The organism is Microbacterium rhizosphaerae, assembly GCF_034120055.1.
GTDB lineage: Bacteria > Actinomycetota > Actinomycetes > Actinomycetales > Microbacteriaceae > Microbacterium > Microbacterium rhizosphaerae.
In genome coordinates, this window is sequence record NZ_CP139368.1 from 2,114,312 (window position 1) to 2,171,657 (window position 57,346).

Consider the following 57,346-nt stretch of genomic DNA (forward strand, 5'->3'; position numbering starts at 1 on the left):
TGAATTCCTTGACCGCCGCGAGGTCGCGCTTCGTCGCGGGCTCGGCGCGGATCGCTGCCACCAGCGCGCGGTCGGGCACGAGACGGCCGGGTGCGATGTCCTGCTCGCGCGCGTACTCCTCTCGCGCGAGCCAGAGCGCGCGTGCGACGGCCAGATTCCGGCGCCCCCGCACGGTGTGCAGCCCGCTCAGGCGCCGCCATGGGTCGCCGCGCGGCGGCTTCGGAACGCGCGAGAGCACCGCGGCGAACTCCTCACCCGCCGCGAGCGTCTTGCCCTGTTCGACGAGTTCGAGCTGGAGCGCATCCCGGACATCCACGAGGTACTCGACATCCAGGGCCGCGTACTCGAGCCAGCTCTGCGGCAGCGGTCGCGTCGACCAGTCGGACGCGGAGTGCTCCTTCGCCAGCGTGATGCCGAGGGTGTCCTCGACGACGGCGCCCAGTCCGACCCGCGCGTGACCGAGGAGGCGGGACGCGAGCTCGGTGTCGAAGATGGCTGCGGGCTCCAGGCCCAGCTCGCGCAGCGAGGGGAGATCCTGGCTCGCCGCATGCAGAACCCATTCCTCGGCGCCGATGGCGTCCGCGAGGGGGGCGAAGTCGCCGATCGCCGGCGGATCGAACAGGAAGACGCCGGCGCCACGGCGGAACACCTGGATCAGGTACGCGCGCTGCGAGTACCGGAAACCGGATGCGCGCTCCACGTCGACGGCCACCGGACCCGCTCCGTCCGCAAGGCGCGCCGAGGCATCGCGGAGGCCCGCGCCATCCACGATCACGTCGTACTCAGCCACGCGACCCCCGTGCGCCGAACACCTCGATGCCCTCCGATCCGGGCGGCAGCCCTGCAAGCATGCACACGAACTCCGCCCAGGCTTCCACATGCGCCGTGATGCCGCCATCCGGCGACCACGAGGCGCGCACCTCGATCTGCGAGCCGTCGCCCTCGTGGGCCAGCGAGCCGAACCCCTTCGAGATGGTCTTGGTCGCCGTACCCGCCGCGGCGTGGAACTGCGCACCGTGTGCGTTCAGGGCGTCCATGAGCCAGGACCACGCCACGTCGGCGAGGATCGGATCCACGCCGATCTCGGGCTCGAGCGGCGCCTGCGCGAGACAGACGATGCGCCATGCGCCGTCCCAGGCATCCGGCTCCTCGGGATCGTGGAGCAGGATGAACCGACCGGTGCCGAAGGGGGAGTCGCCGTCGCCATCGGGACGCACGTCGCCCGCGAGCGCGATGGCGTTCGGCGCGAGTCCCGCGGGGGCCGGGATCTCTCTGACGGCGAGGTCGGCGCGCCACACCGCAGCCCGCACCTCTGCCTCGGCCCGGGCGAACGATGCCGCGCCAGGCGGACGGCGGTCACTCACGTCCACAGACTAGAGTTAACCGCCTATGAAGCCCTCCAGGCGCGCCGCGGCGCGCGACGCCGTCGCCCCCGGCTTCGTCGCCGGAATCCGCGTCGCGCTGACCCTTCTGAGCACGGCACTGGGCGTGGTGCTCGGAGCCTTCACCCTCGTATCCCTCAAGGTCGCCCGCGACGTCGTCACCCCCGCGCCGCGCAGGGCCGACACGAAGATCGTCAACCTGGACGTGGCCGCGCAGACCATCACGCTCTCGCGCACCCCGGACACCGAGCTGCCGGGCCGATACGGCCTCTTCACGAGCGGCACGGAGAGCTACGTGAAGCTCGGCTCCGTGCTCTCGCAGGACGCGACGACGGTCAAGCGGAAGCTGCTGACGCAGGTGGATGCGCACTCGCGCCTCGGTGCGGACGCGGCCTTCAGCGGCTGGTATTACGACCGCCCCGAGCAGCTGCACCTCCCATACTCGTCCGAGCTCATCGGCTCCGGCGTCGGCCCCTGTCCGGCGTGGCTGTTCCCGGCGGGGGACGGCGACACCTGGGTCGTGCAGGTGCACGGCCGTGGCGCGACCCGTGCGGAGTGCCTTCGCGCCGTGCCCGTGTTCCACGGCTCGGGGATCACGACGCTCGTCGTCTCCTACCGCAACGACGGGGAGGCGCCGCGCAGCCGCACCGGCACCTACACGCTCGGTGCCACCGAGTGGCGGGACGTGGATGCCGCGGTCGGCTTCGCCCGCCGCCACGGGGCGAAGCGCGTCATCCTCATGGGCTGGTCGATGGGCGGTGCGATCTCCCTCCAGGTCGCCCTCGGCTCTGCGCACCGCGACCTCGTCGCGGGCGTCATCCTCGAATCGCCCGTCGTCGACTGGCGGGTGGTGCTGGACTACCAGGCTCGGCTCAACCACATCCCGAACTCCGTCGCAGGAATCGCCATCGGCGCGCTGAAGACGTCGTGGGCGACGCCCCTCACTCGGACGGGAGGCCCCATCCCGTTCGACCGGCTCGACGTGGTGGCGCGCGCGGAGGAGCTGCGGCATCCCATCCTGATCCTGCACAGCGACGACGACGGCTTCGTGCCGTCGGATGCGTCGCACCGCCTCGCGGAGGCTCGCCCCGACCTCGTCGAGCTCGACTCGTTCGACGTCGCTCGCCACACGAAGCTCTGGAACTACGACCAGGACCGGTGGAGCGGCGCCATCACGTCGTGGCTGCGCCGCCACGAGCTCGCCCCGCAGGAGTGACTCAGGCGGCGTGGCGCTTGGCTGCGACCTGGCGCTTCGCGCGGATGAGCATGCCCGTCATCCCCGAGATGCGCAACGGCGACACCGCGCGCGTCAAACCGATGGACTGCGGGTAGTCGTCCGGAACGGCGAGCACCTCGTCCGCCGTGAGACCGGTCAGCCCCTGGGCGAGGATGCTGGCGAAGCCCCGCGTCGTCGGCGCCTCGCGCGGTGCCGTGGCGTGCATCGAGACGATGTCGTCGTCGCCCACGTCCACGACGATGAACACCGGGGACTGACATTCCACGACGCGCTCCTGCAGCTCGGGGTGGCCCTCGTACGCGGCGGGAATCGGCGGCAGCTCGTTCGAGAACTCCAGGAGCAGCTGCAGGCGCTCGTCCTGGGGGAGCTCGAGGAACTCGTCGCGGATCTCGGCGAGTGAGGCGGGCAGCGCTGTTGCGGTCATCCAGCCCATTGTCCCACGGCCCCGCGCGGCTGGATGGGTCAGCGGGCGGCGGGGGCCTCACCCGGCTCGGCGCCGGTCGCGATCGGCACGCGCACGGCGCTGCCCCACTCGGTCCATGAGCCGTCGTAGTTGCGCACGTCGTCGAAGCCGAGCAGATGCTGGAGCACGAACCACGTGTGGCTCGACCGCTCGCCGATGCGGCAGTACGCGACGACCCGGTCGCCGTCGGCGAGTCCGGCCTCGCCGCGGTAGATCGCATCCAGGTCAGCGCGGCTTTTGAAGGTGCCGTCCTCAGCCACCGCGCGACCCCAGGGGATGCTGCGTGCGGTGGGGATGTGCCCGGCGCGAAGCGCGCCCTCCTCGGGGTAGGCCGGTGCGGAGGTTCGCTCGCCCGTGTACTCCTCGGGGGAGCGCACGTCGATGAGCGGCGAGCCGAGGTGCGCGAGCACGTCGTCCTTGTATGCGCGAAGCACGCTGTCATCCCGCTCGACGACCGGGTACTCGGTGCGCTCGCGCTCGGTGGGCTCCGTCGTGATCGGGCGGCCCGCCGAGATCCAGCCGTCGCGGCCGCCGTCCAGCAGGCGCACGTCCTCGTGGCCGAAGAGCGAGAACACCCACAGTGCATAGGCGGCCCACCAGTTGTTCTTGTCGCCGTACACGACGATCGTGTCGTCGCGGGAAATGCCCTTGCGGCTGAAGAGCTCGGCGAAGCCCGCACCGTCGAGATAGTCGCGGACGATCGGGTCGTTCAGCTCGGTGTGCCAGTCGACCTTCACGGCGCCGGGGATATGCCCGGTCTCGTACAGGAGGACGTCCTCGTCGGACTCCACGACGACCAGTCCCGGCTGCCCGAGCCGCTTCTCCAGCCAGTCCGCCGTGACCAGGCGCTCCGGGTGCGCGTACTGGGCGAACTTGGCGGACGACGTGTCGGGATCGACGGTCACGGTGGTGCTCCTCGGATCGGGTTGACGGGCGACGCGGCTAGGGTTGATGGCGTCGTCTCGACCCTATTCCGCCGCGCGCGTGTCGCGCCCGATCGTTAAGAACAGCGTCACACGAATGGCCAGCGCCCCAGCAGCATCCGGAGAAGCCGGAGTCGTCCACCTCGCGGAGCGCATGCCGCAGCTCGGCGGCGCCGACATGATCGCCTCCCTCGTGCCCCCGCCGCAGTTCGCCGACGCGACATTCGAGTCGTATCGCGCGGACCCTGCCTTCCCCTCGCAGCAATCGGCGAAGGAGACGCTCATGCGATTCGCCGGGATCGGCGCCGAACCGGTCAAGGGGGGATTCTTCCGCCGCGCGAAGAAGGGCCCCGAGGCCAAGCCGGGCGTGTATCTCGACGGCGGATTCGGCGTCGGCAAGACGCACCTGCTCGCGGCGATCTATCACGCGATGCCCGTACGCCGGAAGTACTTCGGCTCGTTCATCGAGTACACGGCACTCGTCGGCGCCCTCGGCTACCAGAAGACCGTCGAGCTCTTCCGCGGCGCCGAGCTCCTGTGCATCGACGAGTTCGAGCTCGACGACCCCGGCGACACCATGGTGATGACCCGTCTGCTCGGCGAGCTCGTCGCCTCCGGGTCGCGCCTGGCCGCGACATCCAACACGCCGCCGAACGCGCTCGGCGAGGGCAGGTTCGCCGCCCAGGACTTCCTGCGCGAGATCCACGCGATGGCCGAGAGCTTCGACACCATCCGCATCGACGGCAACGACTACCGGCACCGCGCGCTGGACGGGCACGCGGCGGTGCTCGGCGACTCCGTGTACGAGACGGCGATCGCGGATGCATCCGCCCGCGGTCTCGCATCGGACGACGCGTTCGCCGACCTGATCGCGCACCTCGCGCGGGTGCATCCCTCGCGTTACATCCGCCTGCTCGACGGACTGGACCTCATCGGCCTGCGCGCTGTCGCGCCCCTCGACGACCAGTCCGCCGCACTGAGGTTCGTCGCCTTCGTCGACCGTGCGTACGACGCGCAGATCCCGATCCGGGCCACCGGAACGAGCCTCGACCTCGTGTTCGGCGAGGAGATGCTCGCCGGCGGATACCGCAAGAAGTATCTGCGCGCGATCTCTCGCCTGGTCGCCCTCACGCTGGATTGACGCCGGGGAGGGCGAAACGTGATGTTCACACATGTGAGGGTCTCGTAACGCCCCCGAAACACAGCCACCGGCCGCTCGAAACGTCCTCTCAGCAAACTCGCATCACCAGGTCGCGGACTCCCGCACCCGGTGGTTTACCCGAGATCCACCTGAGAGGCAGTTCCCGATGCATCTACTGGCAGCAGCCGCCGCCTACGACGCCAAGACCGCAGTGAACTCGCTGTGGCTCCTCGTCGCCGCGGCGCTCGTCCTGCTCATGACCCCCGGGGTCGCGTTCTTCTACGGCGGCATGGTCAAGGCGAAGAGCGTCATCTCCATGATGATGATGAGCTTCGGCGCGATCGCGCTCGTGGGCGTCCTCTGGATGCTCTACGGCTACGGAATGGCGTTCGGCACCCCGCTCATCCCGCATGTGCTCGGCAACCCGTTCGACGGGTTCATCGGGCTCCAGAAGTTCCTCGGCATCGGCGCAGGCGGTGCGATGAACCCCGACATGAACTCGCTCGCCTTCGTCGGCTTCCAGGCGACCTTCGCGATCATCACGGTTGCGCTGATCTCCGGTGCGATCGCGGACCGCGCCAAGTTCGGCGCATGGATGGTCTTCGCCGGCATCTGGGTCACGGTCGTCTACTTCCCGGTCGCGTACTGGGTCTTCAACCTGCAGGACGGCTGGCTCGCCAGCGTCCTGCACGTGAACGACTTCGCCGGTGGCACCGCGGTCCACATCAACGCCGGAGCGGCGGGCCTCGCACTCGCACTCGTGCTCGGCAAGCGCGTCGGCTTCCAGAAGGGCATCCAGAAGCCGCACAACGTGCCGCTGACACTCCTCGGCGCCGCGCTCCTGTGGTTCGGCTGGTTCGGCTTCAACGCGGGCTCCGAGGCCGCAGTCGACGGCGTCGCCGCGATCGCCTGGATCAACACCCTCGCGGCCCCCGCCGCAGCGACGATCGGCTGGCTGATCGTCGAGAAGATCAAGGACGGCAAGCCCACGTCGATCGGTGCAGCATCCGGCGCCGTCGCGGGTCTGGTCGCGATCACCCCCGCCTGTAACATCCTGACGCCCGGGTGGGCGATCGTCCTCGGCCTCATCACCGGAGCGATCTGCGCCATCGCGATCGAGATGAAGTGGAAGCTCGGCTTCGACGACTCGCTCGACGTCGTCGGCATCCACCTGGTCGGCGGTGTCATCGGCACGCTCTACATCGGCATCTTCGGTGCCGGCATCGGCCTCCTGGACACCGGCTCGTTCGCGCAGCTCGGGGTGCAGGCGATCGGCGCCTTCAGTGTCATGATCTACTCCTTCGTGCTCGCCTACGTCATCGGCTGGATCATCCAGAAGACGATGGGCTTCCGCATCACGAACGAGGACGAGATCGCCGGCGTCGACACGGTCGTGCACGGCGAGGAGGGCTATCTGCTCGACGCGAACGTCTGAGGCCCCTGTCCTCGACGTTCACGAGGGGCGCCGCGTACCCGACGCGGCGCCCCTCGCGCGTGTCCCGGCCGACACGGCCGGTATCGTGAGCAGGTGGCCCGTGGCATCCTATCGACGATCGCCGACTTCTTCCGATCCTCGCGACGATCCGCAGGCACGTCCGTGGCGCCGGCGCCGGTCGAGGAGGACACGCCGGGCAGATCCGGACCGTCCGCCACGATCGAGATCGATCCGCCGGGCCGGTCGGCGCTGCGCATCGCCTACGCGCCCGCACGCGATGCGGATCCCGATGCCGGGGAGGTCGTGTGGACGTGGGTTCCCTACGCGGAGCGGGACGGTCGCGGCAAGGACCGGCCGGTGCTCGTGATCGGGCGGCGGGATGCCGACACCGTGTACGCCGTGAAGCTGACCAGCAAGGCGCACGACGGGCGGCGCGACTTCCTGCCGATCGGCGCGGGGCCGTGGGATTCGCAGGGACGGCCGTCGTGGGTCGACCTCGACCAGTTCTACCTCGTGCACCATCGGGGGATGCGCCGCGAGGCCGCGGCTCTGGACCTCGACCGGTTCACGCGAGTCGCCGCGGAGCTGCATCGCCGCTACGGCTGGGTCGCCGGGAACTGATTCAGAGGATGCCGCGGCGGTGCGCCGCATCCACCGCCGCTGCCCGGTCCGACACCCCGAGCTTCGCGTAGACGTTGAGCAGATGGGTCTTCACGGTCGCCTGCCCGATGAACAGCGCGCGACCGACCGCTGCGTTCGTATTGCCCTCCGCCACGAGGCGCAGCACCTCCTGCTCCCGATCTGTGAGCAGGTCGGCAGCGGGATCCGGACGGACTCCGCGGACCAGCATCGCCGCGACCGAAGGGGCCAGCACGGACTCGCGCCGCGCGGTGGAGCGGACAGCGGCGATGATCTCGTCGCGACCCGCATCCTTCAGCAGATAACCGGTGGCTCCCGCCCGGAGGGCGGCGATCGCCTCGTCGTCCACGTCGAAAGTGGTCAGGACGAGGATCGGCGTCTGGTCGCCGTCCTCGCGCAGAGTCCGGATGGCGTCGGTGCCCGTCATGTGCGGCATGCGCAGATCGAGCACGAGGGCGTCGGGATGCAGTGTGCGTACGAGGTGGAGGGCATCCGCACCGCTTCCGCCCGTGCCGACGATCTCGATGCCCGCCGCGGACAGGATGCCGACCATCCCGTCGCGCACGACCGGGTGGTCATCGACGACCACGATGCGGATGCGGTCTCTCATCGTGTCGGCCTTCGGTCCTGCGGAGTCGGGGGGGTCAGCGGTGCGCGAGCGGTCACGAGGGTTCCGCCGGATGTGCTCTCGATGTCGACGGTGCCGCCCACGGCGGTCATGCGGTCGCGGACGGTCGTGAGACCGTAGCCGCCCCGGATGTCTGGTCCCGCCGTCACGGCTGCGGGGTCGAAGCCCGCGCCGTCGTCCGCGACATCGAGCATCAGCGCATCGGGGAACCACGTCAGGGTGACCGACGCGAGGGTCGCGTGCGCGTGCCGCGCGACATTCGCCAGCGCCTCCTGCAGGACGCGCACGATCGCCGCCGCGATCTCGGGATCGGCCGTGCCGGTTGCGTCGGGCAGCGCGAGGCGCGTGGCGATCCCCGCCCGAAGGCCCCAGCGCTCGGTCGTGCGCCGCACGGCGGTCGTGAGGTCGCTGCCGTCGAACGCCGCAGGCGCCAGCTCGGCGACAGCGCGACGGGCCTCGCGCAAGCTCTCACGCGCGATGGCGGCCGCCTGCTCGAGATGGCGCCGATCGTCGGCGCACGGCATCCGTTCGCCCGAAACGGAGATCGCATCGAGCTGGGTGATCACACCGACGAGACCCTGCGCGACGGTGTCGTGGATCTCGCGGGCCAGGCGCCGGCGCTCGTCGGTGCGCGCGTCCGCCCGCGCCTGGGCGACGAGCTGCTCGCGGAGGTGATCGTTCTCGTCGAGCGCGCGGCGCCGTTCATCGGCCAGGGAGCGCATGCTGTGATAGATCCACGCGAGGAAGCACATCGCCCCGACGTTCACCAGCACGATGGTCGCCGAGACCGAGAGGTGTGCGGCATCCTGCGCGTTCAGCCCGTTCGCCTGCGCGATCGCGGCGAGCACGGCGAACGCCGAGACTGCGATCAACCGCCATGGCCACGCGACGACCGCGAACGAGTAGACGTAGCCGACGAGCGCGAGCGCCCCGTACCAGGGTGCGATCGCCGTGAGTGCGCAGAACAGTGCGAACAGCCCCGCGACGAAGACGCCCATGACGGCGGGATGCGTCCGCAATCGGCGCAGGAGAGTGAACATGCCCAGCATCCACAGGAGCACGGCTCCCAGCAGGGCGTACTCGGCCGGTGTGCCCGATCCCTGCGACAGGGTGAATCCGATGACGACCGCGACCAAGGCGTAGGGGACGGTCTCGACGACCACGGCGCCCACGCGATCGCTGGGTGCCCCGCCTGCGCGTCGGACCGAGGTCATGCGGCGCCCCTCGAGGAGGCGGCGCTCGCGACGACTGCAGTCGCACGCCGCGACAGGATGAGGACGGCCACGGCGAGAAGCAGCAGCCCGCACACGATCTGCTCGATCACGAACCACAGGGGCAGCAGCCCGGGTATCGAGACCACCACCGCGATGGCGACGACCATGACGATGACGACGACGCGCCACCGGAGAAGGCCCTGGGAGCTGCCGCGGACGGCCTGCGTCGCGAACACGAACATCAGTATGCCCGTCGCCGCCACGATCGACGCGCGGATCCAGGCTGCCGCGCCTGCCTGATCGGGTGCGACGGCGGACAGGATGCCGAGGACGACCAGGGCGAGCAGGCTCAGGGCGATGTAGCTCGCGACGAGGGCGCGGGCGATGGCGAGGCGTGAGATGTTCATGCGTCCAGCGTCGCGGTCGGCCGCTTTCGCGGGATCGACCAGGCGGCTCGACTGCATCCACCGATCGGTGGATCCTGCGTTGTCGATTCATGACCGCGCTGCACGTCGTGAACGCGAGGACGAGCCGCGGCCTCGGGGAGATGCGCCGAGACCGCGGAGGCTGCGACGGGCACCGTCGAGGTGCGGGCGGGAGCGGTCTTACGCACCGTGATCCCCGACTTCAGCCGATCCGTATCCCCGAGCGATGCTCACGCCTTAGCATCGGGACACACCCACGTGAAAGGAAGGCCTCGAATGGCGATCTCGACATCCAGGTCGGAAGCGGCGGAACGGCTCGACACTGCCACGCCGGCGGAGCTCATCGCGCACGCCGAGGAGCTGCTCGCGGCTGCGGAGGGCGGCGTCCAGCTCTCGGGCGCGAAGGATATCCCGGCTCTCAAGGCGGCTCTGGCCGGTGCGTACGCTCAGGTCGCTCTGGCGAAGATCGCCGCCGCGGGCCAGCAGTAGCACGCCCCAGCACGCGCCCCGCGGCGTGCGCACTGACGACAAAACCCCCGGCGAACCAGGGGTTTCATGGTGGGCGATACCAGACTCGAACTGATGACCTCTTCCGTGTGAAGGAAGCGCGCTACCAACTGCGCCAATCGCCCGTGGCCCGCAGGGCCGAGACTCGATGCTACCCGAAGTCGCCCTTCGCCGCGAACCGAGGCGGAGACACGCGCGAGGTGCGTCCGGTTTTGCGTGAACGCGAGAATCGTCTAAAGTAAATCAAGTGCCCGGCGGAAACGTCGGAAACAGAATGCGGATGTAGCGCAGTTGGTAGCGCATCACCTTGCCAAGGTGAGGGTCGCGAGTTCGAGTCTCGTCATCCGCTCGAGTGCGGGGATCTCCACGGAGATCACGCCGTGGGGTTCGCACCACACGCGGTGGCGTGGCCGAGCGGCTAGGCACCGGCCTGCAAAGCCGTTTACACGGGTTCGAATCCCGTCGCCACCTCCACTCCCGGTCATGACCGGACAAATCAACAGCCTGTACAGGCGCGATTGGCGCAGCGGTAGCGCGCTTCCCTGACACGGAAGAGGTCACTGGTTCGATCCCAGTATCGCGCACCACAGAGAAAGCCCCGCTCAGCGGGGCTTTCGTCGTTTCGGCGGCTTTCCCCCGGAAATGCTCGCGTCGCGCGGGAGGCCAGAACCCGCCACGGGGCTGGGCTGAATCCTGTCACAGGGCTCTTCTTATGTAAAGGCTGGAAGAAGCCTATGCATGAGCCTAGAGTGAGGCCCACGCGCCCATCGGTGGGCGCAGACCTCACAAAGGAGAGACATGTCCCGTCGACCCCTCGTCCTCACGGCCCTGGCCGCCGCCGCACTCGTCGTCGGCGCCGTGGCCCCGGCCGCCAACGCGAGTCCGACCGAGCCGTCCACGCCCGTGCCCATCAGCGCACCCGACGGCACGATCATGAGCTACGTGCTCAACGCGAAGGCCGCGAACCCCGGCCAGGTCCGTCTGGTGGAGCGCGCGGTCGCCGCCGCAGGCGGAGTCGTCGTCCAGTCGTGGCCCGAGATCGGCGTCGTCGTCGCGCACTCGCAGCGCGCTGCGTTCCGCGCCGATGTGGTCGCGGCCGGGGGCAACGCCCTCGCATCCGTCGGCGCGACGCGCACCGTGCCCGTGACCGAGGGGACGCCGGCGGGCGCGCTGGCGCCCTGGGGGCCTGGATCGTCGGGCTGGAAGGCCGACGCGAAGAAGAAGTTCAACGGCGACATCGAGGCGTCGACGACTCCCGCCGACTCCCTCGACGCCCGCGAAGGCGATCAGTGGGACATGCGGATGATCAACGCCGACAAGGCGCACCAGATCACCGACGGATCGAGCAATGTGCTCGTCGGCATCCTCGATTCCGGGATCGATCCGGTGCACCCCGACCTCGTTGCGAACATCGACGTGGCCGACTCGGTGAACTGCACGGATGCGGGACGCCCCGACACGTCGGCCAGCGGCTGGTACCCCACCACGAGCGACCACGGCACGCATGTCGCCGGTACGATCGCGGCCGCCCGCAACGGCGTCGGCATCGTCGGCGTGGCTCCCGGGGTGCGCATCGCATCCGTCAAGGTCGTGAACGACGACGGCTTCATCTATCCGGAGTACGCCATCTGCGGCTTCGTCTGGGCGGGTCTGAAGCACATGGACGTGACGAACAACAGCTACTACGTCGACCCCTTCGAGTACTGGTGCGACGACCAGATCGACCAGGCCGCGGCGAAGGAGGCGGTGCGCCGCGCCGTCGAGTGGTCGACGACGCAGGGCGTCGCGAACGTGGCGGCCGCCGGCAACTCCGCGGTCGATCTCGCCAACAAGACGGTCGACAAGGGCAGCCCGGATGACGGCACACCGGTGGTCCGCACGATCAACGCGGGCTGCGAGGATCTCCCGGCGGAGCTGCCGGGCGTCGTGACGGTCTCGTCGGTGACGAGCACCGGAGCCCTCTCGAGCTTCTCCAACCGGGGGCTCGGAAAGATCGATGTCGCCGCGCCCGGGTCGTCGATCCTGTCGACGATCGTCCGCAATCACGGCTACGGCCTCAAGAGCGGCACGTCGATGGCATCGCCGCACGTGACCGGCGTGCTGGCGCTCATGAAGTCGGTGCATCCGACGTGGACGCCGATGCAGCTGATGGACAAGCTGGCGGAGCAGGCCATGCCGCACGCCTGCTCGATCGCCAGCGGTCCCGTGTGCACCGGAACGCCCGACGACAACAGCTACTACGGCAACGGCATCGTCGACGCCTTGGCTGCTGTGCAGTAGAGCACAGCCGGCGAAGGCCCCCGTGCGGCGGGGGCCTTCGTCGTTCCCGCGCCTCGTGCTCCGGCGCGGACTGCTACTTGCCGTTCAGCGAGAAAGCGTAGAGCGCCTGTCCGGGGGCATCCGGTCCGCCCAGCGCATAGCCGGTTCCCCAGTACACGACACCGTTGGAGATCGCGGCGCCGCCGTAGCAGATGTCACCGGACGGGTAGTCCCACAGAATGCTGCCGTCGCTGGCTTTCATCGCATACATGTGGCCTGCCGCATCCGCCGAGCATGCGTACACGACACCGTTGGCGACCGTCACGGGACCGGGAGCGCCCGCCTGCCGCGGGTTCAGCGTCTGCCAGAGGACCTTGCCTGTGCCCGCGGCCATTCCGACCCAGCCGCCGTAGTCCACGGTCGTGCCGTTCGTGAGCGTCCATGGGCTCTGGACGCTGTTCGCGTTCGCCGAGTAGACGCGCGTGCCATCCGTCGCCGAACCCCACTGCAGGCCACCGGCGACGCCCCCGGGACCGACCTGCGTCGACCACTTCAGAGCGCCGGTGGCGGGATCGAGCGCCCAGAACGTGCCGCTCTTCTGCCCCGCTCCGACGAAGCTCTGACCGTTGACCTTGAAGAGCATCGGCGCCTGACCGAAGTCGTAGTCGGGACCCTTATTGGTCGGACATCCGGCGACGGGGTCCTCGAATCCGGGGAACGGAATGCCGCAGGCGACGTTCCACGCGTCTGACGGCATCGCCCGGAAGGTCCACTTCACCGCGCCCGTGCCGGCATCCAGTGCCACGACCGCGTCGAACATGTCCGCAGCGGGGACGCACGCAGCGCGCTCGGCATCCGTCGACGCAGAACCGAGGCAGCTCGACACCGAGTCCGGCACCGAGTAGTTGTTTCCGGTGCCGATGTAGACGGTGTTGGTCTTCGTGTCCACTGCAGGGCTGCTGCCCCAGACCGAGGCGCCGGTGTAGCCCTCAGGGGCCATGTACGTCTGCCACAGGGTCTCGCCGGTCGACAGGTCGATCGCATTCATCGACCCGCGGAAGTCGAGCGGGAAGCCGAAGCGCACCAGCAGCTCCTCATAGGAGGCGGTGCCGACGTAGATCGTGTTGCCCACGATCGTCGGCGACTGTGTGAGGAGCGGGTAGCCGCCCTCGAACTTCTTCTTCCAGACCAGTGCTCCGGTCGCCTTGTCGACGGCCAGCAGATATCCGTCGGGGCTGAACGACTTGCCGGCCTGGTCGCCGAGGATCAGGAGGTTGCCCGCGATGGTCGGTGTCGTGCGCGAGTAGTCGCCGGGGACGCCGGTATAGCCGGGGATCGTCGACTGCCAGATCGTCGCGCCGGTGCGCGCGTCCAACGCGTACAGCCTGCCTGCGTCGTCCGGGACGTAGAGTCGACCGTCTTCGACGGCCGGCGTTGCGCTGACGTTGCCCGCGGTGGGCACCCTCCACTTCACGGCGAGCTTGCTCGCATTGCCGACGCCGATCGTCGTGTCGGCGCTGCTGCGGGAGTTGCTCAGATCCGAACCCCAGCTCGTCCAGTTGGTTCCTGCTGCTGCCGATGCCGACATGGCGCCTGACAGTGCAAGGAGCAGTGCCGCCGAGGCCGCAACTGCATACCTACCTTTTCTCATCTCTGTCTCCTCTGGTACGCGGCCCACGCCCTCGTGGGCCGGGAGTCGGGTTCCCACAACCCGACGCCGTGGCGCCCGGCGTTCTCGCTCGTCGCCGTGGGCTTGGCCACCCAGAGGTCTGCACGGCCGAACGAGACGTCAGACGGACCGCGTCAGCGTTCGGGCCCAAGCGTCAGGCATCGTTTCGATGCGTCACGAGATGAAAGATGATGAAGAGGTGTCGGCACTCGGGTCTGTGCGCGCAGCGGATGATTCCGCGATCCGTCCGGTCTGGGGAGCATTGGTCTCCCACCGTGACATCCACGTCGTGCCCCTTCTTGCATGCAGTCGCCGAAGGATCTGCGAGAACCATACTGAAAACTGCCAGCTGACGGAAGGGTGGCTCATCGCGCGGGCATAGGCGCGACCAAGGGGAGAGTATCGCACCCCGTGATGGCGTTGCCGGGGTTCACACCGGATGCCCACGGGCTGTCCAGGGTCGGTCGGTAACGTCGGGGTACCGCCAAGCACCATCCGGTCGCCCACAGGCGGGTCGCTCCCAGAGTGATATCGGGTCGGCCGGCCATCATGGCTGGAGGCGTACCGATGAGCACCGCGACCGCGACGATCGAGCGCAGCGAACGGGTCGCGCCTGATCCCGGGCCGAGTGCGGCGGGATCGGCCGACGCCCCCGCATCGACCGACAGACTGGCTGCCCTCGACGGCCTGCGCGGTCTCGCCTGCCTCGTGGTGCTGGTCCACCACGCACTCCTGACCACGCCGATCTTCTCCGCGGCATCCGCGGACCCGGTCGCCGCGCGCGACGCTGCGAACCCTCTGGAGCTCGTCCTCACGTGGTCGCCGCTGCACATCGTGTGGGAGGGCGCCGGTGCGGTCTGGGTGTTCTTCGTGCTGAGCGGCTACGTTCTGGTCCGCCAGGTGCGGGAGCCCGCATCCTTCGACTGGGTCGCCTATTACCCGCAGCGTCTTGCGCGCCTGTACGTGCCGGTGTTCGCCGCCGTCGCGCTGGCGGCGGTGCTCATCACGATCTTCGGAAACGCCGATCACGGGACGATGGCGAGCGCATGGATGCAGCGCCGCGCCGACGACGTCACGGTCAAGGGCGTGCTCTACGACGGCACGCTGCTCGACGGTGCCGGATTCACGGTCTCGCCGCTGTGGTCGTTGCAGTGGGAGGTGTGGTTCTCGCTGCTCCTGCCCCTCTTCGTCTTCGCCGTGCATCCCCACCAGGCTGCGCGACGGCCGATCTGGCTGGCTCTGACGGCCCCCCTTGCCGCGGTCGCGATCTTCATGCTGGGCGGAGCGCCGTACCTGATGGTCTTCCTCGTCGGGGCAGTGCTCGCCGCGGCGAAGGACCCCATCGCAGCGGTCGTCGACCGACTCACGCGCACGCGCTGGTCCGCGGTGCTCCTGTGGTCGGCGTGCGCCCTCTGGGTTCTCGTGATGCTGCCCGCGAGATGGACGCTCGCCGGCATCCCGGCCGTGCCGAGCTCGATGCATGTGCCGCTGTCCATCTCCGCCGCGGCTGTCGTGCTGGTGATGGCGCTGCACTGCCGCGTCGCGACCCGGGTCTTGACGACCCGTGTCCTCCTGTGGTTCGGCGCCGTGTCGTTCAGCCTCTACCTGGTGCACGAGCCGATCCTCGTGGCGCTCGCGAAGATCTTCGGCGACGGCCGGCTGTGGATCGCGCTGCCCCTCGGCCTGGCGATCGCGGTCGCGGTGGGTGCGGGGTTCTGGATGGCGGTCGAGCGACCGGCGACCGCGTTGTCGCGCTGGATCGGACGTACCGTCAAGGGCCGCCGCTCCGCCCCGGAGCCGGCTTCCACGCGCTGAGGAGGCCGGAGGTCGCGGGCGCTGAAGCACCTGTCGACGGGATGCGGCGGCCCCTATGCTCGGTGCCATGGCCAAGCTCGTTCTCACGGTGGTCGGCGACGATCGCGCCGGTCTCGTCCAGTCGCTCGCCGATGTGGTCACCGCGCACGGCGGCAACTGGGAGACGAGCGAGCTCGCCGAGCTCGCCGGAGCCTTCGCGGGCATCGTCCTCGTGTCCGTTCCGGACGGTCGCGTCGAGGAGCTGACGGCGGCCCTGGACGGGCTCGACGGCATGATGCAGGTCGTCCTCCACGCCGGAAACGCGACCGTCGAGCGCTCCGCGGGACGCCGTATCACCTTCACCGTCCTCGGGAACGACCGGCCCGGCATCGTCAAGGACGTCACGACGGCTCTGACCCGGAAGGGCTTGACGATCGACCTCTTCTCGAGCCGCACGCGCGAAGCGCCGATGACCGGCGGCACCCTGTTCGAGGCGTCGCTCGCGGCGCGCGTGCCGGACGACGTGGACGAGGCGGGTGTCGTCGAGGAACTCGAGCGGCTCGCCACGGAGATGCAGGTCGACATCGCGTTCACGGACGAGGGACCCGGGCACCCCGAGTAGGCTGGATTCATGCAGACTCGCCGGATCGTCTTCTTCGCGACGACCGTCGCGGGCGCCGGCACGCGAACGCGCCAGGCCTGAGCGGGCGGGATGCTGCGGCATCCGAAGCTGAGCCACGCCGGGGCGGAGCCTCTCTGCGCCGCCCGGTAGCCTTGATCCGAGCCACATCTCTGGAGAGTTCCCGTGTCTGATAACGCCCAGCCGTCCTATCCGATCGACGGCTTCGCCCTCTTCCCCGATCGCTCCGTCGTCGCCATGCGCGTCAACGGCGAGCTCAAGGACCTCGCCGCGGTCGTCGACGAAACGGATGCCGTCGAGCCCGTGTCGATCGAGAGTCCCGAGGGGCTCAGCATCCTGCGCCACTCGACCGCGCACGTGCTCGCGCAGGCCGTCCAGCGCCTCAAGCCGCAGACGAATCTCGGCATCGGCCCGCCCATCACCGATGGGTTCTACTACGACTTCGGCACTGACCAGCCGTTCACGCCGGAGGACCTCAAAGCCATCGAGAAGGAGATGCAGCGCATCATCCGCGAGGGTCAGCGCTTCGTCCGCCGCGTCGTGAGCGACGACGAGGCGCGGGCAGAGCTCGCGCACGAGCCGTTCAAGCTCGAGCTGATCGGACTGAAGGCCGGCCCCTCGACAAGCTCGGGGACCGCGGGCGTGGAAGGCGCATCCGCGGAGGTCGGAGCCGGCGAGCTCACCATCTACGACAACGTCGACCCGCGCACCGGCGAGACGGTGTGGAAGGACCTCTGCCGGGGTCCGCATGTGCCGTCCACCCGTGTCATCGGCAACGGGTGGGCCCTGCAGCGGATCGCCGGCGCCTACTGGCGCGGAAGCGAGAAGAACCCGCAGCTGCAGCGCATCTACGGCACCGCCTGGCCGACGAAAGACGAGTTGCGGGCCTACCAGCAGCGCCTCGAGGAGGCCGCCAAGCGCGACCACCGCCGCCTCGGCAAGGAGCTCGACCTCTTCTCGTTCCCCGACGAGATCGGCTCGGGCCTGTCCGTGTGGCACCCGAAGGGCGGTGTCGTGCGCATGGAGATGGAGCAGCACGCCCGCCGTCGGCATGTCGAGGCCGGGTACACGTACGTGTACACGCCCCACATCGCCAAAGAGGATCTCTTCCTGCAGTCCAACCACCTCGTCACGTACCGCGAGGGGATGTTCCCGCCCATCGTCATGGACGAGGAGAGGGATGAGGCGGGCGCGATCGTCAAGGAGGGCAAGGACTACTACCTCAAGCCCATGAACTGCCCGATGCACATCCTGATCTACAAGGAGCGTGCGCGCAGCTACCGCGACCTGCCGATGCGACTCGCCGAGAACGGCACCGTGTACCGCAACGAGCTCTCCGGCGCCCTGCACGGCCTCACCCGGGTGCGCGGGTTCACCCAGGACGACTCGCACCTGTTCGTCACCCCCGAGCAGCTCGAGACGGAGACGAGCAGGGTGCTCGAGTTCGTCATCTCGATGCTGCGCGACTTCGGTCTGGACGACTTCGAGCTCGAGCTGTCGATGCGCGACGACGAGAAGGCGAAGTGGATCGGCACCGATGAGTTCTGGGAGTACTCGACCGACGCGCTGCGCAATGTCGCGGTCGCGTCCGGCCTCAAGCTCACCGAGGTTCCGGGTGAGGCGGCGTTCTACGGTCCGAAGATCGATCTGAAGACCCGGGATGCGATCGGCCGGGTGTGGCAGCTGTCGACGGTGCAGGTCGACCCGAACCTGCCCGAGCGCTTCGAGCTCGAATACACCGGCAACGATGGCGAGAAGCACCGGCCGATCATGATCCACCGGGCCCTGTTCGGATCGATCGAGCGGTTCTTCGCGATCCTGCTCGAGCATTACGCGGGCGCGTTCCCGGTGTGGCTCTCGCCGGTCCAGGTCGTCGGCATCCCCGTCGCGGAAGAGTACGCGGACTACCTCGGCGGCGTCCTCGAGCAGCTGAAGGCCGTGGGCGTGCGGGCCGAGCTCGACGACAGCGCAGACCGCATGCAGAAGAAGATCCGCACCCACACCACGCAGAAGGTGCCGCTGATGCTCATCGCGGGGGAGCAGGACCGGGCCGCGGGCACGGTCTCGTTCCGCTTCCGCGACGGGTCGCAGGAGAACGGCGTGCCGGTGGAGGATGCCATCCGTCGCATCCTCGCCACCATCTCCGCGCACGCGCTCGTGGACAGCGCGGAGGACCTGGCGTGACCGATTCCGGGACGCCTGCCGAGCACGTCGAACGGCTGGAAGACGCCGCGACGCTCGCGGGCGTCCCGGACGGCTTCCAGCGTATGTGGACCCCGCACCGGATGGTGTACATCCAGGCCGGGCCGGAGCCGCATGCGCACGACTGCCCGTTCTGCGCCGCGCCCGGCAGGTCGGACGAGGACGGGCTCATCGTCGCGCGCGGTGTGCACGCCTACGCGCTGCTGAACCTCTTCCCGTACAACTCCGGGCACCTCCTCGTCTGCCCCTACCGCCACGTCGCGATGTACGACCAGGCGACGGCGGAGGAGACCGAGGAGATGGCCGTCCTCACGCAGCAGGCGATGCGCGTCCTGCGTGAGGTGTCGCGCTGCGACGGCTTCAACATCGGCATCAACCAGGGCGCTGTCGCCGGCGCCGGCGTCGAGCAGCACCTGCATCAGCACGTGGTGCCGCGGTGGAACTCGGACGCCAACTTCTTCCCGATCATCGCGCGTACGAAGGCGCTGCCGCAGCTGCTCGGCGAGGTGCGGCAGGCCGTCGCGGACGCGTGGGCGTCGGCCTGAGTCAGCGCAGCCGCGGGCGCCGTGCGCGTCAGCGCACCTGCGTCACGTCGAACTGCATCCGGGGGTGGGCGTAGGACTCCTGCGCTTCGACGAGCTGGAGCTCGCGCTCGCCGGACTCGTGCGTGCGCTCGAGCAGATCGAAGACGCTGGATGCCGTGCGAGCCAGGGCCGTCGCCGCATCCCCCGTCGAACGGTAATGGGCGGTGAACAGCGCCGCCGTGACGTCGCCGGAGCCGTTCGCCTTCAGCGGCAGCAGGGGAGTGCGGACGATCCAGGCGCCCCTGTCGTCGACGGCGAGCATCTCGATCGTGTCCGCCGGCCGGTCCGGCCGCTCGACGCTCGTGACCAGCACGGTGTTCGGACCGCTCGCCCGGACGAGGTCGGCGCTTTCCAGCGTCGCCTCGAGCGTGTACGGCGACGTGCCGGTGAGGTAGCCGAGCTCGAACTGGTTCGGCGTGACGATGTCCGCGGCAGGCACCACCCGGTCGCGCAGGAGGTCCGGGATCGCCGGGGCGACGAAGCATCCCGACTTCGCGTTGCCCATCACGGGGTCGCATGCGTACACGGCGCTCGGGTTCGCCGCCTTCACGCGCGCGACCGCGTCGAGGATCACGTCGGCGATGCCCTCGCCGCCCTGGTAACCGGACAGGACGACGTCGATCTGCGGCAGCACGCCGCGCTCCTCGATGCCGGTGATGACGTCGCGCACGTCGTCCGGGCTGATGAGCGGTCCGCGCCACGCGCCGTAGCCCGTGTGGTTCGAGAAGGTGACGGTGTAGACCGGCAGCACCTCCACTCCGATGCGCTGCAGGGGGAAGACGGCCGCGGAGTTGCCCACGTGCCCGTAGGCCACGGCGGACTGGATGGAGAGGATCTTCACCTCTCGATCATTTCATCACCGGTGGCGCGGTCCTCGCGCGGGTCAGGCGACGGCGCGGACGGATGCGGCGATGTCCGCCGCCAGCTGTCCGGCATCGTCGTCCGACAGGTCGTGCACGGTCAGGCGCAGACGGTGCGACGGGCCTGCCGGAACCAGATCGAACTCGTCGCCGGTGCGCGCCAGCCACCCGCGGCGCATGAGCTGCTCCGACACCGCGCGCGCCGGGACCGGGAGAGTCACCCACAGGTTGAGGCCGTCCTGCGCACGGACCGGGATGCCCGCGGCCGTCAGCAGCTCGGCGAAGGCCGCGTTGCGCGCCGCGTAGTGCTCGGCCGCCGCATCCACCCGGTCCCGGGCGTCCGGATCCGTCACGAGAGCGTGCGCGAGCCGCTGCAGGAGGTGGCTGACCCAGGTCGTCCCCGGAGTGAGACGCAGGGCGAGCCGCTGGGCGGTCTCCGGATCCGACGCGGTCACGGCCAGGCACATGTCGGGGCCGAGGAACTTGGACACCGACCGCACGAGCGCCCAGCGGCGGTGCTCGGGGCCGATCAGCGAGTGATAGTCCGTGCGGGAGAGCATCGAGTAGTGGTCGTCCTCGATCACGAGGACGTACGGGTGCTCGCCCAGCACCTCTCGCAGGGCCGCAGCTCGCTGCGCGCTGAGGCTGGCGCCGGTCGGATTCTGCGCTCGCGGCGTGCAGACGATCGCGCGCACGCCGTGGGCGAGCGCCGCACGCAGCCCGTCCACCGTCATCCCCTCCTCGTCGACGGGGACGGGGACGGCGCGGTAGCCGCCCATGCGCACCGTGTGGATGCTGGCGAGGAAGCAGGGATCCTCGAGGGCCACGGCATCCTCGCGCGTCAGGGCCTGCGCGAGCAGGCGCTCGACGGCGTCGGCCGCGCCGCTCGTGATCGTGAGCCGCAGGGATGCCGGCTCCAGGTCGGCGCTCATCCATTCCTGCGCCCACCGCTCGAGGTCCGGATCGATCACGGGCTCGCCGTAGAGGATGGGGCGCCCGGCGATGGTCGCGAGAGCCCGGGACGGGTCGGGGATGAACGAGGGGTCGGGGTTGCCGGTGCCGACATCGCGCAGGACCGTGTCGGCGAAGCCCTCCTGCGCGACAGGGGCCTGGCCGGCGATGCGTGTGCCGCCGCGGCCGAGGGTGACGACCAGCCCGGCGATCGTCAGCTGCCGGTAGGCGGCGGAGACCGTGTTGCGGTTCACTCCGAGGCTCTCGGCGAGGGTCCGCACCGGCGGCAGGGCGTCTCCGGGGCGCAGGCCGCCGCGCTCGACGAGCGCGCGCAGGCTGTCGGCGATCTCGGATGCGGAGCTCCCGCGGATGTCGATCGGCATGGATCCTCCCGGTGGGGACGGCTGTCCCTGCCATGCTATCTTTTGGCATAGGCCAATGCTCCGCATTGTCAGCGAGCCTTGTCCGCCTCCGCCACACCGTGTAACCGGCCGCCCGCCCGCGCGGCCCACCGAAGGGAATCCTCGTGACTGCACTCGAGTTCGCAGGAACCGACACCGGCACGAGCCGCGTCAAGCGCGGCCTCGCCGAGATGCTCAAGGGCGGCGTCATCATGGACGTCGTCACGCCCGACCAGGCGAAGATCGCAGAGGATGCCGGCGCCGTCGCCGTCATGGCCCTCGAGCGAGTCCCGGCCGACATCCGCGCCCAGGGCGGCGTCTCGCGCATGAGCGACCCCGACATGATCGACGGCATCATCGAGGCGGTGTCCATCCCCGTCATGGCGAAGGCCCGCATCGGCCACTTCGTCGAGGCGCAGGTGCTGCAGGAGCTCGGCGTCGACTACATCGACGAGTCCGAGGTGCTCTCGCCCGCCGACTACGTCAACCACATCGACAAGTGGGGCTTCACGGTCCCCTTCGTCTGCGGGGCCACGAACCTCGGAGAGGCGCTGCGCCGCATCAACGAGGGTGCCGCCATGATCCGCTCCAAGGGCGAGGCCGGCACCGGCGACGTCTCGGAGGCCACGAAGCACATCCGCAAGATCACCGGTGAGATCAACGTCCTGCGCTCGATGTCGAAGGACGAGCTCTACGTCGCGGCCAAGGAGCTGCAGGCGCCCTACGACCTCGTGGCCGAGATCGCCGCGACCGGCAAGCTCCCCGTCGTGCTGTTCGTCGCGGGCGGCGTCGCGACCCCCGCGGACGCCGCGATGATGATGCAGATGGGCGCCGACGGCGTGTTCGTCGGCTCGGGCATCTTCAAGTCCGGCGACCCCGCGAAGCGTGCGGCGGCGATCGTGAAGGCCACGACCTTCTACGACGACCCCAAGGTGATCGCGGACGTGTCGCGCGGACTCGGCGAGGCGATGGTCGGCATCAACGTCGCCGACCTCCCCGCCCCGCACCGGCTCGCCGAGCGCGGCTGGTAGCCGCGTGGGGTCTCGACTGCGCGTCGGGGTCCTCGCGCTGCAGGGCGATGTGCGCGAACACGCCCGTGTGCTCGACGGGCTCGGCGCCGAGGTGACCCTCGTGCGCCGTCCCGACGAGCTCGCGATGGTGGACGGGCTCGTCCTGCCGGGCGGGGAGTCCAGCGTCATCGACAAGCTGAGCCGCGCGTTCGGGATGCAGCATCCCCTTCGCGAGGCGATCGCCGGCGGGATGCCCGTGTACGGGACGTGCGCCGGACTGATCCTGCTCGCCGACCGCATCACCGACGGCATCGACGGGCAGGAGACCTTCGGCGGTATCGACGTCGTCGTGCGCCGCAACGCGTTCGGCAGCCAGGTGGACTCGTTCGAGACCGACCTCGACGTCCCGGCGGTCGGCGAGGCACCCGTGCACGCGGTCTTCATCCGCGCGCCGCTCGTGGAGAGCGCCGGCGAGGGCGTGGAGCAGCTCGCGACCCTGGACGACGGCAGGATCGTCGCCGTGCGCCAGGGGTCGCTCCTGGGCACGTCGTTCCACCCCGAGATGACCGGCGAGCTGCGGTTCCATGAGCTCTTCCTCGACATGGTGCGCGCCGCCTGATCGGCGGCCGCCGTCCATCCGGATACGCTGGCACGCATGGCCATCAACGACTGGTGGGGAGACCGGCCCGAGGAACGCTACTGGATGATCGCGCCCTCGCGCGGCCGGGTCGGTGAGGCTCTGTCCGCGCCCAAGGCCGACGATGTGCGGCGCTTCGAATGGTCGCACGAGCTCGTGGCGTACACCGAGCCCGGCGACACGCTCTTCGTCTGGGACCGCACCCTCGCGCAGCCCGGCTTCGGCGGCTGGGGGCGCGTGCTGGGGCCGCTCGGCGAGGAGACGCGCCATCGCGAGGGCGAGGACCTGCCGCACTGGCGGATGCCGGTCAGCGACACGCTGCGCCTTGCGAAGCCGATCAGCCTCGCGTCGCTGCGACGCGTGGGCGGCGAGATCGTCGAGATCCGCAATCGGCTCGAGCGCGAGATCGACGGGCCGATCTACTTCCCGTTCATCGGCGAGGCGGACACGCTCGTGCCGGCTCCGGCATACATCGCGAAGATGCCGCGCGACCTCGTCGCGCTGCTGTCCTCGCGGTTCGGCTTCGAGTTCGTGCTGTGACGCCGTGACGGCCTGGGTCGCGCTGCTGCGCGGAGTCAACGTCAACGGCGTCACGGTGCGCAGCGCCGAGCTCGCCGACCTGTTCCGCGAGCTCGGCTTCGAGAGCGTGCGCACGGTGCTCGCGAGCGGCAATGTCGCGTTCGCGACGGATGTCGCGGCATCCGCCCGGACCACGCTCAAGGCGCGGATCGAGACGGCACTGCGTGAGCGCTTCGGATACGACGCCTGGATCCTGCTGCCCACGTTGGCGGAGCTCGCCGCGGTCGTCGAGGCGTTCCCCTTCGACGAGACGGATGCCGCCCGCCAGCCGTACGCGATCTTCTGCGTCGACGATGCGACGCGCGACGAGATCGTCGAGGCGGCCGCATCCTTCGACGAGGACGCCGATCCCGTGGCATCCGGAGACGGCGTCGTGTACTGGAATCCCCGTGTCGGGACCACCGTCGACACACCGCTCGGCAAGCTGCTCGGTCGGGCCCGGTTCAAGCCGTCGACCACGGCCCGCAACCTGCGGACGCTTCGCAAGATCATCGGCTGAGCCCGCGTTCGGCGGCCTGCGCAGGCCGCTGTTCTAGAATGGTCGGTCGGTGGGAGACGCCGCCGAGGAGATTCAGGAGCACCATGTCCGGGCATTCCAAGTGGGCAACGACCAAGCACAAGAAGGCCGTCATCGACGCGCGCCGTGCCAAGTCGTGGGCCAAGCTCATCAAGAACATCGAGGTCGCGGCGAAGCTCGGCGGCGCCGACCTCGCCGGCAATCCGACGCTGTTCGACGCCGTGCTGAAGGCGAAGAAGACCTCCGTCCCGAAGGACAACATCGACCGCGCGATCAAGCGCGGCGCCGGCATCGGCGGCGAGTCGGTCGAGTACGCGTCGATCATGTACGAGGGCTACGGGCCCAACGGCGTGGCGCTCATGATCGAGTGCCTCACGGACAACAAGAACCGCGCGGCGGCGGAGGTGCGCACCGCGCTCACGCGCAACGGCGGCACGCTCGCCGACCCCGGGAGCGTCGCCTACAACTTCACCCGCAAGGGCGTGATCGTCGTCGGCGGCGAGGGCACGAGCGAGGATGACGTCATGCTCGCCGTGCTCGAGGCCGGCGCCGAGGAGGTCGAGCCGCACGCGCAGGGGTTCGAGGTCATCACCGAGGCCTCCGACCTCGTGACGGTGCGCAGTGCGCTGCAGGAGGCGGGCATCGACTACGAGTCGGCCGACGTCGAGTTCGTGCCGAATCTGAAGGTCGAGATCGACGCCGACACGGCGCGCAAGGTCTTCCGCCTCATCGACGCGCTCGAGGACAGCGACGACGTGCAGAACGTCTTCAGCAACTTCGACCTCTCGGCCGAGGTCCAGGCGGAACTCGAAGAAGACGAGTGACCGGGGCGCGCCTCGGCCGCCCGCGGGCGCGGCGCGCCTAGCGTGGGGGAGTGTCCACTCTTCGCGTGCTGGGTATCGACCCCGGCTTGACCCGCTGCGGCATCGGCGTCGTCGACGTCGCGCCGGACCGGTCGGCCGAGCTCGTCCACGTGGGTGTGGTGCGCTCCGCGACGGATGCGCCGATCGAGCGTCGTCTGGCGACGATCGCCGCCGGCATCCGCGCCGTGCTGCAGGAGCATCATCCGGACGTCGTGGCCGTGGAGCGCGTCTTCGCGCAGCAGAACCGCTCGACCGTCATGGGCACGGCCCAGGCGAGCGGTGTGGCGCTGCTGCTGGCCGCCGAGCACGGCCTTGCCGCCCAGACGCACACCCCGAGCGAGGTCAAGGCCGCCATCACGGGCTACGGCAACGCCGACAAGCGCCAGGTGCAGACGATGGTGGCCCGCATCCTCCGCCTCGATGCCCTGCCGAAGCCCGCCGACGCGGCGGATGCGCTGGCCCTCGCCCTCTGTCATGCGTGGCGCCGCGGTCCCGCGCCCGTGGAGAAGGGCCCGCTGACACCGGCGCAGCGCGCGTGGGCGGATGCCGAGCGGCTGGCACGGCGCTGACCGTCCGTCTGTGCGGCGTCGGGAGTGTCGCTCGAACATACGTGCGAAGTGCCGGATAGTCTGATCGCATGATCTCATCGCTTCGCGGCTCGGTGCTGCACGTGTCCGATGACGGCGTCGTCATCGAGGTCGGCGGCGTCGGCTTCTCCGTCGCCGTGACCCCGCAGGTCGCCCGCACGGCGCACCTCGGCGGTGAGCTGCGTCTGCACACGAGTCTCATCGTGCGCGAGGACGCCCTCTCGCTGTTCGGCTTCGCGGAGCGCGAAGAGCTGGAGGCGTTCGGCCTCCTTCTCGGAGTCACCGGAGTCGGCCCGAAGTCGGCTCTGGGCGTGCTGTCGAGCCTGACGGTCGCGCAGATCGCCGAGGCGGTGGCCGCGGAGGACGACGCGCCGTTCCGGCGGGTATCGGGCATCGGGCCGAAGACCGCGAAGCTCATCGTCGTACAGCTGGCGGGCAAGATCTTCGCACCGGCCGGTGCCGCCGCCGCCGGACGCCCGGAGGCGGGCGTGGGCGCCATCGCCGCGCAGGTCGTGCAGGCGCTCGTGGGCCTCGGCTGGTCGGAGAAGGTGGCGGCCGAAGCCGTGGCGGCGGTCGCCGAGTCGGCACCGGATGCGAGTGTCCCCGTCCTGCTGCGCCAGACGCTGGCGGAGCTCGGCCCCGCGCGGAAGGAGCCGGTCGGTGGATGACCTGCGCGATACCGCGACCCCGGAGGACGAGTCGGAGCTCGCGATCGAGGGTGCGCTGCGCCCATCGTCCCTCTCCGAGTTCGTCGGGCAGCAGAAGGTGCGCGGCCAGTTGCAGCTTCTGCTGGATGCGGCGCGCATCCAGCAGCGCCCGGCCGACCACATCCTGCTCTCCGGTCCGCCGGGTCTCGGCAAGACGACCCTCGCGATGATCGTCGCGCACGAGAGCGCCCGCCCGCTGCGCCTCTCGAGCGGCCCGGCCATCCAGCACGCCGGAGACCTGGCGGCCCTGCTGTCGAGTCTCACGCCGGGCGAGGTGCTGTTCATCGACGAGGTCCACCGGATGGCCCGCTCGGCCGAGGAGATGCTCTACCTCGCGATGGAGGACTTCCGCATCGACATCATGGTGGGCAAGGGCGCGGGGGCGACCAGCATCCCGCTCGATCTCGCCCCGTTCACGCTCGTCGGAGCGACCACACGCTCCGGCCTGCTTCCCAATCCGCTGCGAGACCGCTTCGGATTCACCGGACACCTCGAGTACTACGAGCCCGAGGAGCTCGAACGCGTCGTCGAGCGATCGGCCGTCATGCTCGGCGTCGCCCTTCCCCCGGGGGCGCGGGCCGAGATCGCCCGCCGGTCGCGCGGCACGCCCCGCATCGCGAACCGCCTGCTCCGACGCGTGCGCGACTACGCCGTCGTCCACCGCACCGAGGCGGACGAGCGGTCGGTGGCGGCCGCTCTCGAGCTGTACGACGTGGATCCCATCGGCCTCGACCGCCTCGACCGAGCGGTTCTCGACGCGGTCGTCCGACGCTTCCGCGGAGGACCGGTCGGCTTGTCGACACTGGCCGTCGCCGTCGGCGAGGAGCCCGACACGATCGAGGCGGTCGTCGAGCCCTACCTCGTCCGCATCGGCTTCTTGGGGCGCACGCCCCGGGGCCGGGTCGCGATGCCGGAGGCGTATGCGCACCTGCGGGTGCCGCACCCCGACGGGGCCCTTCGACTGGATGACCTATAATCGGGGAGGCCATCGGCCACCTCACAGCCCCACGACGAAGACGCCTTGGCGATCGTCGTTATCGAAAGGTGCGATCTTCGCATGCAGTTCATTCAGCAGTACGGCCTGATCATCCTGCTGGCCGTCCTCCTCGTCTTCATGTTCTGGAGCTCGCGCCGCCGTCAGCAGAGGCAGAAGGCCGAGCAGGAGGCCAAGGCCAAGCAGACGCTTCCCGGTGCCGAGGTCATGCTCCAGGGCGGGCTCTACGGCACCATCGTGGAGTACGACGCCGAGAACCTCGACCAGCCGGCGATCGTCGAGATCGCGCCGGGCGTCGACATCAAGGTGCACAGCCAGGCGATCCTTCGCGTCGTGACGCCCACCGAGGCACCCGGCGCCCACGAGGCCATCGACGATGAGTCCGTGGCCGACGCGCCTCACGTCGAGACGCCCGAGGAGACCGCCGAGCGTCTCAAGGGCGAGAACGACTCAGACCAGAAGTGATCGTGGCGGCCTGAGCGCCGCCCGCAGAGAAAGCTGACCCTTCGTGGCCACATCCACTCCCGTCCGGCACGCGTGGCGCTCGCTGATCGGACTCTTCGTCGTCATCGCGGTGCTGTTCGGCATCAACGCGCTCGGCGTCTATGTCTTCAAGCAGAGTTCCTGGACGCCGTCTCTCGCCCTCGACCTCCAGGGCGGCACCCAGATCATCCTGGAGGCCCAGACGGCGAAGGGCACCGCGCCGACCACCGAGCAGATGGACCAGGCGGTGACGATCATCCGTCAGCGCATCGACGCCTCGGGTGTCGGCGAGTCGGATGTGACCACTGAGGGCGGCAAGAACATCGTCGTCCAGATCCCCGGCCAGGCCGACGAGCAGACGCGCAAGCGCATCGAGGCCTCCGCGCAGCTTCAGCTGCGGGCCGTCCTCTACGCGGGAGCGCCGGCGACGTCGTTCGTGGGCTCGGATGGGAAGACCACGCCGTATCCGACGCCCGACCCGTCGCTGCGCGCGACGCCCACGGCGTCGCCGACGAACGGCAGCGACACGAACTGGATCACCCCGGAGCTCCAGGCCCAGTTCCTCTCGTACGACTGCAAGGATCCGAAGAACGATCCGGCGGACGCCCCGAAGGACAAGCCGCTGATCACGTGTGACGCGAGCGGGCAGGTGAAGTACATCCTGGGTCCGGTCGAGCTCGACGGCTCGTCGATCAGCGACGCGACGTCCGGACTGAATCAGCAGAACGGCCAGTGGACCGTCAACCTGAAGTTCGACGACGCCGGCACGAAGACCTTCGGCGAGATCAGCCAGCGCCTGTACGGTGCGACGGCGCCCCTGAACCAGTTCGCCTTCGTGCTCGACGGCCTGGTGCTGTCGGCCCCGTCGATGAACGCCGTCATCCTCGACGGCAACCCGAGCATCTCGGGAAGCTTCACCCAGGCGTCGTCGCAGACACTCGCCGACCAGCTGAAGTACGGCGCGCTGCCGCTGAGCTTCAAGGTCGTGAGCTCCGACACCATCTCGGCCACGCTCGGCTCGCAGCAGCTCATGATCGGCCTCGTCGCCGGCCTCATCGGTCTGGTCCTCGTCGCGATCTACTCGCTGATCGTCTATCGCGCCCTGGGCTTCGTGATCATCGCCTCCCTCGCGGTGATGGGGGTGATCACGTACCTGATGCTCTGCATCCTGGCGTGGCGCATGGGCTTCCGCCTGTCGCTGGCCGGTGTCGCAGGTCTGATCGTGACGATCGGATTCACCGCAGACTCGTTCATCGTCTACTTCGAGCGAATTCGAGACGAGCTGCGCGACGGCAAGACGATCACCGGAGCCGTCGAGGACGGCTGGGGGCGCGCCCGCCGCACGATCTACGTGTCGAAGTCGATCAACATCCTGGCCTCGGTCGTGCTGTACATCCTGGCGGATGCGACGGTCAAGGGCTTCGCGTTCACACTGGGGCTCACGACCCTGATCGACATCATGATCTTCATCCTGTTCACGCACCCGGTGATGCAGCTCCTGGCGCGTACGCGGTTCTTCGGCTCCGGGCACAGGTTCTCGGGCATGGATCCCGAGGCCCTCGGCGCCGTCTACCGCGGTCGTGCCGAGTTCCGCGCTCCGGTCGCCGGCGTGCCCAGGGGCAGGGTGGCGCGTTCGCGCGGTGAGGCCGAGCGGCGTCAGACGATCGCCGAGCGCAAGCAGGCGCAGGAGCTCGCCGAGGCGGGCAGCGTGAAGGCCGGCGGATCCTCCGGCGACGCGACGAAGAACTCCCCGAAGGGCGACGACTGATGGGCCGCATGAGCCAGTTCGGCAACGATCTCTACTCGGGCAAGGTCTCCTTCCCGTTCATCGGCCGGCGTCGGCTGTGGTTCATCATCGCCGGGACGCTCGTGCTCGCGTCGGTGCTCGTGCCGCTGTTCCGCCCGATCCAGTTCTCCATCGAGTTCACCGGCGGATCGCAGTTCACGGTGTCGAACGCCGCGAACCCGAGCCAGGCGACCGCGACGCAGGCCGTTCACTCCGTGGTTCCGAACGCGACCACGAAGGTCACGACCGTCGGCTCGGACACCGTCCGCGTGCAGACCGACCAGATGACGGCTGCGCAGACCCAGGCGGTCTCCGAGGCCCTCGCCACGGCGTACCACGTCGACAAGAGCGAGGTCACGGCATCGTTCATCGGCCCGAGCTGGGGAGCGGATGTCACGCGCCAGTCGCTGTGGGGTCTGGCGATCTTCCTCGCGCTGACGTTCCTCATCCTCGCGCTCTACTTCCGCACGTGGAAGATGTCGGCGTCGGCGATCATCGGCCTGCTCGACGTGCTGATCATCACGATCGGCGTGTATGCGGCGTGCGGGTTCGCGATCTCGCCGGCGGCGGTCATCGGCTTCCTGACGATCCTCGCCTACTCGCTGTACGACACCACGGTCGTCTTCGACAAGATCCGTGAGAACACCCAGGCAGACGGCGAGGGGATGACACGCACCTTCGGCGAGTCGGTCAACCTCGCGGTGAACCAGACGCTGATCCGCTCGATCAACACGACGGTCGTCGCCATCCTCCCGGTCGGAGCGATCCTGTTCATCGGCGTGTTCTGGCTCGGTGCGCAGACGCTCAGCGACATCTCACTGTCGATCTTCGTCGGCATCATCGTCGCCGCCTACTCGACGCTGTTCGTGGCCGCGCCGCTGTACTCGCTCTTCCGCGAGAGCGAGTCCTCGATCAAGTCGCATGACGTCAAGGTGCGCTCGGCGCGTTCGAAGGCGGTCGCGGCGGTCTGAGCCGGATGCTCTGGCGCTACGATGAGAGGATCGTGCTGAGGGCGGGGGTGACGGGATGACCGAAACCGTCCCCGCCTCCGGCCAGTCCTCTCTGCGGCGCCTGGTGCCGAGGATCTTCTCACGCTCCGCGCGTCGAGACGGCGTCGATCAGCTGCTGCGCACCGTGCGCGCGCACCATCCGAAGGGCGACCTCGCCGTCATCGAGCGCGCGTACTCGGTAGCCGAGCGCGCCCATGAGGGCCAGAAGCGGCAGAGCGGCGAGCCGTACATCACGCACCCCCTGGCGGTCGCGCAGATCCTCGCCGACCTGGGGCTCGGGCCGCGGGCGATCGCCGCCGCGCTCCTGCACGACACCGTCGAGGATACCGACTACACCATCGAAGCCCTCGCAGCCGATTTCGGCGACGAGGTGGCGATGCTGGTCGACGGCGTCACCAAGCTCGACAAGGTCAAGTACGGCGAGAGCGCGCAGGCGGAGACCGTCCGCAAGATGATCGTCGCGATGTCGAAGGACATCCGTGTCCTGCTCATCAAGCTCGCCGACCGGCTGCACAACGCCCGGACGTGGGGCTTCGTCCCACCGGAGAAGGCTCAGAAGAAGGCCACCGAGACCCTCGAGATCTACGCGCCGCTGGCGCATCGACTCGGCATCCAGACCATCAAGTCGGAGCTCGAGGACCTCTCGTTCGCCGTGCTGCATCCGAAGCTCTATGCTGAGATCGAGAGCCTCGTCCGCCAGCGGACCCCCCAGCGCGAGCAGTACGTGCACACGGTGATCGAGTCGGTCGAATCCGACCTCCGGGAACTCCGCGTGCGCGGGCGCGTCGTGGGGCGCCCCAAGCAGCTGTACTCGGTGTACCAGAAGATGGTCGTCCGAGGTCGCGAGTTCGACGACATCTACGACCTGATCGGCATCCGCGTCATCGTCGGGACGGTCCGCGACTGCTACGCGGTCCTCGGAGCGATCCACGCGCGCTGGACGCCGCTTCCCGGCCGCTTCAAGGACTACATCGCCACTCCGAAGTTCAACCTCTACCAGTCGCTGCACACGACCGTGATCGGCCCGGGCGGGCGAACGGTCGAGATCCAGATCCGCACCCACGAGATGCACCAGCAGGCCGAGTACGGCGTCGCGGCGCACTGGAAGTACAAGGAGCGGATGACGGGCGGCAAGAGCGATTCGAAGTCGCTCGACACCGACATGGCGTGGCTCGCGCGCATCTCGGACTGGCAGGCCGAGACCGCGGACCCCGGTGAGTTCCTCGACTCCCTTCGCTTCGAGATCGGAGCGAAGGAGGTCTACGTCTTCACGCCCAAGGGCCGGGTCATCGGGCTGCCCACCGGCGCGACCCCCGTCGACTTCGCCTACGCCGTGCACACCGAGATCGGCCACCGCACCATGGGGGCGAAGGTCAACGGCCGGCTGGTGCCGCTCGAGTCGACGCTGTCCAGCGGCGACGTCGTCGAGGTCTTCACGTCGAAGAACCCGGATGCGGGCCCCAGCCAGGACTGGCTGAGCTTCGTCAAGAGCACGCGTGCGCGCAGCAAGATCCGCGGCTGGTTCACGAAGGAGCGCCGTGAGGAGGCCATCGAGCAGGGCAAGGAGGCCATCGCCCGCGCGATGCGCCGCCAGAACCTGCCGCTGCAGCGCCTCATGAGCCAGGACTCGTTCACCGACGTGGCGCACCAGCTGCGCTACGAGGACGTGTCGGCCCTCTACGCCGCGGTGGGCGAGGGCCACGTGTCCACCCAGTCGGTGATCGAGAAGGTCACGGCCCTGGTCAGCGTCAACGAGGTGGCGACCGGCCCCATCGAGCTCCCGCACGTCGGACGAAGCCGCCAGCAGCGCGCCGGCGACTCGGGCGTTCTCGTCCGCGGGGCACCAGACATCCTCGTGAAGCTCGCGAAGTGCTGTACGCCCGTGCCGGGCGATTCCATCGTCGGCTTCGTCACGCGGGGCAGTGGCGTCTCGGTCCATCGGGCGGACTGCACGAACGTGAAGTCGCTCATGTCCGACCCGGAGCGTCTGATCGACGTGGAGTGGGCGCCCACCTCGAAGAGCGTGTTCCTGGTGCAGATCCAGGTCGAGGCGCTCGACCGCTCCGGACTCCTCAGCGACGTCACGCGGGTGCTCAGCGAGCACCATGTCAACATCCTGTCGGCGACGGTGTCGACGACCAACGAGCGCCTCGCGCTGAGCCGCTTCGTGTTCGAGATGGGCGACATCGTCCATCTCGACCGCGTGCTGAACGCCGTGCGGCGCATCGACGCGGTCTACGACGTGTACCGCGTCACCTCGTCCTGAACCCGGGCCTGCAGGATCTCCTTCCCGGCGCGCTTGGCCCAGATGGGTCCTTGGGCCTCCAGCCACTCGAGGGCGGCGGCAGCAAGTCCCGGCTCCGCATCCGCGAGCAGTTCGAAGGCTCGCCGGTGCTGTGCGTCGTCGGTGCGTGCGAGGTCGGCGAGCGTGCGCTCGGGCGTGGTCACGCGTGCGCCGCCGATCAGGATGAGGTCGGCGTCGGGCAGCTGCAGGTCGCGGTACTGCACGCGCACGTCGAACGTGCTGTGCGGGCGGCGCTCGGAGGCCCGCTGCACCGTATGCCGCGCGGGCGGCTCCGGCATCGCACCCAGCACCCACGCGGCGCTCAGGTGAGTAGCGGCCAGCGCACTGCCGAGCAGTGGAAGCAGCGACGCGCCCCGCAGTGCCGCCGTCTCGACCGTGTCGGCCGGCGCATACGCGTCCCCGACTTCGACGACGTGGCCGTCCAGGCGCGCCGCGCACAGCTCGGTCGAAGAGAGGCGGTCACCGGGGAAGAAGAGGAACGCGCGGTGCATGCTCGGAAGCATGCCGCATCCGCGGAGGCGGCGACCCGCCGCATCCCTCGCCTGTGGAGAACCCGCTCAGCCGCCCAGGGCGCGCAGCCATGCCTTGCGGGCATCCAGCGCTTCGCGCGCCTGCGCCGCGGCGGTGGTGTCGCCAGAGGCCTCGGCCGCCGCGAGCTCGTTCTCGAGTTTCTCGATCGCGTCGGTGAGCTGGCGCGTCATGTCGTTCGCGCGCGCCTTGGTCTCGGGGTTGTTGCGCTTCCAGTCGGCGTCCTCGCGCGTGCGCAGCGCCTGCTCGATCTTGCGCAGGTCGTCGTCGAGCGCACGCTCCTTGTCACGCGGGAAGATGCGCCCGATCTCGTCCCAACGCCGCTGGATGCCTGTGAGCATCGTGCGTGCCGCCCCGAGGTTCGACTCGTCGGCGACGGCGGCGGCCTCCACCAGCAGCTCGCGCTTCTGAGCGATCTTCTCGCGGGACTCCTCGGCCTCCGCGGTCTCGCGCTCGGAGCGCGCGCCGTACAGCGCGTCGCCGGCGGCCTTGAAGCGCGCCCACAGGGCGTCGTCCACCTTCTTGCCCGCACGGCCGGCGGTCTTCCACTGGTCGAGCAGCTCTCGGTAGGCGCCGATGCCGTCCTCGCCGCGCGGGGCGAGCGCCTCGGCCTTCTCGACGAGACGCGTCTTGGCGTCACGCGCCGAGCGGTGGGTCTCATCGAGCTCCGCGTAGAACTCGCGGCGGTGCCTGTCGACGGTCGCCCGGGCGTCGCGGAATCGCTTCCAGAGCTGCTGGGCGGTCGATTTGGGCAGTCGGGGTCCGTTCTGCTGCTGCGACTGCCACTGGTCGAAGAGCGCCGTCATCTCGGCACCGGCCTGACGCCACTGCACGGTCTTCGGGTCGCGGGCGGCGAGCGCCTCGGCCTGCTCCACGAGCACCGTGCGCTCCCGGATCGCCTCGTCGACGGCCTCGCGGGCGGCCGCGGCCTCCGTCTCGGTCGCGGCGGCCAGTTCGCCGATGAGCGTCTCGAGGCGAGCGTCGAGCGACGCGAGGTCGCCGACGGCGGCCGCACCGGCCACCTTGCCGCGCAGGGTCGTCGCCGTGGAACGCAGATCGGAGGCGGATGCGCCGCCCCGGCGGTGGCGCACCTCGAGAAGGGCGACCTCGCCGGCGAGGTCCGTGTACTTCCGCTCGAAGTAGGCCAGGGCCTCTTCCGTCGAGCCATCGGGGAACTGACCGACGACGCGCCAGTCGGCGCCTTCGCGCACCGAGACGGTGCCGTCTTCGTCGACGCGGCCCCAGGGCTCGTTCTGGTCGGGGGTGGGTTCTGCGGTTGCAGTCACGGATGCACCTCGTGGCGGCGCCGGAGCGCCTATCGGGGGATGGACGGACCCCAGCCTAGTACGAGGGTCGATCCCGGCCGAGGCGCTCAGGACGCGGACGGCGACGGCGATGAGGAGGGCGTCGGCGACGGGTGGGAGCTGCCGGGACCGACGGTGAAGTAGGCGATCTGACCGCCCACGATGGCCAGGATGAGGATGCCGCCGGCGACGCCCGCCACGACGTCGTCCCGCCGGCGCCTGCGCAGCTGTCCATCGTGGTATTCCTTGCGGGCGAGATACGTGCGATTGCGCTCCCGCACCTCGCGCGCGGCGCGCCCCTGCCCCTTGCCGCCAGTGGCCACGTGTCCTCCTTCGCACCCGGCCGCGCCGGGCGGGACGATCTTACGAGGTCGGACCGGCGCGCGCCCAACCCGGGCCGGGCTCCGTGTCCGCCGTGGCGGCTAGCCTGAGTTGGTGACGATGCCGACCGCGCTGTTCCAGGGGCAGACGCCCCTCGCCGTGCGCATGCGACCGACCTCGCTGGACGAGGTGGCCGGGCAGGCTCATCTCCTCAAGCCCAGGTCGCCGATCCGCGCTCTCGCGCAGGCGGATGCCGCGGCATCCACTCCCGTCTCGGTCATCCTGTGGGGGCCGCCGGGGACGGGCAAGACGACGCTCGCCCAGGCCATCGCCCGCACGTCCGGTCGGCGGTTCGTCGAGCTCTCCGCGGTCACCGCCGGCGTGCGCGACGTGCGCGAGGTCATGCAGGAGGCGCTCACGCAGCGCGACCTCTACGGTGTGTCGACGATCCTGTTCCTCGACGAGATCCACCGGTTCACCAAGGCGCAGCAGGACGCACTGCTCCCCGGGGTCGAGAACGGCTGGGTCGTCCTCATCGCCGCGACGACGGAGAACCCGTCGTTCTCGGTGGTCTCGCCGCTGCTGTCGCGGTCGCTGCTGCTGACACTCCAGCCGCTGTCCGACGAGGACCTGGGCTCGCTCGTCGATCGGGCCGTATCGGACGCCCGGGGGCTCAACGGATCGGTTGTGCTCGCCGACGACGCGCGCGCGGCCCTCGTGCGGCTGGCATCCGGCGACGCGAGACGCGCCCTCACGGCGCTCGAGGCGGCGGCCACCATCGCCCTGGGAACGGATGGCCGAGCCGGTGAGGGCGGTGAGGACGACGAGTCGACCCCCACGGTGACCGCGGAGGCGATCGCGCAGGCGGTCGATCGTGCGCTGCTGCGCTACGACCGGCAGGGCGACGAGCATTACGACGTCATCAGCGCCTTCATCAAGTCGATCCGGGGATCGGACGTGGATGCGTCGATGCACTACCTCGCGCGCATGATCGAGGCGGGGGAGGACCCGCGGTTCATCGCCCGCCGGCTCGTGATCTCGGCCGCCGAGGACGTCGGCCTCGCCGACCCGCAGGCGCTTCAGATCGCGGTGGCGGCAGCCGACGCCGTGGCGTTCATCGGCATGCCGGAGGGCCGCATCCCACTCGCCGAGGCCACGGCCTACCTCGCGACGACGGCGAAGTCGAACGCCGCGTACCTGGCGATCGACCAGGCGATCGCCGACGTCCGCAAGGGCGGCTTCGGACGGGTGCCCGCGCACCTGCGCGATGCGCACTATCCCGGCGCGAAGCGGCTCGGCCACGGCAAGGGATACGTCTATCCGCACGACGCCGAGATCGGGATCGTGCCGCAGCAGTACCTCCCCGACGAGCTGCGGGGTCGCACGTACTACGAGCCGACGGCGCACGGCCAGGAGCGCGACGTGCAGGCGCGCCTGGAGAAGATCCGCCGCATCCTGGAGGGCTGACGCACTCGCCCTCCCCGCCGTGGCGGCGCGGGGAGGGCGCCGCATCCCGTTCTGTTAGACTTGAGCGGCTCGAAACCGAGTTTTCGGGCATCCCCTCTCTTCCACATACCTTCCGGCATGCCCCGGCGTGCAGTCCGGACAGGGCGAAGACAGGCGATACGCCCGCGAGCCGTGAAAGACACGGCCGCGTCACGGAAGGAACACTTCGTGGTCACGAAGTCCCAGGACCGCCGCAAGGTGCGTCTGTCGCGCGCCCTCGGCGTCGCGCTCACCCCGAAGGCCGCCCGCTACCTCGAGAAGCGTCCCTACGCTCCGGGCGAGCACGGCCGCACCAAGCGCAAGGCCGACAGCGACTACGCCGTTCGTCTGCGCGAGAAGCAGCGTCTGCGCGAGCAGTACGGCATCCGCGAGAAGCAGCTGCGCATCCAGTTCGAGGAGGCCCGCCGCAAGGACGGCCTGACCGGTGAGAACCTCGTCGAGCAGCTCGAGATGCGTCTGGACGCCCTCGTCCTCCGTTCGGGCTTCGCCCGCACGACCGCGCAGGCCCGCCAGTTCGTGGTGCACCGCCACATCCTCGTCGACGGCAAGATCGTCGACCGCCCGTCGTTCCGCGTGAAGCCGGGTCAGCTCATCCACGTCAAGGAGCGCAGTGAGGGCACCGAGCCCTTCCAGGTCGCGGCTCTCGGCGGCAACGCCGAGGTGCTCCCCCCCGTGCCGGGCTACCTCGAGGTCGAGCTCGACAAGCTGCAGGCCCGCCTCGTGCGTCGCCCGAAGCGCGCCGAGGTTCCCGTGGTCTGCGACGTCCAGCTGGTCGTCGAGTACTACGCCGCCCGCTAGGGCCGCGGCCGGAGGCGCGCGAAGCGCCGCGTCCGAGTGTGCACTGCCCGCTAGGGCCGCGGCCGGAGGCGCGCGAAGCGCCGCGTCCGAGTGTGCACTGCGCGCCGACGCACGCAGCTCTCAATCCAGGAGGGGTGCCGGGTTCTTCCCGGCGCCCCTCCTGCGTTCTCGCCTACGATGGGGAATACCGCATCCGCGGCCTGACGCGAAGGAGATCCTGTGAAGCACTTCCTCTGGTTCGTGCTCGGCGTCATCGGCGGCTTCGTCGCCGCCCACTACGTCAACAAGGACCCGCGCGGCCGCGACGTCCTGGCAGAGCTCGACGCGCGCATCTCCGAGTTCACCGACCGGATCGCCGACGCCTACCACGCTCAGGAGGCCGCCTTCGCCGGCCCGGAGACGCCGGTCGCCGCCCCGGCCGGGGAAGACGCATCCGACCGCCCGTCGTCCGCTCTCTGATCACTTCCACACGCCGCGACTTCGCGGGGTGCTCTTTCGACCTGCCCTGAGGACCTGCACCGTCATGATGACCTCTGAGATCGCGACGCGCTATCTCGACTACTTCCAGAAGAACGACCACACCATCGTGCCGTCGGCCTCGCTCGTGAGCGACGATCCGTCGATCCTGTTCACGATCGCCGGCATGGTCCCGTTCATCCCGTTCCTCACCGGCGTGGTGCCGGCGCCCTACGCGCGTGCGGCGGATGTGCAGAAGTGCATCCGCACGAACGACATCGAAGAGGTCGGCAAGACGGCTCGACACGGCACGTTCTTCCAGATGCTCGGCAACTGGTCGTTCGGCGACTACTTCAAAGAAGGCGCGATCGGCTACGCGTGGGAGCTGCTGACGTCGTCCGAGGCCGACGGCGGCCTGGGCTTCGACGAGCGCGACCTGTGGGTGACCGTCTACGAGGATGACGACGAGGCTGCCCGCCTCTGGCACAGGATCGCGGGGCTGCCCGCCGACCGCATCCAGCGCATGGGCAAGGACGACAACTACTGGTCGACGGGTCAGCCCGGGCCTGCCGGTCCGTGCTCGGAGATCTACTTCGACCGCGGCCCCGCGTACGGCCGCGACGGCGGCCCGGCCGTGGACGACAGCCGGTTCACCGAGATCTGGAACCTCGTCTTCATGCAGGACCTCATCGCGGATGTGAAGAGCAAGACCGACTTCGCGATCGTCGGCGAGCTGCCGAAGAAGAACATCGACACCGGTATGGGCCTCGAACGCGTCGCCTTCATCAAGCAGGGCGTCGAGAACATGTACGAGATCGATCAGGTCCGCCCGGTCCTCGACCGCGCGGAGGCGCTCTCCGGCCGCAGGTACGGCGCCTCGCACGAGGACGACGTGCGCTATCGCGTGATCGCCGACCACATCCGGTCGTCGCTGATGCTGCTCTCCGACGGCGTCACGCCGTCCAACGAGGGCCGCGGCTACATCCTCCGCCGCCTCATGCGCCGCTCGGTCCGCGCCATGCGGCTGCTCGGAGTCGACGGCCCGTCGTTCCCCGAGCTGTTCACGGCATCTCGTGACGCGATGGCGTCGGCGTACCCCGTGGTCGTCGACGACTGGGCGCGCATCTCGCAGTACGCCTATGCCGAGGAGGAGACATTCCTCCGGACGCTGGCGGCGGGCTCGACGATCCTCGATCTCGCCGTGTCGCAGACGAAGGATGCGGGCGCGTTCGCGCTGCCCGGCGCCGAGGCGTTCCTCCTGCACGACACGTACGGCTTCCCGATCGACCTCACGATGGAGGTCGCCGAGGAGGCCGGGCTGAGCGTCGACCGCGAGGCGTTCGACGCCCTCATGCTGGAGCAGAGGACCCGGGCGAAGGCCGACGCGAAGTCGCGCAAGCGCGCGATCGCGGACCTGAGCGTCTACCGCGACTTCCGAGCGCACGGCGAGACGGTCTTCACGGGCTACACCGACCTCGAGACGGAGTCGAACGTGCTCGGCATCCTCGTCGAGGGCCTGCCGGCGCAGCGCGCGACGCAGGGGCAGATCGCCGAGGTCATCCTGGCCGAGACCGCCCTCTACGCCGAGTCGGGCGGCCAGGTCGCCGACAAGGGCGTCATCGTCGGCCCGGGCTACGAGCTCGAGGTGCTGGACGTGCAGAAGCCGGTTCCCGGGCTCGTCAGCCACACGGTCGAGGTGACTTCCGGCGAGGTCGGCCTCGGCCAGGCCGCGACGTCGGTGGTGGATGCGGTGAACCGCCGCGCCGCTCGTCAGGCCCACTCCGCGACGCACCTCGTGCACGCCGCGCTGCGCGACACGCTGGGCCGGACCGCGACGCAGGCCGGCTCACTGAATCGTGCCGGGTATCTCCGCTTCGACTTCGCCTGGGGGCAGGCGCTCTCGCCGGAGACGAAGACCGAGATCGAGGAGATCGCCAACAACGCGGTGCGTGACAACCTCGAGGTGACCACGCGCGTGCTGTCGCTCTCGGAAGCCAAGGAGCTCGGCGCCATGGCGCTGTTCGGCGAGAAGTACGGCGACGTCGTGCGCATGGTCGACATCGGCGGTCCCTGGTCGCGCGAGCTCTGCGCCGGAACGCATGTGTCCACGAGCGCCGAGGTCGGCATCATCAGCCTTGTCGGCGAGTCGTCGGTGGGCGCATCCAACCGCCGCGTCGAGGCGCTCGTGGGTCAGGATGCGTTCCGCGAGCTCGCGGCCGAGCGCGCGATCGTGTCGCAGCTCACATCCGTTCTGAAGACCCCGCGCGAGAACCTCCCCGCGCGCATCGCCGAGCTGACCGCCAGCCTCAAGGCGGCGGAGAAGCGCATCGCGAGCTTCGAGGCCAAGCTGCTGGGTGAGCGCGTGCCCGAGCTCGTGTCGTCCGCGACCTCCGCGGGCCCGTTCCGGGCCGTGACCGCTTCCGTGGGGCGCGCGGCGTCCGCGGACGACCTGCGCGGCCTCGTGCTGCAGGTGCGGGACCGCCTGGGGTCCGGCCCCGCGGTCGTCGCGCTCGGTGCCGAGGTGGGGGAGCGGCCGGTCGTGATCGTGGCCACCTCGGAGTCCGCGCGCGCCGCCGGCGCGAAGGCGGGCGTGCTCGCCAAGACTGCCGCGGGGCTGCTCGGCGGCGGTGGCGGAGGTCGCGACGACGTGGCGCAGGGCGGCGGCACGGACGTGTCAGCCCTCCCGGTCGCCCTCGAGGCGATCGTGCGCGCGCTGGAGGCGACGCACGCGTGACCGGGTTCCGCCGGGGGGTGCGGCTCGGCATCGACGTGGGCAAAGCCCGTGTCGGTGTCGCCCGCTGCGATCCGGACGGGATGCTGGCCACCCCGGTCGAGACCGTGCCGCGGGACGACGCATCCATCGCCCGCATCCTGACCATCGCCGATGAGCAGGAGGCATTCGAGCTCGTCGTCGGTCTGCCGCTGAACATGAGCGGCGACGACACGCCGTCCACGCGCGATGCTCGCGAGTTCGCGGCACTCCTGGCATCCTCGTCAGCACGACCCGTCAGGCTTGTGGATGAGCGCCTCAGCACGGTGTCCGCCCATGCCGCGCTGCGCGGTACGGGCAGATCCCAGCGTTCGTCTCGTAGCATTGTGGATCAGGTCGCCGCGGTGATTCTCCTGCAGCAGGCGCTCGACGTCGAGAAAAGCAGCGGGAGAGCGCCCGGAAGCGCCGTAGAACCCGCCCAGGAGCCCACCTGATGCCCGAACCCATGTCGTACGACGACCCCTTCGAGGGAATCTTCGGCGACCGCTCATCCGCGCGCCCGGACCGCTCGGTGTCGAGTACGGCTCCCGGACCAGTCCGGACGTCGCCGGCCGCCGCGCCCCCGTCGTCCTCCGCGCCGCAGCCGGCAGCGGTCGCCGCGCAGGCGGCCGCGGCCGCTCCGCCCGTGCCGGGCTCGCGGCGTGCCGCCCGCGAGGCGGCGGCGCGTGCCGCGACGGGAGAGATCGCTCCGACGGCTGCGCCGACGGACCCCCCGCGGCCCGAGCCCACGCCGGGCGCCTCGGCCGCACCGACGGTCCGCGCCACCGCGTTCCCGCTCCCGATGCCGGGAGCGCAGCCCGTGGAGGCCACCGGCTTCCAGCCGCTGCCGCTGCGACCGGTGCGCACGATCTCGTGGGATGACGACGCGGGCGTCGCCGCAGCCGCCGCGGACGACCCGTTCGGAGCGCCGCGCGACACCACCGCGCCCGGTCCGATGCGCACACCGAACGGCGTGGGATCGCACAGCCGCGCAGGCGACGCGGCAGAGCCCGCGCCCACGGCGGTTCTCCCGCAGGTCGCCGGCGACCGGGGCGGATGGGCGACCGGCCCGCTCCTGGCGGACGTCGAGCCGCTCACGCCGGCGCGAAGGACGTCGGCATCCACCGACGCCGCGGCAGCGGCATCCGGGTATTCGCCTGCGCCCGCACAGACCGAGGTGAGCCTGGACGACCTGTTCGCCCACGCCGCGACGCCCCCGAGCGAGGGCGGCAAGGGAAAGGGCAAGGGCAGGAAGGACGGGTCGCGCGGCGGCGGCCGCCTCGGCGGCTTCGTCGTCCTGGGCATCATCGTCGTCCTGATCGGCGGCCTGGTGACCGGCGGCATGTGGGCGTGGAATCAGTACGGCGGCAAGGTCCGCGAGGTGATGGGGTGGACCGAGCCGATCGACTACGCGTCCGGCAAGGCACACGGCGAGGCGACGATCACGATCAACGAGGGCGACAGCGGCATGACCGTGTCGACGGCGCTCGCTCAGGCCGGGGTCACGAAGACCCCGCAGGCGTTCTACCAGATGCTCGTGAAGTCGGGCAAGAATCCCACCTTCTATCCGGGCGTGTACAAGCTGAAGAAGGAGATGACCTCGGCCGCGGCCCTGGCGGCGCTCGAGGATCCGTCCAGCAAGCTGCAGAACACCGCGCTCCTGCGCGAGGGCCTCACCGAGGATCAGATCCTGAAGACCCTGTCGGACACGCTGAAGATCCCGATCGACCAGTTCCAGGCCGCCGTGGCGAAGCCCGCGGACTACGGTGTCACCGCGTCGAGCCTCGAGGGATGGCTGTTTCCCGCGCAGTACACGTTCGGACCCGGCGTCACCGCTCAGCAGGTCATCCAGAAGATGGTCGAGCGCACGGTGCAATCGCTCGACAAGGCCGGTGTGCCGCAGGCCGACCGCCAGCGCATCCTGATCATCGCGTCGATCATCCAGCGCGAGGCCCGCAACTCGCAGGACTTCTACAAGGTCTCGCGCGTCATCGAGAACCGCCTGCAGCCGAACAACAAGGACACGTTCGGCAAGCTCCAGATGGACTCCACCGCGCAGTACGGCTACGGCCAGCTCCACAACGGCACGGCGAGCTCGTCGGCCGAGGCGCTGAAGGATCCGAACCCCTACAACACGTACGTGCACCCGGGACTGCCGGTCGGCCCCATCTCCAGCCCGGGCGACCTCGCGATCGACGCCGCGATGCATCCCGCCGACGGCACGTGGATGTACTTCACCACGGTCAACATGAACACCGGCGAGACGGTGTTCTCGACGACGTACGCCGACCAGGAGAAGGCCGTGCAGCAGATGCGCACGTGGTGCAAGGCGAATCCGAACTCGGGTTGCTGACGCGGTGGTGACACGCCTCGAGGTGTGGGGCGATCCCATCGCCCACAGTCGTTCGCCGCAGCTGCAGCTCGCCGCGTATCGCACGCTGGGCCTGGACTGGTCGTACGAGCGTCGTCGCGTCGACGAGGTGTCGTTCGACGCGCAGCTGGGTTCGCTGGATGACTCGTTCCGCGGCCTGTCGCTCACGATGCCGCTGAAGGGTGTCGCCTTCGCCGCCGCTGTGACGCGGGACCGCGCGGCCGAGCTCACCGGCTCCGTCAACACCCTCCTGCTCGCAGCCGACGGTCCGCACGGGTTCAACACCGACGCCGGTGGGATCGCGCGCGACCTCGCGGAGCGCGGGCTCGATACTCCTGCCACCGCGCGCATCGTCGGCGCGGGTGCGACGGCGACCTCGGCGCTCGTGGCGCTGGGCGAGCTCGGAGCCCGGGAGGTGGAGGTCGTCGCGAGGCGGCCGGAGGCCGCGGCATCCCTTCTGGATCTCGGCGAACGGCTCGGGATGCGGGTCGCCGTGGCACCGCTCTCGGCGGACGCCTTCCGGTCGTCGGACGTCACCGTCTCGACGCTGCCGGGGGAGGCGCCCCTCGATCCGGTCGCCGCCGAGCGACTCGCCGCGGGCGGCGGGCTGCTCTACGACGTCGTCTACGGCCACTGGCCGACGGCGCTCGCGCGGGCGTGGGAGAGCCGCGGCGGCGAGGCCGTCTGGGGGCTCGGGATGCTGCTGCACCAGGCGCTGCTGCAGGTGCGCGTCTTCACCGCCGGCGACCCGGCGAGGCCGCTGCCCGACGAGGAGCGCGTGCTCGAGGCGATGCGGGCGGCCGTCACGGGAGACTGACGTCCCGCGCGGGCGTGGGAGACTGGGGGAATGCTCCGCGTGCTCACGGCCGGCGAATCGCACGGCCCCGAACTCGTCGCCGTCATGGAGGGTCTTCCGGCCGGCGTCCCCGTCTCGTTCGACGCCATCCGGGCCGACCTGGCCCGGCGCAAGCTCGGCTATGGGCGCGGCTCGCGCATGAAGTTCGAAGAGGACGAGCTGACGATCTCGTCCGGCGTCCGGCACGGCTACACGCTGGGCAGCCCCATCGCCTTGCGCATCGGCAACACCGAGTGGCCGAAGTGGATCGAGGTGATGAGCCCGGAGCCGGTGGACCTCACCGACATGTCCCGCGGCCGCGGCGCCGCGCTCACGCGCCCTCGTCCGGGCCACGCCGACCTCGTCGGCATGCAGAAGTACGGGTTCGACGAGGCGCGGCCCATCCTCGAACGGGCGAGCGCCCGCGAGACCGCGGCCCGGGTCGCCCTGGGCACACTGGCACGCGCGTTCCTCGGCGAGCTCGGCATCCGTCTCGTCAGTCACACGCTGTCCATCGGCCCTGTGCAGGTTCCCGAGGGCGCGGCGCTGCCGACGCCCGACGACGTCGATGCGCTGGACGCGGATCCCCTGCGCTGCTTCGACCCGGAGACTTCGGGCCGCATGGTCGCCGAGGTCGACGCCGCGCGCAAGGACGGCGACACCCTCGGCGGCATCGTGGAAGTGCTCGCGTACGGCCTGCCTCCCGGGCTGGGCTCGCACGTGCAATGGGACCGCCGCCTCGACGCGAAGCTCGCGCAGGCGATCATGAGCATCCAGGCGATCAAGGGCGTCGAGGTGGGCGACGGATTCGAGACGACGCGTCGGCGCGGGTCCGCGGCCCACGACGAGCTGTTCGTCACCGACGACGGCATCACCCGCTCGTCCGACCGTGCGGGTGGCACCGAGGGCGGCATGTCGACGGGGACGGTGCTGCGCGTCCGGGCCGGCATGAAGCCGATCGCCACAGTGCCCCACGCCCTGCGCACCGTGGACGTGTCGACGGGCGAGACGGCCTCGGCGCACCACCAGCGCTCCGATGTGTGCGCCGTCCCTGCCGCCGGCGTCGTCGCGGAGGCGATGGTGGCAATCGTGCTCGCCGAGGTCGTGCTCGAGAAGTTCGGCGGCGACAACGTCGCCGAGACGCGGCGCAACCTCGAGTCCTACCTCATGGCGATCCCCGAGACCCTGCGCAGCACGCCCGCCAGCGACGCCGCGCTCCTGTGAATGCGGGCCGGGGCATGAGCGCCCTCGTGCTGATCGGGCCGATGGGCGCGGGCAAGACGAGCATCGGTCGCCGGGTGGCCAAGAAGCTGGGCCTCCCGTTCACGGACACCGATGCGCTCGTGGTTCGCGAGCACGGGCCGATCGAGAAGATCTTCACCGACTTGGGCGAACCGCGGTTCCGCGAGATCGAGCGCGCGGCGGTCGCTGTCGCACTCGAGTCCGAGGGTGTCGTCGCCCTCGGCGGAGGAGCGGTGACGGATGCCGGCGCGCGCGCGCTTCTCGCCCGGCACCGTGTCGTCCTCCTCACCGTGGAGCCGCGGATCGTCGCCGCCCGCATCGCAGGGACCGACCGTCCGCTGCTGGCGGGTGAGGATCCCATCGCGCGATGGCAGGAGATCTACGCGGCCCGGCGGCCCGTGTACGAGGAGCTGGCGGATGCGACGTTCGACACGTCCCGCGGACCCCTCAGCGCCGTCGTCGACGCGATCGTGGCGTGGGCGGCCGGCGCCGAGCAGGCCGATCAGGCTGCGCAGACCAACGAGGAGGAGCGCTCCGCATGAGCGAGACCACGACGATCCAGGTGGCGGGCGAACAGCCCTACGACATCCGCGTGGGCCGCGGCATCCTGCCGACCGTCGCCGAGGCGCTGCCTCCCGGCGCCCAGAAGGTCCTCATCGTGCACCCGCCGACGCTCGCCGAGCAGGCGGAGGCCCTCCGCGCGACGCTCGGCGCCGACCGGCAGGTGCTTCTCGCCGAGGTGCCGGATGCCGAGCAGGGCAAGCGCGTGGAGGTGGCCGCGTTCTGCTGGCAGGTGATGGGCCAGGCGGACTTCACGCGCACCGACGTCGTCGTGGGATTCGGCGGAGGAGCGGTGACCGACCTCGCGGGGTTCGTCGCAGCCACGTGGTTGCGCGGGGTCGCGATCGTACAGGTGCCGACGACGGTCCTCGGGATGGTGGATGCAGCGGTCGGCGGCAAGACCGGCATCAACACGGCCGAGGGCAAGAACCTCGTCGGCGCGTTCTGGCCGCCGCGGGCGGTGATCTGCGACCTCGACCTGCTCGATTCGCTGTCGCCGAACGAGCGGGTCGCCGGCTTCGCCGAGGTGGCGAAGGCCGGCTTCATCTGGCACCCCGAGATCCTCGATCTCGTCGAGGCCGACCCGGCCGCGGTCGTCGACCCGCGATCCGAGTCTTTCCGCCGCTGCATCGAGCTCGCGATCGACATGAAGGCGCGGGTCGTCGGGGAGGATCTGCGCGAGGCGGGCCTGCGCGAGATCCTCAACTACGGGCACACGCTCGGTCATGCGATCGAGCATGCCGAGCGCTACCGCTGGCGGCACGGCGCTGCCGTCTCGGTCGGCATGACGTTCGCGGCCGAGCTCTCGCGACTGGCGGGACGGCTGCCGGATGAGGCGGTGCAGCGCCACCGCGACGTTCTCGGCGCGCTCGGCCTGCCGATGACCTATCGCGCCGGCGCGTGGCCGCAGCTGCTGGCGACGATGCAGCGCGACAAGAAGGCCCGCGGCTCGATGCTGCGCTTCATCGTGCTCGACGACATCGCCCGGCCGACGGTGCTTCAGGCGCCCGACGAATCGCTGCTCTTCGCCGCGTACCAGGAGGTCGCGGGCTGAGCCGCCCGGGTAGGCTGGCGCGGTGACGGGCCGCTCGAGCGTACGACGCATCCTCGCCTCGGAATGGCGGGACGTCCGCGCACTTCGCATCGAGGCCGTCGCAGACCCGGACGCCGCCATCGCCTTCCTCGAATCGCCCGCCCAGGTCGCCGCCCACAGCGACGAGTTCTGGCGGGAGCGGACCCGGCGCGCCGCCGACTCCGCCGATTCGGCCCAGTTCGTCGCGATCGACCAGGATGCGGATGCGCCGGCGTGGGTCGGCTCACTGAGCGTGCTGATCCGCAAGCCGGGGATCATCGATCATCTCGGGCACACCGTGCGCACGGAGCGGGCCGACGTCGTGGGCGTCTACGTGCGTCCGAGCCACCGTGGCGACGGCACGATCGATCGCCTGTTCGCGGCCGCCGCAGCATGGGCCCACGCAGAGGGGGCCCGCATCCTGTCGCTCGACGTGCACGCCGACAATCTGCGCGCGCAGGGTGCCTACCGGCGCGCCGGCTTCGCCCCGACGGGCGAGACCTTCACCGGCACGATCGGGCCCGAGCTCGTGATGACCCGGCTCCTCCCGGCCGAGGATCGCGCGCAGGGATAGACGCGGCCCCGCCCGGTGGGCGAGGCCGCGTCTGGGTGTGTGAACCTCACGCTGCGACAGGCACCGTCCGGACGATGTGCTCGCTGCGCAGCCCGAGCTCCTCGGTCGGGACGTTCTTCGTCTCGCGGGCCGTGAGCGCGCTGACAGTGGCGATGAGGCAGATCACGGCCGTGAAGACGCTGATGACGACCCATCCGCCCTGCCGGACACCGCCGAGGGCGGTCACGATGGTGGGTGCGAAGCCCGCCATGAGGAAGCCGAACTGCGTGCCGATGGCGACGCCCGAGAACCGCACCCGCGTGCTGAACATCTCGGAGTAGAAGGCCGGCCAGACCGCGTTGGCGGCGGCGTACCCGAAGGAGAAGGTCAGCACCGCGAGCGCGAAGGTCAGGACGAGATTCCCACCACCCATCGACAGCATGTAGAACGGCATCAGGAGGGCCGACGCGATCGCACCGTAGATGAACACCGGCTTGCGGCCGATGCGGTCGGCGAGTGCTCCGAACATCGGCTGGGTGCCGATGGCGACGAGGTTCGCCGCGACGACGAGCCACAGCGTCATGGCGGGGTCGAGTCCGACGACGACTCCGTAGGCGATGGCGAGGTTGCCGAACACCGTGGACACCGCCGCGATGAACGCGCAGCAGATGACGCGCAGCACGTCCCGCCAGTGGTCGCGCAGCAGCGGGACGAGCGGGATGCGGGCGATGCGGCCTTCGGCCTTGGTCTCCTCGAACTCCGGCGTCTCATGCAGCCCGCGACGGATGACATACGCGACGATGACGACGACGGCGCTGAGCCAGAACGGGATGCGCCAGCCCCACGTCAGCTTGATCGAGTCGGGCATCGCGACCACCGGGATGAACACCAGCGCGGCCAGGATCTGGCCTCCCTGCGTCCCCGTGAGCGTCCATGAGGTGAAGAACGCGCGTCGGCGATCCGGCGCGTGCTCCAGGGTGAGCGACGAGGCCCCTGCCTGTTCGCCGGATGCGGACAGGCCCTGCAAGAGGCGGCAGACCACCAGCAGGATGGGGGCGGCCCAGCCGATCTGCTCGTACGTCGGCAGACACCCGATCGCGAAGGTCGACAGTCCCATCACGAGCAGCGTGAACAGCAGCACGCGCCGGCGGCCGAGGCGGTCGCCGAAGTGGCCGACGAAGATCGCGCCGAGAGGCCGTGCGATGTACGCGAAGCCGAAGGTCGCGAACGACATCACGAGCGCGGCCTGATCTCCGGACGGGAAGAAGACCGTCGGGAAGATCAGCGCTGCCGCCGACCCGAACAGGAAGAAGTCGTAGTACTCGACGGCGCTGCCGAAGAAGCTCGCGACGGCGGCGCGGACCGGGGTCTTCCGCGGCACTGCGGTGGTGGACATGGATGATGCTCCTAACTGACGAGCTCGTCGTCTGCGACGAGCTGGCGGAAGGTGCCGATCATGCGATCGGCGTCGGGGCGGATGCCGGTGATGAGGGTGAAGGCGTCGACGGCCTGGAAGACCGCCATCTGTCCGCCGTCGAGGGTCCGGCAGCCGATCGCGCGCGCAGCGCGGAGCAGCTCGGTCTCGAGCGGGCGGTAGACGATGTCGGCGACCCAGAGGTCGGCGCGGAGGAGGGCGGGGGAGAAGGGGATGCCGGGGTGATCGTGCATCCCCGTCGGTGTGCAGTGGACGACGCCGTCGGCGCGCGCGAGCAGGCCGGGCAGGCTCTCGTGCGTCGCCGCGCGAATGACCGCGTCATGGCGCGCCTCGAGGTCGACCGCTGCCTGGAACGCGCGGTCGCGGTCGATGTCGACGACCGTCAGGCGGCGGACGCCGACCCGGAGGAGGGCGTCGCCGACGGCTGATCCCGCCCCGCCGGCGCCGAGGAGGACGACGTCGTCCAGAGGCGCATCCGGGAGTCCCGTGGTGAAGGCCGTCTCGAAGCCGGTCGTGTCGGTGTTGTAGCCGACCATCCCCTCATCGGTGAACAGGACGGTGTTCACCGCACCCAGCGCGGCCGCGAGCGGATCGATGCGATCGAGGTACTCCATGACGAGCCGCTTGCACGGATGCGTCACGTTGAGCGCGTCGAAGCCGAAGCGCCGCGCCCAGATCAGGATGTCGGGCACGTCGTCGGGAGCCAGCCCGAGGGTCGTCAGATCGATGGGGCGGTAGAGGTAGTCGATGCCGAGGGCCCGCGCTTCGGCCATGTGCAGGCCCGGCGTGAGGGACGGCGTCACGCCCGTGCCGACCAGGCCGACGAGGTAGCGGGGCGACTCGCTCACGCGAACTCCTTCGTTCGTTCGTAATGTACTAACTGGTACGTCCATAGTGAACCACGCCGTATCCGGCGTGTCAACACGCGCTGCAGGAGAGGTGTCGGCTCAGCGAGCCGTGAGCCACGCGACGACGATGTCGCCGATCATCGCGCGCATGTGGCGGCGCTGTGCCGGGTCGTCGAAGTCGACGCCGAAGAGGTGGCCGAACGTGTACTTGTTGGCGACCTGGAACACGCAGTACGAGCTGATGAGCAGGTGCACATCGAGGGCCTGCACGTCGTCGCGGAAGTCACCCGTGGCGCGGCCGCGCTGCAGGATCTCGTCGAGCCGCGTGACGGCGGGCTGCGATGCCGTGGGCAGAGACTCGAGCCGGTTGATGAACTCACCCCGGTGGATGTTCTCGATCGCCACGAGGCGGATGAACGCATCGTGGGTCACATGGTGATCGAACGTCAGCTCGGCGAGCTGGCGCATCGCGGGCAGGGGATCGGTGTGGTCCACGTCGATCGAGCGCTCGGCGTCGCGGATGCCGTTGTAGGCGTCCTGCAGCACCGCGAGGTACAGTCCCTCTTTGCTGCCGAAGTAGTAGTAGATCATCCGCTTCGTCGTGCGCGTGCGCTCCGCGATGTCGTCGACGCGAGCGCCGGAGTAGCCGTCCTCGGCGAAGACCTCGGTCGCGACGGCGAGCAGCTCTGCCCGGGTGCGCTCCGCGTCGCGCTGCATGGATGCCACGAGGGCAGACTATCCGAGTCGCTGTCGGGCGCCGGGGAGGAGTGGACGGTCTTCCGAGCCAATGTACCGTCTGGTACATTGGCTCGCCATGAAGACCTCCATCGCCACCGTCTGCCTCAGCGGCACGCTCGTCGAGAAGCTCCACGCCTGCGCTGCGGCCGGCTTCGACGGTGTCGAGATCTTCGAGCCGGACCTCGTCTCGGCCTTCGAGAGCCCGGAGGAGATCCGTGCGCTGGCGGCGCGTTTGGGGCTCGCCCTGGATCTCTACCAGCCGATGCGCGACGTCGAGGGAGTCGACGAGGAGACCTTCGCGGACGTACTGCGCCGGGCCCGGGCGAAGTTCGAGCTGATGCAGCGGCTCGGCATGGATCTCGTGCTGTGCTGCAGCAACGTCGGCACCGCGACGGTCGACGACGACGACGTCAGTGCCAGCCAGCTGCGCCGGCTCGGCGAGCTCGCCCAGGGCTACGGCATCCGGATCGCCTTCGAGGCGCTCGCATGGGGACGGTTCGTGGACGACTACCGTCGGGCGTGGCGCATCGTCGAGCTCGCCGACCACCCGGCGGTCGGCCTGTGTCTGGACTCCTTCCACATCCTCTCGCGCGGTCACGATCCGGCCGCGATCGAAGGGATCCCGGGAGAGCGGATCTTCTTCCTGCAGCTCGCCGACGCACCCGCGGTCACGATGGACGTGCTGTCGTGGAGCCGTCATCACAGGCTGTTCCCCGGCGAGGGGAGCTTCGACCTGGCCGGGTTCGTCGCGCACGTCGTTCGGGCCGGATACTCCGGCCCGCTGTCGCTGGAGGTGTTCAACGACACGTTCCGGCAGACGGACGTGCAGGGGACGGCGGTCCACGCGAGACGCTCGCTGCGGTGGCTGGAGGATGCCGTCTGCCGCCTGCCCGGCATGGGCACCGCTGCGGTCACGGGACTGGATCGGCTTCCCGGCTCGCCTGCCCCGACCGGGTTCGACTTCGCCGAGATCACCGCTGCGGACACCTCCGGCATCGAGGTCATGCTCGCGCAGCTGGGCTTCACCGCGCGTGGCAGGCACCGGACGAAGCCGGTCACCCTGTGGAGCGCCGGGGACGCGCGGATCGTTCTCAACGAGCAGCATGCCGTGGGAGTCCAGCCGCACCTCGCGGCGATCGGCCTTCTCGTCCCCGACCCCGACAGGCTCGGCGCGCGGGCACGCGAGCTCGGCACGCCGATCGCCTACCGGCGCACGTACACCTCCGAACAGGCGCTCGATGCCGCGATCGCACCGGATGGCACGCAGATCTTCTGGTCGGCGGCGAGGGATGCGGGGGAGCCGGCCTGGACGGCCGAGTTCGAGCATGGCGCACCGCGGGAGAGCGCCGAGGATGCCGGCATCCTCGCCATCGATCATGTGAGTCTGACTCAGCCGTGGCAGGCGATCGACGAAGCCGTGCTGTTCTACACCTCGGTGTTCTCGCTCGAACCGGTCAGCGCCACCGATGTCGCGAGTCCGCGCGGCCTCGTGCAGAGCAGGGTGATGCGGTCGCCGGACGGGAGCGTCCGGCTTCCCCTGAATGTCGCGCCCTCGAGCTTCGAGACATCGGGACCTTCGAGCGGGCTCGCGCAGCACGTGGCCGTCCGCTGCAGCGACGCGCGTGCGCTCGCGCGCTCCGCGCGGGGGCGGGGACTGGATGCCCTGCGCATCCCCGACAACTACTACGCCGACCTCGCGGCGCGCTTCCCGCTGGACCCCGCGTTCCTCGAGGAGCTCCGCGACCTCGGAATGGTCTACGACCGGGACGGCGAGGCGGAGTACCTGCAGTTCTACACCTGCACCGTCGGCACCGTCTTCTGGGAGTTCGTCGAGCGTCGCGCAGGCTACGACGGATATGGAGCCGGCAATGCGCCGGTGCGTCTGTCGGCCCAGGGAGCGGGCCTGTGAGCGTCGCCCGATCTTGGTATGGTGCCCACGTGACGACGCGCCGACTCCTGCTGGTCAACGGACCGAACCTCAACCTGCTGGGCACGCGCGAGCCGGAGATCTACGGCACGGAGACCCTCAGCGATGTCGAGCGGATCGCGGCGGAGGCCGCGGCATCCCGCGGCTTCGTCGTACGCTCCGTGCAGAGCAACCACGAGGGCGTCCTGCTGGACGCGATCCACGCGGCGCGGGAGGACTGCGACGGCATCGTGATCAATCCCGGCGGCCTCACGCACACCTCCGTCGTGCTGCGCGACGCCCTCCTGGGCGTGGGTCTGCCCGTCGCAGAGGTGCACATCTCCGACATCATGCAGCGTGAGGAGTTCCGCCACCATTCGTACGTCGCGGATGCCGCGATCGTGCACGTCATCGGCCACGGCGTGACGGGCTACGCGGATGCCGTGACGCGGCTGATCGACGTCATCACCGGCCAGGCCGACGGCTGACCTCGGCGTCCTGCCGCGCCCCTGAGCGAGGACGAGATCACGGCGATCATGGATGAGGTGTTCCTCCCGATCGTGCGTCCGATGCAGGGCTGAGCGGCCGTTCCGCGGGCCGGGGCGCGGCATCCCGTAGAATCGGACGTCGGGTCGCCTGCCGCGCAGGCATCGCTCGCCCATCGACTTTCACGAACGGAACCTTTCAGCCATGGCATCCACTGCAGACATCAAGAACGGCGTCGTCCTCAACATCGACGGTCAGCTCTGGAGCATCGTGGAGTTCCAGCACGTCAAGCCGGGCAAGGGCGGAGCGTTCGTCCGCACCAAGATGAAGAACGTCCTGACCGGCAAGGTGGTCGACAAGACGTTCAACGCCGGCGCGAAGGTCGAGATCGAGAACGTCGACCGTCGCGACTTCCAGTACCTCTACAACGACGGCGACGGCTTCGTCTTCATGGACGTCTCCGACTACGACCAGATCACGGTCCCCGCAGCGACGGTGGGGGATGCCGCGAACTTCCTGCTCGAGAACCAGCAGGTCACGATCGCCCTCAACAACGGCAACCCGCTCTACATCGACCTGCCGGCATCCGTCGTCCTCGAGATCACCTACACCGAGCCGGGCCTCCAGGGCGACCGCTCGTCGGCCGGCACCAAGCCCGCGACCGTCGAGACGGGCTACGAGATCCAGGTCCCGCTGTTCCTCGAGACGGGCACCAAGGTCAAGGTCGACACGCGCACGGGCGACTACCTCGGCCGCGTGAGCTGACGCGCCCTTCATGAGCGCACGCACCAAGGCGCGCAAGCGCGCCCTCGACATCCTCTTCCAGGCCGACGTACGGGACGAGGACCTCGGCGTCGTCCTCGCCGCGGAGGCGAAGCGGGCGGCGAACGAGCCGGCGCGCGAGGCGTCGTGGCTGTACGCGCGCGAGATCGTCGACGGCATCATCGACAACCGCGACGAGATCGACGAGATGATCACGACCTCCTCCAAGGACTGGTCGCTCGCTCGCATGCCCACGGTCGACCGCGCCCTGCTGCGCATCGCGACGTGGGAGATCCTGTACAACGACCAGGTGCCGTCCGCGGTCGCGATCGACGAGGCCGTGGATCTCGCCAAGGAGTTCTCGACCGAGGAATCGGGCGCGTTCGTGCACGGCGTGCTGGCGCGGGTCGCGCGCTCCGCCTGAGTCCGCCCACTCGCGGACGCCGTGTCCCCGGTGTCGCCTAACGTGGATGCCGTGCCGGCATCCTTCTCCGCTTCCGAGCCGTCCGCGGCCTCGGGCGGACGGGGAGCCTCCTGGCGGGAGCTGCTGGCGGACCGTGCGGGTGCGCGGGCGTCCGGAATCCCGCTCGCCCTGGCGTTCGAGCTGCGCGAGCGCCTCCCGCAGCGTTCGCCCTGGGCGCCGCCGCGGACGCAGGAGGCTCGCATCGCCGGGTCGGTTCGCGCAGATCGCGAGGTGCTGCTCGGGATCCGTCCGTGCGTGCGCAGCCACTCGACGGGCGGCTGGGTCAAGGGCGACGTGTCGTGGGAATCGCTGCGCCGGCCCGGCGGGCCGCACGACGAGGAGCAGGCTCGGTGGTTCGCCGAGCTGCACGCGCTCACGCGGGATGTGCGCACGCTGGGCGCACCGCTCGACACCTCGGAGTGGATCACGCTCGACACGGTGGGCTCCCGCCTGCTGTGGCCCCAGCTGGCGTCCGCGGCGGCGCTCGGCATCCCGTTCGTCGGGACCCGCAGGGACCGCCGTATCGTGCTCGCCGATCACGCCGAGATCGCCCTCGCCGTCGATGCGGCGCCCCGAGGCGGTCTCACGCTCCGGGCGCGGGCCTCGATCGACGGCACAGGGGTCGAGGGCCTCCGTGCGATCGGTCGCACAGGGGTCTACGCACTCGCGTTCGACGAATCCGCTGTCACGATCACGCTCGCGCCGGTGGCACTGACGGGTGCCGTGCGCGCCGCGGTCGACAAGCCGCGCGGGCTGGTCGTCCCGGCTGCGGACGTCGACGACTTCCTCCGCGAGTACTATCCCCGGATCGCCCGCACGAGTCGGGTCGTCGGATCCGACGGAATCGAGCTGCCCTCGCTTCCCGAACCGCAGCTGGTCGTCGAGGTCGCGCACAGCGCGGGCCATGCGGTGACGTTCCGGCTGAGGTGGGACTATCCCGGCTCCGCGCCGAAGCCCTTCGCAGCGGACCTCGGCGATGCGGAGCGCGACACGGCCCTCGAGGCGGAGCTCGTGCGTCGACTTCGCGACGCCTGGGATCGCGCCGGCGGACCGGCGTTCGCTGCGGAAGGCATGCTGGACGACACCGACGCCGCCGAGTTCATCACGTCGGTCGTGCCGACGTTCGAGGCGCTGGCCGGCGTACGGATCGCGGTCACCGGCATTCCCCCCGACTACCGCGAACTCGCGGCCGCTCCCGAGATCACGGTGACCACCGTCGAATCGCCGGATCCCGACTGGTTCGACCTCGGCGTCATCGTGACGATCGACGGGCGCCGCATCCCGTTCACCCCGCTGTTCACCGCCCTCTCACGCGGCCGCAAGAAGATGCTGCTGCAGGACGGCGCGTACTTCTCGCTGGCGCATCCTGCTCTGCAGCGCCTGCGCGACCTCATCGACGAGTCCGGCGGGCTCGCCGAGTGGGAGCCGGGGACAGTCCGCATCAGCCGCTACCAGGTCGACTTCTGGGAGGAATTCGAAGACCTCGCCGACCGGTCCGAGCCCGCGGTCGCGTGGCGGGCGCTCGCCGAGGGGCTGCGCGCCATCGCCGAGGAGGGGCCGGCGCCTGTCGCGACGGCCGCGTCGCCCGAAGGCATCACCGCGACGCTGCGGCCGTATCAGCAGGCCGGACTCGACTGGCTGGCCTTCCTCTGGAGCCATCGGCTCGGCGGCATCCTCGCCGACGACATGGGCCTCGGCAAGACGCTGCAGATGCTCGCGTTCATCCAGCACCTCCGCGCGACGGGCGAGCGGCGGCCCGTGCTCGTCGTGGCGCCCGCATCCGTCCTGTCGACCTGGAGCGCCGAGGCGGCGCGCTTCGCGCCGGACCTGCGTGTGGAGACGCTCGCGGCGACGGCGAAGAAGCGCCGGATGACCGTGCGGGATGCGGCGGCCTCCGCCGACGTGGTCGTCACGTCGTACACCGTGCTGCGACTGGATGCCGACGCCTTCGCCGAGATCGCGTGGTCTGCGGTGGTGCTCGATGAGGCCCAGTTCGTGAAGAACCCGAAGACGAAGCTGCACCGTGCCGTGGGGCGTCTGCGTGCCGACGCGCGCTACGCCGTCACGGGAACCCCGCTGGAGAACAGCCTCTCCGAGCTGTGGGCCCTGCTGTCGCTGACCGCGCCCGGGCTCTTCCCCTCCGCTCGCCGGTTCCGGGAGGAGTACATCGGGCCGATCGAGAAGGGCACGGTGCCGGAGAACCAGGAGGGCGGGTCGTTCCGTGCCGGCCGGCTCGCACGCCTGCGCCGGCGCATCCGTCCGCTCGTCCTGAGACGTACGAAAGAGCTCGTCGCGACGGAGCTTCCGCCGAAGCAGGAGCAGCTGCTGCGGATCGAGCTCGAGCCCTCGCATCGCGCGATCTACGACGCGACGCTGCAGCGCGAGCGGCAGAAGGTCCTCGGTCTGCTGGAAGACCTCGACCGCAACCGGTTCATCGTCTTCCGCTCGCTCACCCTCTTGCGGATGCTGAGCCTCGCTCCGGGACTCGTGGACCCCGAGCACGCCCACATCCCGTCGAGCAAGCTCGAAGCGCTGATCGATCAGCTGCAGGAGATCGTCGCGGAAGGGCACCGCGTGCTCGTCTTCAGCCAGTTCACTTCCTATCTGGCGCTCGTGCGGGAGCGGCTCGAGCGCGTCGGCATCTCGTTCTGCACTCTGGACGGCTCGACGCGCCACCGGGAGCGCGTGATCGACGGGTTCCGGTCCGGCTCCGCGCCGGTCTTCCTCATCTCGCTGAAGGCCGGCGGCTTCGGGCTCACGCTCACCGAGGCCGAGTACGTCTTCCTCCTCGACCCGTGGTGGAACCCGGCGGCGGAGGCGCAGGCGGTCGACCGCGCGCACCGCCTCGGGCAGTCGCATCCCGTGAACGTCTACCGGATGATCGCGGCCGACACCATCGAGGACAAGGTCATGGCGCTGCAGCAGCGCAAAGCGCGGCTCTTCCAGGCCGTGATGGACGACGACGCCCTGTTCGGCCAGGCCCTCACGGCCGCCGACATCCGCGGACTGCTCGACGGCTGAGCAACGGGCTGAGTCGCCTTTTGCACGGCTGGTCGACCCGGCCGCGACGGCGCCCTCGGCTAGGCTCGAAGGGTTCGAAACGGGAGGACTCCATGCGGATCACGGGGCTCGGTCACGCCGGCATGTTCATCGAGACCAGGGGCGGCAGCATCCTGTGCGACCCGGTTCTCGGACCGAGCTTCTTCGGCTCCTGGTTCCCGTTCCCCGACAATCGCGGCCTCGACTGGGAGCGGTTCGGCACGGCCGACTTCCTCTACATCTCGCATCGCCACCGCGACCACTTCGACCCTGCGCTGCTCCAGAAGTACGTGCCGAAGGACATCAAGGTCCTGCTGCCCGAGTATCCGACGGATGATCTCGAGACCGACCTGCGCGGCCTCGGCTACGACAACATCGTCTACACGCAGGCGGGCGTCCCGCTGGAGTTCGGCGACCTCACGGTCATGGTCACGCCGTTGCGCGCGCCGAGCGACGGTCCGATCGGCGACTCGTCGCTGAGCGTCGACGACGGCACCGCGAGCATGCTGAACCAGAACGACTCGCACCCTCTCGACCTCGA

Annotated in this window: 55 protein-coding genes and 4 tRNA genes (2 of these 59 cut by a window edge); 42 read left to right on the top strand and 17 right to left on the bottom strand. The window is 69.9% G+C overall.

Annotation, left to right across the window (positions count from 1 at the left end):
* Both SM116_RS09340 and SM116_RS09345 read right to left on the bottom strand, forming a co-directional pair.
* On the bottom strand, window positions 1-790 hold the 5' portion of the coding sequence (locus SM116_RS09340) for a ribonuclease D (RefSeq protein WP_320940719.1). The gene continues 407 nt to the left of window position 1, outside the view; only the first 790 of its 1,197 coding nucleotides appear in the window; the start codon lies at window positions 788-790; its stop codon lies beyond the left edge, outside the window.
* Window positions 783-1,364: a DUF3000 domain-containing protein gene (locus SM116_RS09345; protein ID WP_320940720.1), complete on the bottom strand. Its 582-nt coding sequence runs from the start codon at window positions 1,362-1,364 to the stop codon at window positions 783-785. Before SM116_RS09345 ends, SM116_RS09340 begins: the two co-directional genes overlap by 8 nt.
* 25 nt (window positions 1,365-1,389) lie before the next feature.
* Between SM116_RS09345 and SM116_RS09350 the strand changes: the two genes are divergently transcribed.
* Window positions 1,390-2,598: an alpha/beta hydrolase family protein gene (locus SM116_RS09350; protein WP_320940721.1), complete on the top strand. Its 1,209-nt coding sequence runs from the start codon at window positions 1,390-1,392 to the stop codon at window positions 2,596-2,598.
* Window position 2,599: 1 nt separating this feature from the next.
* Here the strand turns inward: SM116_RS09350 and SM116_RS09355 are convergent, their stop codons facing one another.
* Both SM116_RS09355 and SM116_RS09360 read right to left on the bottom strand, forming a co-directional pair.
* A complete protein-coding gene (locus tag SM116_RS09355; RefSeq protein WP_320940722.1) occupies window positions 2,600-3,043 on the bottom strand; it encodes a SufE family protein in 444 nt (147 codons plus the stop codon).
* A gap of 38 nt (window positions 3,044-3,081) precedes the next feature.
* Window positions 3,082-3,987: a sulfurtransferase gene (locus SM116_RS09360; protein ID WP_320940723.1), complete on the bottom strand. Its 906-nt coding sequence runs from the start codon at window positions 3,985-3,987 to the stop codon at window positions 3,082-3,084.
* A 115-nt stretch (window positions 3,988-4,102) separates the two neighbouring features.
* On the opposite strand from SM116_RS09360, the gene zapE reads away from it, so the two are divergent.
* From zapE to SM116_RS09375, 3 genes are all read left to right on the top strand, one after another.
* Window positions 4,103-5,146, top strand: a complete 1,044-nt coding sequence (gene zapE / locus SM116_RS09365) for a cell division protein ZapE (protein WP_320940724.1) — start codon at window positions 4,103-4,105, stop codon at window positions 5,144-5,146.
* Between the two features lie 166 nt (window positions 5,147-5,312).
* Window positions 5,313-6,581, top strand: coding sequence for an ammonium transporter (locus tag SM116_RS09370; protein WP_320940725.1), 1,269 nt, complete (start codon window positions 5,313-5,315; stop codon window positions 6,579-6,581).
* A gap of 93 nt (window positions 6,582-6,674) precedes the next feature.
* Window positions 6,675-7,202 carry a type II toxin-antitoxin system PemK/MazF family toxin gene (locus tag SM116_RS09375; RefSeq protein ID WP_320940726.1) on the top strand — a complete coding sequence of 176 codons (528 nt, stop codon included), beginning with the start codon at window positions 6,675-6,677 and terminating at the stop codon, window positions 7,200-7,202.
* A 1-nt stretch (window position 7,203) separates the two neighbouring features.
* On the opposite strand, the gene SM116_RS09380 is transcribed toward SM116_RS09375, so the two are convergent.
* Genes SM116_RS09380 through SM116_RS09390 form a run of 3 tightly spaced genes read right to left on the bottom strand, consistent with a single transcriptional unit; the run spans window position 7,204 to window position 9,469 of the window.
* Entirely contained in the window at window positions 7,204-7,830 is a 627-nt protein-coding gene (locus tag SM116_RS09380; protein WP_320940727.1) for a response regulator transcription factor, read from the bottom strand.
* Entirely contained in the window at window positions 7,827-9,062 is a 1,236-nt protein-coding gene (locus SM116_RS09385) for a sensor histidine kinase (RefSeq protein ID WP_320940728.1), read from the bottom strand. Before SM116_RS09385 ends, SM116_RS09380 begins: the two co-directional genes overlap by 4 nt.
* Window positions 9,059-9,469 (bottom strand): hypothetical protein, encoded by a 411-nt coding sequence (locus SM116_RS09390; RefSeq protein ID WP_320940729.1) that lies wholly within the window; start codon window positions 9,467-9,469, stop codon window positions 9,059-9,061. Before SM116_RS09390 ends, SM116_RS09385 begins: the two co-directional genes overlap by 4 nt.
* 294 nt (window positions 9,470-9,763) lie before the next feature.
* Between SM116_RS09390 and SM116_RS09395 the strand changes: the two genes are divergently transcribed.
* Entirely contained in the window at window positions 9,764-9,976 is a 213-nt protein-coding gene (locus tag SM116_RS09395; RefSeq protein WP_320940730.1) for a hypothetical protein, read from the top strand.
* Window positions 9,977-10,043: 67 nt separating this feature from the next.
* On the opposite strand, the gene SM116_RS09400 is transcribed toward SM116_RS09395, so the two are convergent.
* A tRNA-Val gene (locus SM116_RS09400) sits at window positions 10,044-10,119 on the bottom strand.
* 151 nt (window positions 10,120-10,270) lie between these two features.
* Between SM116_RS09400 and SM116_RS09405 the strand changes: the two genes are divergently transcribed.
* The 4 genes from SM116_RS09405 to SM116_RS09420 all read left to right on the top strand — a co-directional run bounded on the left by SM116_RS09405 (window position 10,271) and on the right by SM116_RS09420 (window position 12,274).
* Window positions 10,271-10,343: transfer RNA gene (locus tag SM116_RS09405), tRNA-Gly, on the top strand.
* A 51-nt stretch (window positions 10,344-10,394) separates the two neighbouring features.
* A tRNA-Cys gene (locus SM116_RS09410) sits at window positions 10,395-10,468 on the top strand.
* A gap of 38 nt (window positions 10,469-10,506) precedes the next feature.
* Window positions 10,507-10,581 (top strand) — tRNA-Val (locus SM116_RS09415).
* Between the two features lie 211 nt (window positions 10,582-10,792).
* Entirely contained in the window at window positions 10,793-12,274 is a 1,482-nt protein-coding gene (locus SM116_RS09420) for a S8 family peptidase (protein ID WP_320940731.1), read from the top strand.
* A 73-nt stretch (window positions 12,275-12,347) separates the two neighbouring features.
* On the opposite strand, the gene SM116_RS09425 is transcribed toward SM116_RS09420, so the two are convergent.
* Complete coding sequence (locus tag SM116_RS09425) at window positions 12,348-13,841, bottom strand: outer membrane protein assembly factor BamB family protein (protein WP_320940732.1); 1,494 nt, start codon at window positions 13,839-13,841, stop codon at window positions 12,348-12,350.
* 648 nt (window positions 13,842-14,489) lie between these two features.
* Here SM116_RS09425 and SM116_RS09430 point away from each other — a divergent pair.
* From SM116_RS09430 to SM116_RS09445, 4 genes are all read left to right on the top strand, one after another.
* Entirely contained in the window at window positions 14,490-15,737 is a 1,248-nt protein-coding gene (locus SM116_RS09430; protein ID WP_320940733.1) for an acyltransferase family protein, read from the top strand.
* A gap of 67 nt (window positions 15,738-15,804) precedes the next feature.
* Entirely contained in the window at window positions 15,805-16,338 is a 534-nt protein-coding gene (locus SM116_RS09435; protein WP_320940734.1) for a glycine cleavage system transcriptional repressor, read from the top strand.
* Window positions 16,339-16,521: 183 nt separating this feature from the next.
* Window positions 16,522-18,540 (top strand): threonine--tRNA ligase, encoded by a 2,019-nt coding sequence (thrS, locus tag SM116_RS09440; protein WP_425563286.1) that lies wholly within the window; start codon window positions 16,522-16,524, stop codon window positions 18,538-18,540.
* Between the two features lie 83 nt (window positions 18,541-18,623).
* Window positions 18,624-19,103 (top strand): HIT family protein, encoded by a 480-nt coding sequence (locus tag SM116_RS09445; RefSeq protein WP_320944148.1) that lies wholly within the window; start codon window positions 18,624-18,626, stop codon window positions 19,101-19,103.
* A 28-nt stretch (window positions 19,104-19,131) separates the two neighbouring features.
* Here SM116_RS09445 and pdxY read toward each other — a convergent pair whose 3' ends face one another.
* A complete protein-coding gene (gene pdxY, locus SM116_RS09450; protein ID WP_320940735.1) occupies window positions 19,132-19,983 on the bottom strand; it encodes a pyridoxal kinase PdxY in 852 nt (283 codons plus the stop codon).
* A gap of 42 nt (window positions 19,984-20,025) precedes the next feature.
* Complete coding sequence (locus tag SM116_RS09455) at window positions 20,026-21,336, bottom strand: aminotransferase class I/II-fold pyridoxal phosphate-dependent enzyme (protein ID WP_320940736.1); 1,311 nt, start codon at window positions 21,334-21,336, stop codon at window positions 20,026-20,028.
* Window positions 21,337-21,479: 143 nt separating this feature from the next.
* Between SM116_RS09455 and pdxS the strand changes: the two genes are divergently transcribed.
* The 12 genes from pdxS (at window position 21,480) to SM116_RS09515 (ending at window position 32,793) form a co-directional block, all read left to right on the top strand.
* Window positions 21,480-22,385: a pyridoxal 5'-phosphate synthase lyase subunit PdxS gene (gene pdxS, locus SM116_RS09460; RefSeq protein WP_320940737.1), complete on the top strand. Its 906-nt coding sequence runs from the start codon at window positions 21,480-21,482 to the stop codon at window positions 22,383-22,385.
* Between the two features lie 4 nt (window positions 22,386-22,389).
* The gene (pdxT, locus tag SM116_RS09465) at window positions 22,390-22,983 is read left to right on the top strand and encodes a pyridoxal 5'-phosphate synthase glutaminase subunit PdxT (RefSeq protein ID WP_320940738.1); all 594 of its coding nucleotides are present in this window, start codon (window positions 22,390-22,392) and stop codon (window positions 22,981-22,983) included.
* A 36-nt stretch (window positions 22,984-23,019) separates the two neighbouring features.
* Window positions 23,020-23,541, top strand: coding sequence for a hypothetical protein (locus SM116_RS09470; RefSeq protein ID WP_320940739.1), 522 nt, complete (start codon window positions 23,020-23,022; stop codon window positions 23,539-23,541).
* Window positions 23,542-23,545: 4 nt separating this feature from the next.
* The gene (locus SM116_RS09475; RefSeq protein ID WP_320940740.1) at window positions 23,546-24,079 is read left to right on the top strand and encodes a DUF1697 domain-containing protein; all 534 of its coding nucleotides are present in this window, start codon (window positions 23,546-23,548) and stop codon (window positions 24,077-24,079) included.
* A gap of 83 nt (window positions 24,080-24,162) precedes the next feature.
* Window positions 24,163-24,921, top strand: a complete 759-nt coding sequence (locus SM116_RS09480; protein WP_320940741.1) for a YebC/PmpR family DNA-binding transcriptional regulator — start codon at window positions 24,163-24,165, stop codon at window positions 24,919-24,921.
* A gap of 50 nt (window positions 24,922-24,971) precedes the next feature.
* Window positions 24,972-25,529 carry a crossover junction endodeoxyribonuclease RuvC gene (gene ruvC, locus SM116_RS09485; protein ID WP_320940742.1) on the top strand — a complete coding sequence of 186 codons (558 nt, stop codon included), beginning with the start codon at window positions 24,972-24,974 and terminating at the stop codon, window positions 25,527-25,529.
* 68 nt (window positions 25,530-25,597) lie between these two features.
* Entirely contained in the window at window positions 25,598-26,215 is a 618-nt protein-coding gene (ruvA, locus tag SM116_RS09490; protein ID WP_320940743.1) for a Holliday junction branch migration protein RuvA, read from the top strand.
* Window positions 26,208-27,230 (top strand): Holliday junction branch migration DNA helicase RuvB, encoded by a 1,023-nt coding sequence (gene ruvB / locus SM116_RS09495; RefSeq protein ID WP_320940744.1) that lies wholly within the window; start codon window positions 26,208-26,210, stop codon window positions 27,228-27,230. The genes ruvA and ruvB overlap by 8 nt, the downstream gene beginning before the upstream one ends.
* Before the next feature lie 81 nt (window positions 27,231-27,311).
* Window positions 27,312-27,713, top strand: coding sequence for a preprotein translocase subunit YajC (locus tag SM116_RS09500; protein ID WP_320940745.1), 402 nt, complete (start codon window positions 27,312-27,314; stop codon window positions 27,711-27,713).
* Between the two features lie 43 nt (window positions 27,714-27,756).
* Window positions 27,757-29,499, top strand: a complete 1,743-nt coding sequence (gene secD, locus SM116_RS09505) for a protein translocase subunit SecD (RefSeq protein ID WP_320940746.1) — start codon at window positions 27,757-27,759, stop codon at window positions 29,497-29,499.
* Window positions 29,499-30,488: a protein translocase subunit SecF gene (secF, locus tag SM116_RS09510; protein WP_320940747.1), complete on the top strand. Its 990-nt coding sequence runs from the start codon at window positions 29,499-29,501 to the stop codon at window positions 30,486-30,488. The genes secD and secF overlap by 1 nt, the downstream gene beginning before the upstream one ends.
* A 55-nt stretch (window positions 30,489-30,543) precedes the next feature.
* Window positions 30,544-32,793, top strand: coding sequence for a RelA/SpoT family protein (locus SM116_RS09515; RefSeq protein WP_320940748.1), 2,250 nt, complete (start codon window positions 30,544-30,546; stop codon window positions 32,791-32,793).
* Here SM116_RS09515 and SM116_RS09520 read toward each other — a convergent pair.
* From SM116_RS09520 to SM116_RS09530, 3 genes are all read right to left on the bottom strand, one after another.
* Window positions 32,763-33,335: a type IV toxin-antitoxin system AbiEi family antitoxin gene (locus tag SM116_RS09520; protein ID WP_320940749.1), complete on the bottom strand. Its 573-nt coding sequence runs from the start codon at window positions 33,333-33,335 to the stop codon at window positions 32,763-32,765. The two genes, SM116_RS09515 and SM116_RS09520, sit on opposite strands and share 31 nt — an antisense overlap.
* Window positions 33,336-33,389: 54 nt before the next feature.
* Complete coding sequence (locus SM116_RS09525; RefSeq protein ID WP_320940750.1) at window positions 33,390-34,646, bottom strand: DUF349 domain-containing protein; 1,257 nt, start codon at window positions 34,644-34,646, stop codon at window positions 33,390-33,392.
* Window positions 34,647-34,732: 86 nt separating this feature from the next.
* Window positions 34,733-34,987, bottom strand: a complete 255-nt coding sequence (locus tag SM116_RS09530) for a dioxygenase (RefSeq protein WP_320940751.1) — start codon at window positions 34,985-34,987, stop codon at window positions 34,733-34,735.
* A gap of 118 nt (window positions 34,988-35,105) precedes the next feature.
* On the opposite strand from SM116_RS09530, the gene SM116_RS09535 reads away from it, so the two are divergent.
* The 11 genes from SM116_RS09535 to SM116_RS09585 all read left to right on the top strand — a co-directional run bounded on the left by SM116_RS09535 (window position 35,106) and on the right by SM116_RS09585 (window position 47,149).
* Entirely contained in the window at window positions 35,106-36,452 is a 1,347-nt protein-coding gene (locus SM116_RS09535; protein ID WP_320944149.1) for a replication-associated recombination protein A, read from the top strand.
* 207 nt (window positions 36,453-36,659) lie between these two features.
* Window positions 36,660-37,289, top strand: coding sequence for a 30S ribosomal protein S4 (gene rpsD / locus SM116_RS09540; protein WP_320940752.1), 630 nt, complete (start codon window positions 36,660-36,662; stop codon window positions 37,287-37,289).
* Window positions 37,290-37,508: 219 nt separating this feature from the next.
* Window positions 37,509-37,748: an ATPase gene (locus SM116_RS09545; RefSeq protein ID WP_320940753.1), complete on the top strand. Its 240-nt coding sequence runs from the start codon at window positions 37,509-37,511 to the stop codon at window positions 37,746-37,748.
* Between the two features lie 64 nt (window positions 37,749-37,812).
* Complete coding sequence (gene alaS / locus SM116_RS09550) at window positions 37,813-40,479, top strand: alanine--tRNA ligase (RefSeq protein WP_320940754.1); 2,667 nt, start codon at window positions 37,813-37,815, stop codon at window positions 40,477-40,479.
* A complete protein-coding gene (ruvX, locus tag SM116_RS09555; RefSeq protein ID WP_320940755.1) occupies window positions 40,476-40,949 on the top strand; it encodes a Holliday junction resolvase RuvX in 474 nt (157 codons plus the stop codon). The genes alaS and ruvX overlap by 4 nt, the downstream gene beginning before the upstream one ends.
* Window positions 40,949-42,847 (top strand): endolytic transglycosylase MltG, encoded by a 1,899-nt coding sequence (gene mltG / locus SM116_RS09560; protein ID WP_320940756.1) that lies wholly within the window; start codon window positions 40,949-40,951, stop codon window positions 42,845-42,847. The genes ruvX and mltG overlap by 1 nt, the downstream gene beginning before the upstream one ends.
* A 7-nt stretch (window positions 42,848-42,854) precedes the next feature.
* Window positions 42,855-43,682, top strand: a complete 828-nt coding sequence (locus SM116_RS09565; protein ID WP_320940757.1) for a shikimate dehydrogenase — start codon at window positions 42,855-42,857, stop codon at window positions 43,680-43,682.
* A gap of 30 nt (window positions 43,683-43,712) precedes the next feature.
* Window positions 43,713-44,924: a chorismate synthase gene (gene aroC / locus SM116_RS09570; RefSeq protein WP_320940758.1), complete on the top strand. Its 1,212-nt coding sequence runs from the start codon at window positions 43,713-43,715 to the stop codon at window positions 44,922-44,924.
* Between the two features lie 14 nt (window positions 44,925-44,938).
* Window positions 44,939-45,484, top strand: a complete 546-nt coding sequence (locus SM116_RS09575; protein ID WP_320940759.1) for a shikimate kinase — start codon at window positions 44,939-44,941, stop codon at window positions 45,482-45,484.
* The gene (gene aroB, locus SM116_RS09580) at window positions 45,481-46,557 is read left to right on the top strand and encodes a 3-dehydroquinate synthase (RefSeq protein WP_320940760.1); all 1,077 of its coding nucleotides are present in this window, start codon (window positions 45,481-45,483) and stop codon (window positions 46,555-46,557) included. Before SM116_RS09575 ends, aroB begins: the two co-directional genes overlap by 4 nt.
* Before the next feature lie 22 nt (window positions 46,558-46,579).
* Window positions 46,580-47,149, top strand: a complete 570-nt coding sequence (locus SM116_RS09585) for a GNAT family N-acetyltransferase (protein ID WP_320940761.1) — start codon at window positions 46,580-46,582, stop codon at window positions 47,147-47,149.
* Between the two features lie 46 nt (window positions 47,150-47,195).
* Here the strand turns inward: SM116_RS09585 and SM116_RS09590 are convergent, their stop codons facing one another.
* The 3 genes from SM116_RS09590 to SM116_RS09600 form a co-directional block, all read right to left on the bottom strand.
* Window positions 47,196-48,524: an MFS transporter gene (locus SM116_RS09590; protein WP_320940762.1), complete on the bottom strand. Its 1,329-nt coding sequence runs from the start codon at window positions 48,522-48,524 to the stop codon at window positions 47,196-47,198.
* An 11-nt stretch (window positions 48,525-48,535) separates the two neighbouring features.
* Window positions 48,536-49,411, bottom strand: a complete 876-nt coding sequence (locus SM116_RS09595) for a shikimate dehydrogenase (protein WP_320940763.1) — start codon at window positions 49,409-49,411, stop codon at window positions 48,536-48,538.
* Between the two features lie 99 nt (window positions 49,412-49,510).
* On the bottom strand, window positions 49,511-50,128 hold the full coding sequence (locus SM116_RS09600) for a TetR family transcriptional regulator (protein WP_320944150.1): 618 nt from the start codon (window positions 50,126-50,128) through the stop codon (window positions 49,511-49,513).
* Window positions 50,129-50,225: 97 nt separating this feature from the next.
* Here SM116_RS09600 and SM116_RS09605 point away from each other — a divergent pair, with 97 nt between their 5' ends.
* From SM116_RS09605 to SM116_RS09630, 6 genes are all read left to right on the top strand, one after another.
* On the top strand, window positions 50,226-52,058 hold the full coding sequence (locus SM116_RS09605; RefSeq protein WP_320940764.1) for a bifunctional sugar phosphate isomerase/epimerase/4-hydroxyphenylpyruvate dioxygenase family protein: 1,833 nt from the start codon (window positions 50,226-50,228) through the stop codon (window positions 52,056-52,058).
* A 29-nt stretch (window positions 52,059-52,087) separates the two neighbouring features.
* A complete protein-coding gene (locus SM116_RS09610) occupies window positions 52,088-52,543 on the top strand; it encodes a type II 3-dehydroquinate dehydratase (RefSeq protein ID WP_320940765.1) in 456 nt (151 codons plus the stop codon).
* A gap of 202 nt (window positions 52,544-52,745) precedes the next feature.
* Entirely contained in the window at window positions 52,746-53,306 is a 561-nt protein-coding gene (efp, locus tag SM116_RS09615; protein ID WP_320940766.1) for an elongation factor P, read from the top strand.
* Between the two features lie 10 nt (window positions 53,307-53,316).
* On the top strand, window positions 53,317-53,727 hold the full coding sequence (gene nusB / locus SM116_RS09620) for a transcription antitermination factor NusB (protein ID WP_320940767.1): 411 nt from the start codon (window positions 53,317-53,319) through the stop codon (window positions 53,725-53,727).
* A 51-nt stretch (window positions 53,728-53,778) separates the two neighbouring features.
* Window positions 53,779-56,787, top strand: coding sequence for a DEAD/DEAH box helicase (locus SM116_RS09625; RefSeq protein ID WP_320940768.1), 3,009 nt, complete (start codon window positions 53,779-53,781; stop codon window positions 56,785-56,787).
* A 92-nt stretch (window positions 56,788-56,879) separates the two neighbouring features.
* Window positions 56,880-57,346 carry the 5' end (the start) of a Rieske 2Fe-2S domain-containing protein gene (locus tag SM116_RS09630; protein ID WP_320940769.1) on the top strand. Its footprint extends 1,108 nt past the window's final position, so 467 of the gene's 1,575 nt are visible here — the first part of the coding sequence; it begins with the start codon at window positions 56,880-56,882; the stop codon falls past the right edge of the window.

Coding starts and splice junctions, on each gene's coding strand:
- SM116_RS09385 (WP_320940728.1), bottom strand. CDS start 9,062: ATGACCTCGGTCCGACGCGCAGGCGGGGCACCCAGCGATCGCGTGGGC.
- zapE (WP_320940724.1), top strand. CDS start 4,103: ATGGCCAGCGCCCCAGCAGCATCCGGAGAAGCCGGAGTCGTCCACCTC.
- SM116_RS09590 (WP_320940762.1), bottom strand. CDS start 48,524: ATGTCCACCACCGCAGTGCCGCGGAAGACCCCGGTCCGCGCCGCCGTC.
- SM116_RS09435 (WP_320940734.1), top strand. CDS start 15,805: ATGGCCAAGCTCGTTCTCACGGTGGTCGGCGACGATCGCGCCGGTCTC.
- aroB (WP_320940760.1), top strand. CDS start 45,481: ATGAGCGAGACCACGACGATCCAGGTGGCGGGCGAACAGCCCTACGAC.
- alaS (WP_320940754.1), top strand. CDS start 37,813: ATGATGACCTCTGAGATCGCGACGCGCTATCTCGACTACTTCCAGAAG.
- SM116_RS09480 (WP_320940741.1), top strand. CDS start 24,163: ATGTCCGGGCATTCCAAGTGGGCAACGACCAAGCACAAGAAGGCCGTC.
- secF (WP_320940747.1), top strand. CDS start 29,499: ATGGGCCGCATGAGCCAGTTCGGCAACGATCTCTACTCGGGCAAGGTC.
- SM116_RS09470 (WP_320940739.1), top strand. CDS start 23,020: ATGGCCATCAACGACTGGTGGGGAGACCGGCCCGAGGAACGCTACTGG.
- SM116_RS09430 (WP_320940733.1), top strand. CDS start 14,490: ATGAGCACCGCGACCGCGACGATCGAGCGCAGCGAACGGGTCGCGCCT.
- SM116_RS09350 (WP_320940721.1), top strand. CDS start 1,390: ATGAAGCCCTCCAGGCGCGCCGCGGCGCGCGACGCCGTCGCCCCCGGC.
- SM116_RS09520 (WP_320940749.1), bottom strand. CDS start 33,335: ATGCTTCCGAGCATGCACCGCGCGTTCCTCTTCTTCCCCGGTGACCGC.
- SM116_RS09605 (WP_320940764.1), top strand. CDS start 50,226: ATGAAGACCTCCATCGCCACCGTCTGCCTCAGCGGCACGCTCGTCGAG.
- SM116_RS09420 (WP_320940731.1), top strand. CDS start 10,793: ATGTCCCGTCGACCCCTCGTCCTCACGGCCCTGGCCGCCGCCGCACTC.
- SM116_RS09575 (WP_320940759.1), top strand. CDS start 44,939: ATGAGCGCCCTCGTGCTGATCGGGCCGATGGGCGCGGGCAAGACGAGC.
- aroC (WP_320940758.1), top strand. CDS start 43,713: ATGCTCCGCGTGCTCACGGCCGGCGAATCGCACGGCCCCGAACTCGTC.
- SM116_RS09600 (WP_320944150.1), bottom strand. CDS start 50,128: ATGCAGCGCGACGCGGAGCGCACCCGGGCAGAGCTGCTCGCCGTCGCG.
- nusB (WP_320940767.1), top strand. CDS start 53,317: ATGAGCGCACGCACCAAGGCGCGCAAGCGCGCCCTCGACATCCTCTTC.
- SM116_RS09425 (WP_320940732.1), bottom strand. CDS start 13,841: ATGTCGGCATCGGCAGCAGCAGGAACCAACTGGACGAGCTGGGGTTCG.
- SM116_RS09500 (WP_320940745.1), top strand. CDS start 27,312: ATGCAGTTCATTCAGCAGTACGGCCTGATCATCCTGCTGGCCGTCCTC.
- SM116_RS09370 (WP_320940725.1), top strand. CDS start 5,313: ATGCATCTACTGGCAGCAGCCGCCGCCTACGACGCCAAGACCGCAGTG.
- SM116_RS09395 (WP_320940730.1), top strand. CDS start 9,764: ATGGCGATCTCGACATCCAGGTCGGAAGCGGCGGAACGGCTCGACACT.
- SM116_RS09515 (WP_320940748.1), top strand. CDS start 30,544: ATGACCGAAACCGTCCCCGCCTCCGGCCAGTCCTCTCTGCGGCGCCTG.
- SM116_RS09355 (WP_320940722.1), bottom strand. CDS start 3,043: ATGACCGCAACAGCGCTGCCCGCCTCACTCGCCGAGATCCGCGACGAG.
- SM116_RS09455 (WP_320940736.1), bottom strand. CDS start 21,336: ATGCCGATCGACATCCGCGGGAGCTCCGCATCCGAGATCGCCGACAGC.
- SM116_RS09380 (WP_320940727.1), bottom strand. CDS start 7,830: ATGAGAGACCGCATCCGCATCGTGGTCGTCGATGACCACCCGGTCGTG.
- SM116_RS09445 (WP_320944148.1), top strand. CDS start 18,624: ATGTGGACCCCGCACCGGATGGTGTACATCCAGGCCGGGCCGGAGCCG.
- ruvA (WP_320940743.1), top strand. CDS start 25,598: ATGATCTCATCGCTTCGCGGCTCGGTGCTGCACGTGTCCGATGACGGC.
- efp (WP_320940766.1), top strand. CDS start 52,746: ATGGCATCCACTGCAGACATCAAGAACGGCGTCGTCCTCAACATCGAC.
- SM116_RS09390 (WP_320940729.1), bottom strand. CDS start 9,469: ATGAACATCTCACGCCTCGCCATCGCCCGCGCCCTCGTCGCGAGCTAC.
- mltG (WP_320940756.1), top strand. CDS start 40,949: ATGCCCGAACCCATGTCGTACGACGACCCCTTCGAGGGAATCTTCGGC.
- SM116_RS09535 (WP_320944149.1), top strand. CDS start 35,106: ATGCCGACCGCGCTGTTCCAGGGGCAGACGCCCCTCGCCGTGCGCATG.